The sequence below is a fragment of the Mesorhizobium sp. M0227 genome (assembly GCF_040321855.1).
Lineage (GTDB): Bacteria > Pseudomonadota > Alphaproteobacteria > Rhizobiales > Rhizobiaceae > Mesorhizobium.
In genome coordinates, this window is sequence record NZ_JAMYSJ010000007.1 from 173,015 (window position 1) to 229,639 (window position 56,625).

At 63.0% G+C, this 56,625-nt stretch carries 52 protein-coding genes (2 of these 52 only partly in view); 27 read left to right on the forward strand and 25 right to left on the reverse strand.

The window, feature by feature from the left end; genetic code table 11:
• The 8 genes from NKJ00_RS12450 to NKJ00_RS12485 form a co-directional block, all read right to left on the reverse strand.
• Positions 1-660: the 5' portion of a Re/Si-specific NAD(P)(+) transhydrogenase subunit alpha gene (locus NKJ00_RS12450; protein ID WP_352629864.1), read on the reverse strand. It extends 609 nt beyond the left edge of the window; only the first 660 of its 1,269 coding nucleotides appear in the window; the start codon lies at positions 658-660; its stop codon lies off the left edge, out of view.
• A gap of 85 nt (positions 661-745) precedes the next feature.
• Positions 746-970 (reverse strand): aa3-type cytochrome c oxidase subunit IV, encoded by a 225-nt coding sequence (locus tag NKJ00_RS12455; RefSeq protein WP_013528204.1) that lies wholly within the window; start codon positions 968-970, stop codon positions 746-748.
• 195 nt (positions 971-1,165) lie between these two features.
• Positions 1,166-1,315: a DUF3096 domain-containing protein gene (locus tag NKJ00_RS12460; protein ID WP_013528205.1), complete on the reverse strand. Its 150-nt coding sequence runs from the start codon at positions 1,313-1,315 to the stop codon at positions 1,166-1,168.
• A gap of 120 nt (positions 1,316-1,435) precedes the next feature.
• Positions 1,436-2,215, reverse strand: coding sequence for an N-acyl amino acid synthase FeeM domain-containing protein (locus NKJ00_RS12465; protein WP_013528206.1), 780 nt, complete (start codon positions 2,213-2,215; stop codon positions 1,436-1,438).
• Between the two features lie 300 nt (positions 2,216-2,515).
• Entirely contained in the window at positions 2,516-4,828 is a 2,313-nt protein-coding gene (locus tag NKJ00_RS12470) for a putative bifunctional diguanylate cyclase/phosphodiesterase (RefSeq protein WP_352629866.1), read from the reverse strand.
• A gap of 144 nt (positions 4,829-4,972) precedes the next feature.
• A complete protein-coding gene (locus NKJ00_RS12475; RefSeq protein ID WP_352629869.1) occupies positions 4,973-8,467 on the reverse strand; it encodes an indolepyruvate ferredoxin oxidoreductase family protein in 3,495 nt (1,164 codons plus the stop codon).
• A gap of 218 nt (positions 8,468-8,685) precedes the next feature.
• On the reverse strand, positions 8,686-9,222 hold the full coding sequence (locus tag NKJ00_RS12480) for a hypothetical protein (protein ID WP_352629871.1): 537 nt from the start codon (positions 9,220-9,222) through the stop codon (positions 8,686-8,688).
• On the reverse strand, positions 9,215-9,826 hold the full coding sequence (locus NKJ00_RS12485; protein WP_352629873.1) for a CGNR zinc finger domain-containing protein: 612 nt from the start codon (positions 9,824-9,826) through the stop codon (positions 9,215-9,217). The genes NKJ00_RS12480 and NKJ00_RS12485 overlap by 8 nt, the downstream gene beginning before the upstream one ends.
• A 148-nt stretch (positions 9,827-9,974) precedes the next feature.
• On the opposite strand from NKJ00_RS12485, the gene NKJ00_RS12490 reads away from it, so the two are divergent.
• The 4 genes from NKJ00_RS12490 (at position 9,975) to NKJ00_RS12505 (ending at position 14,483) form a co-directional block, all read left to right on the forward strand.
• Complete coding sequence (locus NKJ00_RS12490) at positions 9,975-10,880, forward strand: branched-chain amino acid ABC transporter permease (protein ID WP_352629875.1); 906 nt, start codon at positions 9,975-9,977, stop codon at positions 10,878-10,880.
• Between the two features lie 190 nt (positions 10,881-11,070).
• Complete coding sequence (locus tag NKJ00_RS12495; RefSeq protein WP_127412900.1) at positions 11,071-11,655, forward strand: TRAP transporter small permease subunit; 585 nt, start codon at positions 11,071-11,073, stop codon at positions 11,653-11,655.
• Positions 11,655-13,436 carry a TRAP transporter large permease gene (locus tag NKJ00_RS12500; RefSeq protein WP_352629940.1) on the forward strand — a complete coding sequence of 594 codons (1,782 nt, stop codon included), beginning with the start codon at positions 11,655-11,657 and terminating at the stop codon, positions 13,434-13,436. The genes NKJ00_RS12495 and NKJ00_RS12500 overlap by 1 nt, the downstream gene beginning before the upstream one ends.
• A gap of 18 nt (positions 13,437-13,454) precedes the next feature.
• Positions 13,455-14,483: a zinc-dependent alcohol dehydrogenase family protein gene (locus NKJ00_RS12505; protein ID WP_352551316.1), complete on the forward strand. Its 1,029-nt coding sequence runs from the start codon at positions 13,455-13,457 to the stop codon at positions 14,481-14,483.
• A gap of 83 nt (positions 14,484-14,566) precedes the next feature.
• Here NKJ00_RS12505 and NKJ00_RS12510 read toward each other — a convergent pair whose 3' ends face one another.
• Positions 14,567-15,676, reverse strand: coding sequence for a TRAP transporter substrate-binding protein (locus NKJ00_RS12510; protein WP_127408373.1), 1,110 nt, complete (start codon positions 15,674-15,676; stop codon positions 14,567-14,569).
• 263 nt (positions 15,677-15,939) lie between these two features.
• Between NKJ00_RS12510 and NKJ00_RS12515 the strand changes: the two genes are divergently transcribed.
• Entirely contained in the window at positions 15,940-16,713 is a 774-nt protein-coding gene (locus tag NKJ00_RS12515) for a gamma-glutamyl-gamma-aminobutyrate hydrolase family protein (protein ID WP_128302787.1), read from the forward strand.
• Here NKJ00_RS12515 and NKJ00_RS12520 read toward each other — a convergent pair whose 3' ends face one another.
• The 5 genes from NKJ00_RS12520 to NKJ00_RS12540 form a co-directional block, all read right to left on the reverse strand.
• Positions 16,714-17,118: a hypothetical protein gene (locus tag NKJ00_RS12520; protein ID WP_032909483.1), complete on the reverse strand. Its 405-nt coding sequence runs from the start codon at positions 17,116-17,118 to the stop codon at positions 16,714-16,716. It abuts the gene before it with no gap.
• 77 nt (positions 17,119-17,195) lie between these two features.
• A complete protein-coding gene (locus NKJ00_RS12525) occupies positions 17,196-18,179 on the reverse strand; it encodes a 2-hydroxyacid dehydrogenase (RefSeq protein ID WP_023813607.1) in 984 nt (327 codons plus the stop codon).
• Positions 18,176-19,198 (reverse strand): LacI family DNA-binding transcriptional regulator, encoded by a 1,023-nt coding sequence (locus tag NKJ00_RS12530; RefSeq protein ID WP_128302785.1) that lies wholly within the window; start codon positions 19,196-19,198, stop codon positions 18,176-18,178. The genes NKJ00_RS12525 and NKJ00_RS12530 overlap by 4 nt, the downstream gene beginning before the upstream one ends.
• A gap of 77 nt (positions 19,199-19,275) precedes the next feature.
• Positions 19,276-20,160, reverse strand: coding sequence for a DMT family transporter (locus NKJ00_RS12535; protein ID WP_352629878.1), 885 nt, complete (start codon positions 20,158-20,160; stop codon positions 19,276-19,278).
• A 192-nt stretch (positions 20,161-20,352) separates the two neighbouring features.
• Positions 20,353-20,760 (reverse strand): DUF2000 family protein, encoded by a 408-nt coding sequence (locus NKJ00_RS12540; RefSeq protein WP_023813609.1) that lies wholly within the window; start codon positions 20,758-20,760, stop codon positions 20,353-20,355.
• A 48-nt stretch (positions 20,761-20,808) separates the two neighbouring features.
• On the opposite strand from NKJ00_RS12540, the gene NKJ00_RS12545 reads away from it, so the two are divergent.
• A complete protein-coding gene (locus tag NKJ00_RS12545; protein ID WP_023813610.1) occupies positions 20,809-21,678 on the forward strand; it encodes an AraC family transcriptional regulator in 870 nt (289 codons plus the stop codon).
• 24 nt (positions 21,679-21,702) lie between these two features.
• Here the strand turns inward: NKJ00_RS12545 and NKJ00_RS12550 are convergent, their stop codons facing one another.
• Both NKJ00_RS12550 and NKJ00_RS12555 read right to left on the reverse strand, forming a co-directional pair.
• Positions 21,703-22,173 (reverse strand): MarR family winged helix-turn-helix transcriptional regulator, encoded by a 471-nt coding sequence (locus NKJ00_RS12550; protein ID WP_013528223.1) that lies wholly within the window; start codon positions 22,171-22,173, stop codon positions 21,703-21,705.
• Positions 22,174-22,388: 215 nt separating this feature from the next.
• Complete coding sequence (locus NKJ00_RS12555; protein ID WP_352629881.1) at positions 22,389-23,120, reverse strand: intradiol ring-cleavage dioxygenase; 732 nt, start codon at positions 23,118-23,120, stop codon at positions 22,389-22,391.
• Positions 23,121-23,320: 200 nt separating this feature from the next.
• Between NKJ00_RS12555 and NKJ00_RS12560 the strand changes: the two genes are divergently transcribed.
• The 3 genes from NKJ00_RS12560 (at position 23,321) to NKJ00_RS12570 (ending at position 25,694) form a co-directional block, all read left to right on the forward strand.
• A complete protein-coding gene (locus NKJ00_RS12560) occupies positions 23,321-24,373 on the forward strand; it encodes a CobW family GTP-binding protein (RefSeq protein ID WP_128302784.1) in 1,053 nt (350 codons plus the stop codon).
• Between the two features lie 44 nt (positions 24,374-24,417).
• Entirely contained in the window at positions 24,418-24,573 is a 156-nt protein-coding gene (locus NKJ00_RS12565) for a type II toxin -antitoxin system TacA 1-like antitoxin (RefSeq protein WP_502895800.1), read from the forward strand.
• Between the two features lie 146 nt (positions 24,574-24,719).
• Positions 24,720-25,694: a WD40 repeat domain-containing protein gene (locus tag NKJ00_RS12570; protein ID WP_352629883.1), complete on the forward strand. Its 975-nt coding sequence runs from the start codon at positions 24,720-24,722 to the stop codon at positions 25,692-25,694.
• A gap of 6 nt (positions 25,695-25,700) precedes the next feature.
• On the opposite strand, the gene NKJ00_RS12575 is transcribed toward NKJ00_RS12570, so the two are convergent.
• Positions 25,701-26,153: a hypothetical protein gene (locus NKJ00_RS12575; RefSeq protein WP_352611598.1), complete on the reverse strand. Its 453-nt coding sequence runs from the start codon at positions 26,151-26,153 to the stop codon at positions 25,701-25,703.
• Positions 26,154-26,309: 156 nt separating this feature from the next.
• Between NKJ00_RS12575 and NKJ00_RS12580 the strand changes: the two genes are divergently transcribed.
• The 4 genes from NKJ00_RS12580 (at position 26,310) to NKJ00_RS12595 (ending at position 31,895) form a co-directional block, all read left to right on the forward strand.
• Positions 26,310-27,689, forward strand: a complete 1,380-nt coding sequence (locus tag NKJ00_RS12580) for an aspartate aminotransferase family protein (protein WP_352629885.1) — start codon at positions 26,310-26,312, stop codon at positions 27,687-27,689.
• A complete protein-coding gene (locus NKJ00_RS12585; protein WP_502895801.1) occupies positions 27,686-29,107 on the forward strand; it encodes a glutamine synthetase family protein in 1,422 nt (473 codons plus the stop codon). Before NKJ00_RS12580 ends, NKJ00_RS12585 begins: the two co-directional genes overlap by 4 nt.
• A gap of 86 nt (positions 29,108-29,193) precedes the next feature.
• A complete protein-coding gene (locus tag NKJ00_RS12590) occupies positions 29,194-30,429 on the forward strand; it encodes a putative DNA modification/repair radical SAM protein (protein ID WP_352629887.1) in 1,236 nt (411 codons plus the stop codon).
• 2 nt (positions 30,430-30,431) lie between these two features.
• Complete coding sequence (locus NKJ00_RS12595) at positions 30,432-31,895, forward strand: UdgX family uracil-DNA binding protein (protein WP_352442655.1); 1,464 nt, start codon at positions 30,432-30,434, stop codon at positions 31,893-31,895.
• A 63-nt stretch (positions 31,896-31,958) separates the two neighbouring features.
• Here the strand turns inward: NKJ00_RS12595 and NKJ00_RS12600 are convergent, their stop codons facing one another.
• The 4 genes from NKJ00_RS12600 to NKJ00_RS12615 form a co-directional block, all read right to left on the reverse strand.
• Positions 31,959-33,224, reverse strand: a complete 1,266-nt coding sequence (locus NKJ00_RS12600) for a glycerate kinase type-2 family protein (RefSeq protein WP_352442654.1) — start codon at positions 33,222-33,224, stop codon at positions 31,959-31,961.
• The gene (locus NKJ00_RS12605; protein ID WP_352551286.1) at positions 33,221-33,724 is read right to left on the reverse strand and encodes a heme-degrading domain-containing protein; all 504 of its coding nucleotides are present in this window, start codon (positions 33,722-33,724) and stop codon (positions 33,221-33,223) included. The genes NKJ00_RS12600 and NKJ00_RS12605 overlap by 4 nt, the downstream gene beginning before the upstream one ends.
• Positions 33,725-33,941: 217 nt before the next feature.
• On the reverse strand, positions 33,942-35,258 hold the full coding sequence (gene guaD, locus NKJ00_RS12610) for a guanine deaminase (RefSeq protein WP_352551288.1): 1,317 nt from the start codon (positions 35,256-35,258) through the stop codon (positions 33,942-33,944).
• 1 nt (position 35,259) lies between these two features.
• Entirely contained in the window at positions 35,260-36,477 is a 1,218-nt protein-coding gene (locus tag NKJ00_RS12615) for a urate hydroxylase PuuD (RefSeq protein ID WP_352551289.1), read from the reverse strand.
• Positions 36,478-36,639: 162 nt separating this feature from the next.
• Here NKJ00_RS12615 and NKJ00_RS12620 point away from each other — a divergent pair, with 162 nt between their 5' ends.
• The 3 genes from NKJ00_RS12620 to NKJ00_RS12630 all read left to right on the forward strand — a co-directional run bounded on the left by NKJ00_RS12620 (position 36,640) and on the right by NKJ00_RS12630 (position 39,930).
• On the forward strand, positions 36,640-37,560 hold the full coding sequence (locus tag NKJ00_RS12620; protein ID WP_128302775.1) for a LysR family transcriptional regulator: 921 nt from the start codon (positions 36,640-36,642) through the stop codon (positions 37,558-37,560).
• Positions 37,561-37,663: 103 nt separating this feature from the next.
• Entirely contained in the window at positions 37,664-38,677 is a 1,014-nt protein-coding gene (locus tag NKJ00_RS12625) for an LLM class flavin-dependent oxidoreductase (RefSeq protein WP_352611600.1), read from the forward strand.
• The gene (locus NKJ00_RS12630) at positions 38,674-39,930 is read left to right on the forward strand and encodes an LLM class flavin-dependent oxidoreductase (protein WP_352611601.1); all 1,257 of its coding nucleotides are present in this window, start codon (positions 38,674-38,676) and stop codon (positions 39,928-39,930) included. Before NKJ00_RS12625 ends, NKJ00_RS12630 begins: the two co-directional genes overlap by 4 nt.
• Positions 39,931-39,942: 12 nt before the next feature.
• Here NKJ00_RS12630 and xdhC read toward each other — a convergent pair whose 3' ends face one another.
• The 4 genes from xdhC to uraH all read right to left on the reverse strand — a co-directional run bounded on the left by xdhC (position 39,943) and on the right by uraH (position 45,153).
• On the reverse strand, positions 39,943-40,881 hold the full coding sequence (gene xdhC / locus NKJ00_RS12635; protein ID WP_352611602.1) for a xanthine dehydrogenase accessory protein XdhC: 939 nt from the start codon (positions 40,879-40,881) through the stop codon (positions 39,943-39,945).
• Between the two features lie 61 nt (positions 40,882-40,942).
• Positions 40,943-43,294: a xanthine dehydrogenase molybdopterin binding subunit gene (xdhB, locus tag NKJ00_RS12640; protein WP_352629944.1), complete on the reverse strand. Its 2,352-nt coding sequence runs from the start codon at positions 43,292-43,294 to the stop codon at positions 40,943-40,945.
• The gene (gene xdhA, locus NKJ00_RS12645; RefSeq protein ID WP_023813629.1) at positions 43,294-44,775 is read right to left on the reverse strand and encodes a xanthine dehydrogenase small subunit; all 1,482 of its coding nucleotides are present in this window, start codon (positions 44,773-44,775) and stop codon (positions 43,294-43,296) included. Before xdhA ends, xdhB begins: the two co-directional genes overlap by 1 nt.
• 3 nt (positions 44,776-44,778) lie before the next feature.
• The gene (gene uraH, locus NKJ00_RS12650) at positions 44,779-45,153 is read right to left on the reverse strand and encodes a hydroxyisourate hydrolase (RefSeq protein WP_023813630.1); all 375 of its coding nucleotides are present in this window, start codon (positions 45,151-45,153) and stop codon (positions 44,779-44,781) included.
• Positions 45,154-45,356: 203 nt separating this feature from the next.
• On the opposite strand from uraH, the gene puuE reads away from it, so the two are divergent.
• The 11 genes from puuE to NKJ00_RS12705 form a co-directional block, all read left to right on the forward strand.
• Positions 45,357-46,775: an allantoinase PuuE gene (puuE, locus tag NKJ00_RS12655; protein ID WP_023813631.1), complete on the forward strand. Its 1,419-nt coding sequence runs from the start codon at positions 45,357-45,359 to the stop codon at positions 46,773-46,775.
• Between the two features lie 10 nt (positions 46,776-46,785).
• Positions 46,786-47,649 (forward strand): bifunctional allantoicase/(S)-ureidoglycine aminohydrolase, encoded by an 864-nt coding sequence (locus NKJ00_RS12660; RefSeq protein ID WP_128302771.1) that lies wholly within the window; start codon positions 46,786-46,788, stop codon positions 47,647-47,649.
• Entirely contained in the window at positions 47,646-48,137 is a 492-nt protein-coding gene (locus NKJ00_RS12665; RefSeq protein WP_128302770.1) for an ureidoglycolate lyase, read from the forward strand. Before NKJ00_RS12660 ends, NKJ00_RS12665 begins: the two co-directional genes overlap by 4 nt.
• A 67-nt stretch (positions 48,138-48,204) precedes the next feature.
• Positions 48,205-48,798: a nucleoside deaminase gene (locus NKJ00_RS12670; protein WP_128302769.1), complete on the forward strand. Its 594-nt coding sequence runs from the start codon at positions 48,205-48,207 to the stop codon at positions 48,796-48,798.
• A gap of 60 nt (positions 48,799-48,858) precedes the next feature.
• Positions 48,859-49,164 carry a type II toxin-antitoxin system MqsR family toxin gene (locus NKJ00_RS12675; protein ID WP_128302768.1) on the forward strand — a complete coding sequence of 102 codons (306 nt, stop codon included), beginning with the start codon at positions 48,859-48,861 and terminating at the stop codon, positions 49,162-49,164.
• Complete coding sequence (locus tag NKJ00_RS12680; protein ID WP_050592750.1) at positions 49,161-49,580, forward strand: type II toxin-antitoxin system MqsA family antitoxin; 420 nt, start codon at positions 49,161-49,163, stop codon at positions 49,578-49,580. The genes NKJ00_RS12675 and NKJ00_RS12680 overlap by 4 nt, the downstream gene beginning before the upstream one ends.
• A 79-nt stretch (positions 49,581-49,659) precedes the next feature.
• A complete protein-coding gene (locus NKJ00_RS12685; RefSeq protein ID WP_128302767.1) occupies positions 49,660-51,645 on the forward strand; it encodes a CocE/NonD family hydrolase in 1,986 nt (661 codons plus the stop codon).
• Between the two features lie 154 nt (positions 51,646-51,799).
• Positions 51,800-53,386: an ABC transporter substrate-binding protein gene (locus tag NKJ00_RS12690; protein WP_023813638.1), complete on the forward strand. Its 1,587-nt coding sequence runs from the start codon at positions 51,800-51,802 to the stop codon at positions 53,384-53,386.
• Positions 53,387-53,402: 16 nt separating this feature from the next.
• Positions 53,403-54,362 carry an ABC transporter permease gene (locus NKJ00_RS12695; protein ID WP_352629889.1) on the forward strand — a complete coding sequence of 320 codons (960 nt, stop codon included), beginning with the start codon at positions 53,403-53,405 and terminating at the stop codon, positions 54,360-54,362.
• Positions 54,363-54,371: 9 nt separating this feature from the next.
• Positions 54,372-55,196 (forward strand): ABC transporter permease, encoded by an 825-nt coding sequence (locus NKJ00_RS12700; protein WP_027039888.1) that lies wholly within the window; start codon positions 54,372-54,374, stop codon positions 55,194-55,196.
• On the forward strand, positions 55,196-56,625 hold the 5' portion of the coding sequence (locus tag NKJ00_RS12705; protein WP_352629891.1) for an ABC transporter ATP-binding protein. The gene runs 226 nt beyond the window's last position; only the first 1,430 of its 1,656 coding nucleotides appear in the window; it begins with the start codon at positions 55,196-55,198; its stop codon lies off the right edge, out of view. Before NKJ00_RS12700 ends, NKJ00_RS12705 begins: the two co-directional genes overlap by 1 nt.

Below are 56,625 nucleotides of genomic sequence, written 5' to 3' on the forward strand. Positions count from 1 at the left end.
TTCCTCGTCCTCGACCGCGAGGAACTTGGCGCCGAGCGAGGCGACCTGTTCCTTGGCGGCGGGGCGAACGTCGGTGGCGGTGACGACCGCGCCCAGACGCCGCGCGGTGGCGATCGCCTGGAGGCCGGCAACGCCGACGCCCATGATGAAGACCTTCGCCGCCGGCACCGTGCCGGCAGCCGTCATCATCATCGGCAGCGCGCGATCATATTCCGAAGCCCCGTCGATCACCGCCTGATAGCCGGCCAAATTGGCCTGCGAGGACAAGACGTCCATCGACTGCGCGCGGGTGATGCGCGGCATGAATTCCATCGAGAAAGCGGTGACGCCGGCCTTGGCAAAGGCTGCCACGGCGGCATCGTTGCCATAGGGATCCATGATAGCAATGACCGCTGTACCGGGTTTGTAGCTCTTCAGTTCGGCATCGCCGGGCCGACGCACCTTCAGCACGACATCGGCCTTGGCGACATCGGAAGCCTTGCCTATGGCGGCGCCGGCGCTCGCATAGTCGGCATCGACGATGCGCGAATTCAGACCGGCACCGGCCTCGACGACGACGTCGAAGCCCAGCGCGGCGAGCCGTTTCACCGTGTCGGGCGAGGCCGCGACGCGCGGCTCGTTGGCATCGAGTTCACGAGGGATGAAAACCGTCTGTCCCACCGCATGATCCTTTCGGCCGGAAGCTATTTCCCGCAAGGCGCCGGCCGGCCTCGCGGCGGCGCCATGGACAAGGTGTCGGAAAAATCTATCGGAGGATAAAGGCGCCGACAGCCAGAATCAGCACGAACAAAATCGTCGCCGAGAAGAAGCCGCCCGCGAAGAAGCCGAAGGCCATCGCCAGGAGCAGGGCGCCGCAAAACAGCGAGCCGTACTTGGCCAGCGCGAGGAAGCCCGCATAGGTGCGGTCATGCTCGGCATAGTCCATCTTCGCGCCCAGTTCGACAGGACCGGTCGGCGAGTGATCAGCCATAGGAATACCCCTTCGAAGACATCTTTCAGGCACATAGCGAAAAGCCGGGCCGAGAGCAATGGCGCTATTGCCGCACAACAACCGACAACTGCCTCAACGGAAACTTGAAGCCGGCGGCCAACGCGCCGGAGCCGAACTCAATGCGTGACGCGGAAAGATGCCCCAGAAGCGGTTGAGGCGGACGGTTGCAATCCCTCAGCCGGCTAGATGCGGAAATAGCCCGAGCAACCCGACGACGATCAGATAGAGCGCGACGATGTAGTTCAACAGCCTTGGCATGACCAGGATCAGCACGCCGGCGATCAGCGAGATGAGCGGGGTGAGCGCAAGTGTGGAAATGGTCATGACGGGTTCCCTCAAAAACTTCAGAATCGACCCGGAGCGCTGCTCGTGGCCGCACCCAGAACGCCGAAGTCGCCAAAAGGCTCCCCGTCGGCCCTGCAAAATCGTGTGAATCCTGCCGTATCAGGCGGCTTCGTGATAGTACTTTGCCGTGGGCAGGATGGTCAGCGGCGCGAGTTCTCCGACATGCGGCGTATCGAACAGCATGCGCTGTTCCATTGGCGTCGAGCGGAAGAACGGGAACCGTGAGAAGGACCGCTCGCGGATGGCGTTGACGTCGGCGCGGTAGAGTACGACCTTGTTGAAAACGCCCGGATAGGCGCGCGACTCGCTGATCTTCTCCGAGTAGTAGATACGCTTGTAGAAGCCGGCGTGATCCTCACGAATGGTCGACAGGCAGTAGGGCGCGTTGAAATGGAAGCACGCCATGCCGGCCAGTCGCAGGGTCAAGTAAGGAATCTGCGGGTAGACGCGCGACCATTCGGGATCGGACGCAAAACGGCTGGGGCAGATGAAGCTCAGCCCGTCACGAAGCATCGGCATGACGATGTCGCCAAAGGCCTTGGTGGAAGGCGACATCGGCGTCGCCAAGGTGACGTGATGGATACGCAGCGTGCTGACGAGTTCCTGGTCGATATAGACCCCGAAGCGGTAGACATTCGGTGCCTCGTCGAGCTCATCGTGAATGGTATGGTTTTCGTTGTCGGGAACCATATCGTTCGAGCGATATGACTTGTAGCGCAGGCGGTAGATGTCCTCGAGATCTTCGCCCTTGTCGCAGCGGCGGTACTCTGTCCGCTCAAGCATCGCCGAGACGTTGCGGGCGAAGCTGGACATGGTGTCGGCGGCGTCCTTGCCGTCCTCGCCCGTCACGGGACGAAGCGAACTCAACTGCACAATCATCAACTCAATCCCCGTACGTTGCCGCCGCGATCCGACACTACGACAGGGTCCTGGGATGTAAAAGATGAAAATGGGAAGCAGCCCGTTTACCAGTCGTTAAGGTTAACAATTGCTAAAATAAGACTAAAATAGTGCTTTCTTGATTTTCTGCGTCGCGACGGGGAAAGAGCATATCTCGGACATGACGGGAAGCGGCGGAAATTTTGGCATGGCCCGCGACGTGCAGGGAAACCTCGAGCCTCTTGAAGGAAACAGGGATGGGCTCTCAGTGCCTGGGCACCATGCGCCATACGCCGCAAATCAGCGACGTACCGCCTTTTTGGCGGTCCTGATATCCTTGGCGAAGGGCCATACGGTGTTCGACATCGTCTCGATGCCGGAAGCGCTGAGCGCCGAACCGAACAGGAACCCCTGGACAAGATCAGGCTTGACCTGCAGCGCCAGGATCTTGAGCTGCTCGAAGGTCTCGACCCCTTCGACGGTCACCGAAAGCCCCAGCGGCCGCGACAGGTTGACGATGCCCTTGAGCAGCTCGAGCGAACGGGGATTCTGGGTAACGTCCATCAGGAACGAGCGGTCGATCTTGATCTTGTCGAGCGGCAGCTTGTGCAGGTAGCTCAGGCTCGAATAGCCGGTGCCGAAATCGTCGAGCGCGATGCGCACGCCAAGTTGCTTCAGCTCCTCGATATACTGGCGCGTCAGCGACTTGTCGTCGAGCAGCGCCGTTTCGGTGACCTCGATCTCGAGCCGGGAGGCGGCGAGGCCGGTGCCGGCCAACGCATCGCGAACCTTCTGGATGACATCGCGGCTGCGGAAATCCTTGGCGGAGAGATTGACCGAGACGCTGGTCTGGTCGGGCCATTTGGCGCATTCGGCGCAGGCTGCCTGCAGCACGAAGGTGCTGATCTCGGAAATGATGCCCATTTCCTCGGCCAGTGGAATGAAGATGCTGGGCGAGATCGGCCCGAGATCGGGATGATCCCACCGGCACAGCGCCTCGCAGCTGGCGATGCGCATGGTGCTCATCGCCACGATCGGCTGATAGACCACCCGCAGGCTCTTGCTTTCCACGGCTGTGCGCAGATCCGCCTTCATCAGCTGACGGTTGCGGAAAGCGGCATCCATCGAGGCTTCGAACAGCCGCCAGCTGTTCTTCCCGAGTTCCTTGGCCTTGTAGAGCGCCAGGTCCGCCTTGACGATCATGGCGTCGACATCGGTATCCTTGACCCGCGACAGTACCGCGCCGCCGCTGGCCTGGATGCGTAGCCCGTGACCGGCAACGTCGACTTCCCCTTGCAGGCCGGCGAAAATCTCGTCGAGCTGGCTGGTCAGATGGCTCTCATCCTCGACGCGGTCGAAGAAGATCATGAACTCGTCGCCACCGAAACGGCTGACCGTGATATCTTGCCTGGCAATGGCGGCAAGCCGCTCGGCAACGGCATAGATCAAGCCGTCGCCGATAGGATGGCCAAGCGTGTCGTTGACGCTCTTGAAATCGTCGAGGTCGAGCACCGCCAGGCCGCAGAGACGATCGCGATCGCCGGACGCCATGGCCTCGCCGACCAGTTCATGGAAATAGGCGCGGTTGGGCAGGCCGGTGAGGTTGTCGTAACGTGCCATGAAGCGTATCTTGTCTTCCGCCTCGACACGGGCGGTGACGTCCTCGAAGGTGATCACGCCCAGTTCCTGGCTGCCTTCGCGAGCCGAGAACTCATAATGCTGGCCGTTGGCGAGGGAAACCAGCACCTTGCGGTCGCGGCCCTCGCGCAGGGCACGCGTCAGCTGCGCCTCGATGTAGCGGCAATCCTTGGGCGCCAGCATGCCGCCGGCGACACCGCGCATCAACAGACCATGGATCGACCGGCCGAGCAGCGCATCCGGCGACTTGAGCGACATCAAATGCGCGGCCTCGGCATTGGCCACCGCGACGCGGCCGTCCGGCCCGAGCATGACAAGGCCGTGCGACATGGTGTTGAGCGCCCGATTGAAGCGCTGGGCGATGCGGTTGGCCTTCTTTTCTTCCGAGACGGCCGCAAAAAGCACATCGCGTACGGTGTTGGCGAATTTCCGGATGGCGAACAGGAACGGCGCCGACAGGAGCCCGAGGAGGACATGGTAGATGTCGCCGCGCAGCAGGAAGCCCAGCGAGATCGGCCAGGTCAAGGCAATGGTCAGGATGGTGACCATGCGCGGCGAGCCGTAGTTGCGGCCGGCGATGGAGGTCGCCGTCGCCAGCGTCAGGCAAACGGAGGCGATTTCGGCGAAACCGTCGCGCGCGAAATAGATGCCGAGCAGGCAGAAGGCGCCAAGCGTCAAGCCATGCAGGGAGCCATAGAGAATGTAGTCATTCTCACGCTTGTGCGCTTCTTCCCAGGTCGTCGGCGAAGGCATGCTGTTGTATTTTCGAAAGTTTCTCATGCGGAACACACCGACGAGAACCATCGAGATCGCGACCAGCAAATACCGCGGATCGCCGTTCTTCCACCAGACAAGGCCGATCAGGAAAGTCTGCGCGAGAATGCCGATCGAAAGCGTCAGCCCGTCGCGAAACAAGGTTTCCACGAACGGAATGTAGACGTCGACCGGAATCTCGTTCTTTTTTCTCAGATTCAACGCCTGAATCCCAACCCTGGGGAGCCAAGCAGTGCCACATCCGCCTTAAGAAAGATTTAGAGAGACCCCCGCGCTCCTGCCGTCAAGCCGAGTGACGTAACGGAAAGCAAGGAAACTGTCGTTCAGGTAAACAAGGCGTATCGATCATTCGGCGGCCTGAAGTTCGGGCCGCGCCGGCGTACTCGACAGGCGTTCGAGCAGCCTTTGGCGTTCGCTCGAAGCCTTGTCGGCGCTGGCTCGACGGACGTGGCCGTAGCCGCGAATGAGGGCAGGCACCGAAGCCAATGCAGCCGCCGCATCGACCCTGGCCGGGGCCAGCGATCCGGCGATGAGCTCCAGATCCGCCTCGTACCGCGCCAGTAGCTGCCGCTCCATGCGCCGTTCGGCGGTGTAGCCGAACAGGTCGAAGGCGGTGCCGCGCAGGCCCTTCATCGCCGCCAGAACCCGAAAGCCCTTCATCATCCACGGACCGAAGCTTGATTTCCTCGGGCTGCCGTCATTGCCACGACGGCCCATGATCGGCGGAGCGAGGTGGAATTCGAGCTTTTCATAGCTCTGGAACTGTTTTCCAAGTTCGGCGACGAAAGAGCCGTCCGTGTAAAGACGCGCCACCTCGTATTCGTCCTTGATCGCCATCAGCTTGAACAGGTTCCTGGCGGCTGCCTGCGCCACCGCAGTCGAACCCGGCACGGCCTTCGCTTCGGCGGCGCGCAAAACGGCCAGCTTTTCGGCATAACGCTTGCCGTAGGCCGTATTCTGATAGGCGGTTAGGAAGGCGACGCGGCGGGCAATGATGTCGTCCAGCGTCTCGGCGATATCCGTGGCCTGGTCGGCCTTTCCAGCCACGGCCGGACCCGGCTGGGCAACGAGCCGGCGCACGAAATCCGGCTGATAGGCAGCACGACGTCCCCAGCGGAAAGCGGCGATGTTCATCGCCACGGCTTCGCCGTTGAGCTCGATCGCCTTTTCGACGGCCTCGGCCGACAATGGCAGGCCGCCGTGCTGGAAGGCAAAGCCGAGCATGAACATGTTGGCGCCGAGCGAATTGCCGAAAAGTGCCGTGGCGGTGCGGGTGGCGTCGAAGAAATGCGCCTTGTCGTCGCCCGCTGCCGCGCGGATCGCCTTTTTCAGCCGCTCTGTCGGCAACGAAAAATCGGCCGAGCGGGCGAATTCGCCGGGCATGATCTCGGCGGTGTTGGCGACGAAGATGGTGTGGCCCTCGCGCACAGCGGTCAGCACCTTCTTGGCGCCCGACACGACGAGATCGCAGCCAAGCACCAGATCGGCCTTGCCGGCCGAAACGCGGATGGCATGGATGTCGTCCGGGGTGCGGGCGATGCGGACATGCGTGAACACCGAGCCACCCTTCTGGGCGAGGCCGGCCATGTCGATCATGCCGCAGCCCTTGTCCTCGAGATGCGCCGCCATGCCAAGCACCGCACCGACGGTGACGACGCCGGTGCCGCCGACGCCATCGATGATCGCCGCCCAGCCCTGCTCGCCCAGCGGGAATTGCGCCGGCACGGGCACGCCTTCCAGCGGATCGGCCTTGCCGGCAAGGCCCTCGGCCTTGCGGATCTTGGCGCCGTGCACGGTGACGAAGGACGGGCAGAAGCCGTTGACGCAGGAGAAATCCTTGTTGCAGCTCGACTGGTCGATCTTGCGCTTGCGGCCAAATTCGGTCTCGACCGGCTGGATCGAGACGCAGTTCGACTGCACGCCGCAATCGCCGCAGCCTTCGCAGACCAGTTCGTTGATGAAGACCCGCTTGTCGGGATCGGGGAAGGTGCCGCGCTTGCGGCGACGGCGCTTTTCGGCGGCGCAGGTCTGGTCGTAGAGCAGCACCGAAACGCCCTTGACCTCGCGCAGCTCGCGCTGGACGAGATCGAGGTCGTCGCGGTGATGGATGGTGGCGCCGGCCGGGAATTCGGCCTTGCCGGCATATTTGCCGGGCTCATCGGTGGCGATGGCGATGCGGTCGACGCCTTCGGCGCGCACCTGCCTGGCGATCATGTCGACGGTCAGGCCGCCTTCGTGCGGCTGGCCGCCGGTCATGGCGACGGCGTCGTTGTAGAGGATCTTGTAGGTGATGTTGGCGTCGCTCGACAGCGCGAAGCGGATCGCCAGCGTACCGGAATGGTTGTAGGTGCCGTCGCCAAGATTCTGGAAGATGTGCTCGCGCTTGGAGAACGGCGCCTGGCCGACCCATTGCGCGCCCTCGCCGCCCATGGCCGTGAAGCCGACGGTGTTGCGGTCCATCCACAGCGCCATGAAGTGACAACCGATGCCGGCCGCGGCGATAGAGCCGTCCGGCACCTTGGTGGACGAATTGTGCGGGCAACCGGAGCAAAAGAACGGCGTGCGCGAGCCGATGTCGGTGGCCTCGGTGAGCATTGCCTGGAACTGGCGCAGTTTTGCCACCCGCGCCGAAATCTCTTCGGACGGGCCGATGGTCCTGACGATCCTCTCGCCAAGCGCGATGGCGATCTCGTTGGGATCGAGCGCGCCCTTGGCCGGAAACAGCCAGTCGCCGCGCTCGTCCTTCTTGCCGATAATGACTGGTTGGGTGGCAGTGCCATAAAGGCTTTCGCGCAACTGCACCTCGATCAGCGAGCGCTTCTCCTCGACGACGACAATGGTGTCGAGGCCTTGGGCGAAATCGGCGATGTGATGCAGGTCGAGCGGCCAGGGGCAGCCTACCTTGAACAGCCGCACCCCGATGCGGTTGGCGGCCGCCTCGTCGATGCCGATGTCGTCCAGCGCCTGGCGGACATCGAGGTAGCTCTTGCCGAGCGTGATGATGCCGATCTTCGGGTTGCGGCCGCCCGAATAGACGATGCGGTTCAGCCCGTTGGCAAGGATGAAGGCGGAGGCCGCGGCGCGCTTGTGCTCATGCAGCCGCTCCTCCTGGCCGAGCATGTCGATCTCGTGGCGGATGTTGAGACCGCCAGGCGGCATGTCGAAGTCCGGCACGACGATGTTCAGCCGCTCGAGCGAGGCATCGACCGAGGCGGTCGATTCGATGTTGTCCTTGACGCATTTGATCGCCGCCCAGGTACCGGCAAAGCGCGACATGGCAAAGCCGTAGAGCCCGTAATCGATGATCTCCTGGACACCGGCGGGATTGAGGATCGGCACCATCGTGTCGACGAACAGGAATTCGGTGGCGTGCGCATTGGTCGAGGATTCGGCCATATGGTCGTCGCCCATCAAGGCGAGCACACCGCCATGCTTCGACGAGCCGGCGAGGTTGGCATGGCGGAACACGTCGCCTGAGCGGTCAACGCCCGGCCCCTTGCCGTACCAGACCGAAAAGACGCCGTCATGAGTGCCCTCGCCCAGCAGTTCCGTCTGCTGCGCGCCCCAGCAAGCGGTGGCGGCCAGCTCCTCATTGAGACCCGGCTGGAAGACGATGTCAGCCTGGGCGAGCTGTTTCTTCGCCTTCCACAGCTGCATGTCGAGGCCGCCGAGCGGCGAACCGCGATAGCCGGAGACGAAGCCGGCCGTGTTCAAGCCCGCGCGACGGTCGCGCTCGCGCTGCATCAGCAGCATGCGAATGACCGCCTGCGCGCCAGACAGGAAGATGCGCTCCTTTGCGAGATCGAACTTGTCGTCGAGCGCGACGTCGTGCAGCGTCATCAGGCATTTCCTCTGCGGAGGCCACGCGGGGCAGGCAGCCAACGTCGGGGTCGGATGACGCATCCTTTCTCCCCTTGCAAGGCAGGTCAAACAAAATCGCAGATGCCAGGCAACGCGCAACGAACAGTCCGCGGCCATCCTGAATAGGGTATGAAACGATCCGCGGACATTGCCCGGCGCACGGAAATTTCAGCTGCGGCCCGGATGGCCGCGACGCGTCAGCCGCCCTTCGAGCAATCCGGCTTCGGTTCGCCCGGCAGCTTGCCGTCGGGATGGCCGACGAGATCGGGGTTGGCGGTGTAGAGCTGATCGATGACCAGCGGCCGGTCGGGCAGGATCGACTGGTCTTCCGTCGACATCAGCGTGGTATCGATCTTCTGCAGGACCGCGCCGTCGGCGCCCTTGATGCTGATGGCAATCGCATAGGGCTTGTTCTTGACGACGCAGGTCAGTGCCGGGCTCTCCAGCGTCACCTTGTCGAGCTTCGGCCAGACCTTCTGCTCGACCACCAGAGGCACGCCGCCGGCGGGATCCTGGAAGCTGGCGACCGCGACCTGGCCCTCTCCCATCGGCTTCAGCGGCCGCAGGGTCACGACATAGGTCGCCCTTGCGAGGCGGTAGTTGAAGACGAATATCTTGCCGGAAATCTCGAACAGCTTCCCTTCGTCGCTGCCGGTATCGCGGCTGGCGCCGAGCGCAACGGCCGCGATGAGTGCCGCGCCGACAAGGATCGAACGGGAAAGGCCGCTACGCATTCCTGACCTCATTTTCCGCCATGCGACGGCGACGATAGTGACGGCTTGCCTTCTGCCTGTTGCCGCACACCGCCATGTCGCACCAAAGGCGGCTGGAATTGCGGCTTCTGTCGACGAACAGCCAGGTGCAGTTGGGACAGATCCTGAGCCTCGCGACGGTGTCGTCGCGCAGAAGGGACAGCGCCGAAACCGCCAGTGCCGCCTCGAAGGCGATCGGAGTCAGGGGATCACCGAAGGGCCTCCCCGGCGCACCGATCTCGGTCCGGCTGCCGGCAAGGCCATCGCCGCAGGCTCTCAGGAATCCGGGCAGATCAGTGGTGGCAACCGCGCCCTTCGACGCCGCATCACGAAACAGCCGGTCCGTCGCCTCGCGGATCGACAGCACGACGGGCGCGATCGCCACCGCCGAGGATACCGCCAGCGGCCTTTCGCCAAGTTCGGCGGCGCGAAAGCGGCTCGCCGCATCGGCGAAGCGGGCAATCTCGGCCGGGTCGTCGAAGCGATCGAACGTCCGCTCCGGATCGCCGCGCAGCACGACGGTGTTCGCCGTGTCGAGCGCAAGCAAGCCGCCGGTGAAGCGGTGCGGGATCCAGGATACCGTCATGCCTAGAATCTAACCGATAAATCGCATTTGACAAGTTAGATTTAGCGATGCACCCTCACTCCGGGATGCGGTGATCTCCGCAGCCTTTTGAGCATGTCGTTGGCCAGAACCGCTTCGCACTTTTGGGCGGCATGCTTCGAGGTTTTGCATGCTCTATTTCTTCCAGCAGGTGCTGAACGGGCTGCATTCGGGCGCGCTTTATGCGCTGCTCGCCTTTGGTTATGTGCTGACCAACGGCATCCTGCACCGCACCAATCTCGCCTATGGCGCATCGTTCGCCTTTTGCGGCCAGACGATGATCCTGACCGCGGCCTTCGGCTATCAGATGCTGTGGCTGACGCTGCTGGCGGCGGTGGCGCTCGGCGTCGTGGCGGCTTTCCTTTATGCCGCGCTGATCAGCCACGTGCTGTCGCGCAGTGTCTTCGAACCTTTGGCCGACCGCACGCCAAATGCGATCGTGGTGACGACGCTCGGCATCCTGTTGCTGCTGTCCGAAGCGAGCCGCATCGCCGCCGACACGCATGATCTGTGGCTCCCGCCGATGCTGGCGCAGCCTATCGTTTTCGCGCAGGGCGCGACCTTCAAGGCGACGCTGACGCTCATCCAGCTCATCGACTGTGCGGTGGTGCTGACGGCAATCGTGCTGGCCAGCTGGGCGTTTGCCCGGTCGAGCTTCGGCCGGCGCTGGCGTGCCGTCTCCGACGACCCCAAGGCAGCCGCGATGTGCGGCGTCGACGTACGCGCGGTGTTCCGGCACGCGGTGCTGTTCGGCGGCTTCTGCGCCGCGCTGGCCGGTGTGATGGCCGGGCTCTATTACGGCAATGTCAGCTTCGGCTCAGGCCTCGTCTACGGGCTGAAAATCCTATTCGTGACGGCGGTCGGCGGCTATCTCTCGCCACCGCGCGCAGCACTCGGCGCGGCCGCCTTCGGCATGGCCGAATCGCTGTGGGCCGGCTATTTCCCGGTCGAATGGCGCGACGCGTGGATGTATCTGTTCCTGGTCACGACGCTGATCCTGATCGGCGCCGGCCGCGACACCGGCAAAATCGCCTGAAAAGGTCAGACTTTGGTTGCATGACGCGAGGGCAGATCGCCGGTATCGGGCACTGTCTGCCATGCGATGATATTTGCTGCCTCTATGCTTGTTGACCCGTCAGTCCACGCGCGGCATACCGTTGGACCACGCGGCGTGACGGACAAAAAAGGGGGGAGCCGGCACGCCTCCGGTACAAGGGAGGAAATGCATGGCAGGGCTTCTTGCTCTATCCAGGACTATTGATCGCGCCAACGAATTCATCGGCAAATGGATATCGTGGCTGATCCTGCTGGCGATCCTGGTGAGCGCCGCCAACGCCATTATCCGCAAGGTGTTCGACATATCCTCGAACGCCTGGCTCGAGCTGCAATGGTACCTGTTCGGCGCCGCCTTCATGTTAGCCGCCGCCTATACGCTGAAGCAGAACGAACATATCCGCATCGACATCGTCTACGGCCTGTTTTCACGCCGCGTACAGCACTGGATCGACCTGCTCGGGCATCTCTTCTTCCTGATGCCGTTCGTGACGCTGATGGTGATCTATTTCGTGCCCTATGTGTCGCTGTCGTTTCGCAGCGGCGAGATGTCCAACAATTCCGGCGGGCTGATCATCTGGCCGGCCAAGGCCATCCTGCTCATCGGTTTTTTCCTGCTCGCGCTGCAGGGCATCTCCGAAATCATCAAGAAGATCGCCATCATGCGCGGAGACATGGACGACCCCAATCCCTTCATATCGGTGCATGAGCAGGCCGAACTCGAAGCCAAGGCGCTGGCCGACGAGGTGCGCTCGTGATGGAGTTCATCGCGCAGAACATGGCGCCGATCATGTTCGCCTCGCTGATCATCTTCCTGCTGATCGGCTACCCCGTCGCCTTTTCGCTGGCCGCCAACGGCTTGATGTTCTTCTTCATCGGCGTGCTGCTATCCCCCTATTCCGGAGGATCGATCAACCTCGCCTGGCCGCTCCTGCACGCATTGCCGGATAATTTCTACGGCAGCCGGGTGATGTCGAACGACACGCTGCTGGCCATCCCGTTCTTTACCTTCATGGGCATCGTGCTCGAGCGGTCGGGTATGGCCGAAGACCTGCTCGACACGATCGGCCAGCTGTTCGGGCCCATCCGAGGCGGCCTCGCCTATGCGGTGATCTTCGTCGGCGCGCTCTTGGCGGCGACCACCGGCGTGGTGGCGGCTTCCGTCATCGCCATGGGCCTGATCTCGCTGCCGATCATGCTGCGCTATGGCTATGACCGCCGGCTCGCATCCGGTGTCATCGCTGCCTCCGGCACGCTTGCCCAGATCATCCCGCCGTCGCTGGTGCTGATCGTGCTTGCCGACCAGCTCGGCCGCTCGGTCGGCGATATGTACGCGGGCGCGTTGATCCCGGGCCTCGTGCTCACCGGCCTCTATATGTCCTACATCCTGATCATGTCGATCATCCGGCCGAACTCGATGCCGGCGCTGCCGCTCGAGGCTCGTACACTCGGCCATGGCGTGATGTCGCTGCTGGTGGCTTTGCTGGTCACATCAGCGGTTTCCTACGCGGCGTATCGTTATCTGGCGCCGGCGCATGGCGACAATGCCGACATTCTCGGCGCGACGGCCGGAGTGCTGTTCATCTACATCGTCGCCATTGCCGACAAACGCCTGAACTTCAACATGATGTCCAGGCTCGCGCAGCAGGTGATCATCGTGCTGATCCCGCCACTGGCGCTGATCTTTCTGGTGCTGGGCACCATCTTCCTGGGCATCGCCACGCCGACGGAAGGCGGCGCCATGGGCTCGGTCGGCGCCTTGTTCATGGCGGCGGCCAAGGGGCGCTTGTCGCTTGACGTCGTCAAGCAGGCGCTGGCCTCGACGACAAGGCTGTCGTCCTTCGTGCTGTTCATCCTGATCGGCGCACGGGTGTTCTCACTGACCTTTTACGGCGTCAACGGCCATATCTGGGTCGAGCACCTTTTGACGTCGCTGCCGGGCGGCGAGGTCGGCTTCCTGATCGGCGTCAACATGCTCGTCTTCTTCCTCGCCTTCTTCCTCGACTTCTTCGAATTGGCGTTCATCATCGTACCACTGCTGGCGCCCGCCGCCGACAAGCTCGGCATCGACCTGATCTGGTTCGGCGTGCTCCTGGGCGTCAACATGCAGACCAGCTTCATGCACCCGCCCTTCGGCTTCGCGCTGTTCTACCTGCGTTCGGTGGCCGCGCGCGTGCCCTATCTCGATCGTCTCACCGGCAAACAAATCGCGCCGGTGACCACCGGACAGATCTATTGGGGCGCGGTGCCCTTTGTCTGCATCCAGGTGATCATGATCGGCTTGACCATCGCCTTCCCGCAAATGGTGATACACTACAAGGGAACGACCGTCGATCCGGGCACCATCGACTACAAGGTACCGGAGGTGCCCGGCCTGTCGCCGCTCGGCACGCCGCCGGCGGATGGAGCGGCGCCCGCTGGTGGCGGCACGGCGCCGGCAGCTCCCGACCTTTCGCAACCGCCCAGTTTCGGCGATCCGACACCGGCAAAGCCGGCAGCGCCACAGCCTGACCTGTCGCAACCGCCAAGCTTCAACTGAACCGGCATGGTCAAAACCATGAAAGCGGTGCGGCTGGAAGCAGTGGGCGGCATCACGCTGCGCGACGTCGACATGCCTGACATCGGTGCGGATGAGCTACTGGTGCGCATCGAAGCCTGCGGCGTCTGCGGAACGGATCGGCATCTGTTTCACGGCGAATTTCCGTGCACGCCGCCGGTGACGCCCGGCCATGAGTTCTCCGGCATCGTCGAGGCGATCGGAAAATCGGTCTCGGGTTTTGCCATCGGCGATCGTGTCACCGGCGACCCCAACATCGCCTGCGGGCGCTGCGCGCGTTGTCACGCGGGACAAGTCAATCTCTGCAGCAATCTGCGCGCCATCGGCATTCATCGCGACGGCGGCTTTGCCGAATACCTTGCCTTGCCGCAGAAGCAGGCTTTCGTCCTGCCTGCCGGCCTGAACCCCATGCACGGTGCCTTCTGCGAGCCGCTCGGCTGTTGCCTGCATGGCGTCGACCTTGCCGGGATCAAACCGGGCAGTTCGGTGGTCGTGCTTGGCGGCGGCGTGATCGGCCTGCTCACCGTGCAGCTGGCAAGATTGGCGGGAGCCACGACCATCATTCTGTCGACCAGGCAAGCTTCGCGGCGCGCGCTCGCCGAGGACCTCGGCGCGACGGTGACGATCGATCCAACCGCCGCCGATGTCATCGATGCCATCGCCGGACCGGCGGGGCTGGTGCCAGGCGGTGTCGACGTCGTCTTCGAATGCGCGGGCGTGCGCGAGACCGTCGAGCAGTCCATGCGGCTGGCCCGCGCCGGCGGCACCGTCGTCATCGTCGGCGTGACGCCACAAGGCATGAAGGCGGAATTCGAGCCGTTCGACCTGTTGTTCCGCGAACTGAGGGTGCTCGGTTCCTTCCTCAATCCCTACACCCACCGCCGCGCCGCCGAAATGATCGCTTCCGGTGCGATCGAGATCGACAGGCTGATCTCCAGGCAGGTGTCGCTTGAAGAAGCGCCAGCGGTGATCGCCAATCCGCCGGCGCCCGGCGAGGTCAAGGTTCTGGTGGTGCCGCGCCTAGGCTGAACCGCCGGCTTCGCCTCCCGGGATATACAGAAAAGCTCCCTGAGTGTTCCGCCCAGAGAGCTTTTGAGCAGAAGTCCGGCCGACTACAGCTTGCCGTTGCGCTGCTGGACCATCATGAAGGTGTCGTAATTGTATTCGGCCACCTGCGCCCAGAGATAATGCTCCTTGCGGAAGCCCTTGATCGATTCCCAGATCTTCTTGAACGGCGCGTTGGAGGCTTCCATTTCGGTATAGACCTCGTTGGCCTTTTCGAAGCAGGCGGCCATGATCTCCTGGCTGAACGGGCGCAGTTTCGCGCCGCCAGCCACCAGCCGCTTCACCGCCGCAGGGTTCAGATAATCGTATTTCTGCAGCATGTTGGCGTCGGCCGCCTGTGCGGCAGTGCGCAGCAGCGACTTGTACGTCGGCGAAAGTTCTTCGTACTTCGCCTTGTTGAACATCAGGTGGACGGTCGGACCGCCCTCCCACCAGCCGGGATAGTAATAATAGGGCGCGACCTTATAGAAGCCGAGCTTCTCGTCGTCATAGGGACCAACCCATTCGGCCGCGTCGATGGTGCCTTTCTCCAGCGCGGGATAGATATCACCGCCGGCGATCTGCTGCGGCACGACGCCAAGCTTCTGCACCACCTTGCCGGCAAAACCGCCGATTCGCATCTTGAGGCCGGAAAGGTCGGCCACCGTGTTGATTTCCTTGCGGAACCAGCCACCCATCTGGACGCCGGTGTTGCCGCCCGGCAGGCCGAAAAGGCCCTGCGTGGCGAGAAACTCGTTGAACAGGTCGATGCCGCCGCCATGGTAATGCCAGGCATTCATGCCGCGTGCGTTGAGCGAAAAGGGAACCGCCGCACCGAGCGCCCATGTCGGGTCCTTGCCCCAGTAATAATATGCCACCGTATGGCAGGCCTCGACCGTGCCGGCCGTGGTGGCGTCGGCGGCCTGCAGGCCAGGCACCAGCTCACCGGCAGCAAAAACCTGGATCTGGAAATTGCCGTCGGTGGCTTCCGACAGCATCTTCGAGAACACCTCGGCGCCGCCATAGATGGTATCGAGCGACTTCGGGAAGGACGACGCCAGCCGCCATGTCACCTTGGGATTGGACTGGGCGATGGCAGGCGCCGCCAGCGTGGCCGCCGCCGCCGCGGCACCGACGCCGGTGACACCGGCCTTGCGAATGAATGAACGACGATCCATGAACTTCCTCCCTTTTGGATCAACAGGCCGACGCCAGGAAATCCTCGGTTTCCCTGTCGGTTCGTTCGAGACAATACACGGGCAAGAAGTCGAGTCCAGCAGGCCGACCCGATTTGACGGCAAAGCCCAGCTACCCTGCAACTATAGTCTAACAGGCCATTTCGTGGCCCATGCGACACGTTGAAACTTGGCATGGAAAAATGCCCGGCGATAGCCTATTTTGCAGGCAGGACATCCTTGCCCAGATGGAACATAGAGCCAAAATGCACCAGCCGCTCGTCGCCATATCGACCGACGTCCGTCAGTTCGACAACTACACCTGGCATGCAGCCCCACAACAATATCTGGAAGCGGCGATCACCGGCGCCGGCGTGTTTCCGGTGCTGGTGCCATCGTTCGGCGACCGGCTCGATTTCGACGAACTTCTGTCGTCGGTCGACGGCGTCATGGTCACCGGCTCGAAATCCAATGTGCACCCCTCGCTTTATGGCGGCGACGCCAGCGAAGCCAATGGCCCCTATGATCCGGCGCGCGACGCCACGACGCTGCCGCTCATCCGGCGGGCGATCGAACGCGGCGTGCCGCTGCTCGCCATCTGCCGCGGCATCCAGGAATTGAACGTGGCGCTGGGCGGCACGCTTGGCACCGAGATCCAGGAGCGCGAGGGTTCGCTCGACCACCGCGCGCCGGTGAGCGACAAGCAGGACGAACGCTTCGCCATCCACCAGACCATTTCGATCAAACCTGACAGTTGCCTGGCCGGCGTGTTCGGTGCCGGCGACATCAAGGTCAATTCGTTGCACCGCCAGGCGATCGACCGGCTCGGCTCGAAGCTGCAGGTCGAGGCCGTCGCCAGCGACGGCACGGTCGAGGCGGTTTCGGTGCGCGACGCCCGCGCCTTCGCCGTCGGCGTGCAATGGCACCCGGAATACTGGGTCAAGTCGGACAGCAATTCGGTGAAGATATTCCGTGCCTTCGGCGATGCGGTTCGGCTGCACGCCGCAGCGAAGGCTGGCGCACGGGCCGCAGCGGAATAATCAGTCGCCAGATTTCTTATCGCCTATGGCCGCCAGCGACAGCAGCGGCAGCGCCGGGGCATAGGATTCGTAGCCGTCGCCGTCGGCAGTCGCGAAGGTGACGATCGGATCGACGCCGTTGGCGCTGAAGGCGACCGTGCCGTCGTTTTGCTCGCGCCAGAACTTCGCCTGCTCTATGCCCGGCAAGAGCCGGCGGCATTTCGGAGCAACGGTGAGCAGCGACAAACCGTCCGAAATTTCAGCCCCGCGGCTGACTGCACAGACCGCCTCATCGCCATTGGCGACCAGCCTGTAGCTGTTGGACAGGGCGGCCTCGTTGGCCACGCTTTCCACGCTGCCGCCATGAAACAGCTGAATGCCACCAAACAGCGCTGCGGCAGCGATCAATGCGGAAAGTGCTTTCATCATTCTTCATCCACGTACACGGATAGGTTGAAGAATGATTCCAAAGGGTTAAGCTGACGTTAATAAGTGAGGCAGCCTCAAGCTCGCGCCTTGACTTCCGCCGTCTCGGGCACCGGGGTCAGCGGACGGCGCTCGGTGAACCAGGAGACCAGATTGTCGACGCAGAGATCCGCCATGGCGCGGCGGGTATGGTCCGAGGCCGAGCCGACATGCGGCAGTAGCGAGGTGTTGGGCGCATCGAGCAGCGCCTTGGGCACGTTCGGTTCGTCGGCAAAGACGTCGAGGCCGGCGGCGGCGATGGTGCCGGTGACAAGGGCTGCCGCAAGCGCTGCTTCGTCGACAGTGCTGCCACGGCCGATGTTGACGAAGACGCCGTTGGCGCCAAGCGCCGACAGGATCTCGGCATTGACCGCCTTCTCCGTCGAGGCGCCCCCCGGCGCCACCGAAATCAGCGTATCGACGGCTTCTGCAAGCCCTTTCAGGGTCGCATGATACTGGTAGGAAAGACCTTCGACACGGCGCCGGTTGTGGTAGGCGACCGGCAAGCCAAAAGCTTCCAGACGCCGGGCGATGGCCTGCCCGATGCGGCCCATGCCGAAAATACCCACACTGCGCCCGCGCAAGGTCAGCCGGCTCAGCGGATAGTTGCCCTTGCGCACCCAGCTGCCGTCACGCAACCAGGTTTCGGCGCGCGGCAAGTCGCGGATGGTGTTGATCAGCAGCCCGATCGTGGTGTCGGCGACCTCCTCGGTCAACACGTCGGGCGTGTTGGTGACCATGATGTTCTTCGCTCGGGCATGGACGACATCGACCGAATCATAGCCGACGCCGAAGGAGGCGATGAGTTCGAGGTTGGGCAATGCATCCATCATCGCCGCGTCGATGCCGGCAAACGAAGCGATGCCGCGCACATCACTGCGCATCTCGTCAGTGACGAGCGCCGGATCGGCGCGTTCGATTCTGACACGCCTGAACGTGCGGTTGATGCGGTCGACCGCATGGTCGTTGAAATCGCCCGGCACCAGGATGGCGACGGATTGCAGCTGTTCGGCCTTGGTCATACACGCTCCACCGGCTTGCCGGTCGACTGACGCACATGCAGTTCCGGCTTGATCAATTCCTGCGAGGGCCGCACCGTCTGGCCGTTGAGCTTGTCGAGCAGCGCGCTGGCGGCGCGGCGGCCAACCTCGCGCTGGCCGTTCCAGACAGTGGTCAGCGCCGGCGTCGCGATCGCCGCTTCCTCAAGGTCATCATAGCCGGTAACGGAGATGTCTACGCCGGGCACAAGGCCGGCACGGGCAATGCCGTTCATCAGGCCGATGGCGACAAGGTCGTTCCAGCAGCAGGCAGCCGTCGGTCTGTCCTTCAGCGCCAGGAACTGTCCGGCGGCCTCGAAGCCGGCCTGCTTGGTGCGTGGGCCGGCGATGCGCCATGACGGCCTGACTTCCAGCCCGGCCGCCTCCATCGCGTTGACATAGCCCTGGTAGCGGTCACGGCCGGTCGAGGTCTGGTCGGTGCCGCCGATCATGGCGATGCGCTTGTGGCCGAGCGAGATCAGATGGTTGGTGGCGAGGCCTGTCCCATAAGAGTCGTCGCCGCGAAACACCGGCACGTCGGCACCCTCGACGGTGCGCGCGATCAGCACAGCGGGGAGGCCGTTCTCCTCGGCCATCAGGATGTCGGAAGCCGGCGTGCCTATCGCCGGCGACATGATGACGCCGTCGGCGCCGAGCTGCAAAAGCGTATCGATAAAGGTGCGCTGCTTTTCGAGCTGATCATAATGATTGGACAGGATGAAGGTCTGCCGGCTGCGGTCGAGCTCGCTTTCGATCGAGCGCAGGATCTCGGCGAAGAATGGGTTCATGATGTCGTGGACGACGACGCCGACAATGCCGGAACGCGAGGTGCGCAGGCTGGCGGCGCGTCGGTTGTAGATATAGCCGATGGCGCGGGCATGTTCCTTGATGCGGTCACGGGTGGTCCCGGCAACCAGAGGGCTGTCGCGCAGCGCCAGCGAGACCGTGGCCGTGGACACGCCGAGCGCATCCGCGATCGTCGAAAGCTTGATTTTTTGTGCCAGCGACGTGTGCTCCCCGGACCTGAACTTCCAGACCTAAACTGTTTAAAGGCGGCGTTATGCCACCGATCGGGGGCAAATCAAAGTTTTTTTGCCAACGCTTCGGCCTCGACATCCGAGGCCGCGCGGCTCCGCAGCCGAAACCTATGCTCGCGATGGACGATGTAGAGACCGCTGGCGACGATGATGGCGGCGCCGACCAATGTCCAGCGGTCGGGAAACTGCTTGAAGACGATCCAGCCGGAAATGATCATCCACACCATCTGCGAATAGGGATAGGGCGCCAAAGCCGTGGTTGTCGCCAGCCGGTAGGCCTGGACCAGCAGCCAGTGACCGACGCCGCCGAACACGCCGAGCATCAGCAGCACGAACCAGTGCCAGCCATCATGCGGCAGGGAAAACGAAAACGGCAGCAGGGGCAACAGCAGCAGCGCCGGCGCCAGCGCCGAAAACAGGATGAGGCTCTCCGATGTCTCGGTCGCCGACATGCGGCGCGTCATGATGACGTAGAAGCAGTTCGACAGCATCGAGCCGAGCGCGAAGAGATGTCCGATGCCGAAAACGCCGACGCCCGGCCGGGTGATGATGAGGACGCCGGCAAAGGCCGCCAGGATCGCCAGCCAGCGCCGCCAGCCGGCCCACTCGCCAAGCAGCGGACCGGCCAGCGCCGTGATCACCATCGGCCCGAAGAAATAGATCGAGGTTGTCTCGGCCAGTTGCAGGGATTTGAGCGCCAGGACATTGAATATGGTCGATCCGAACAGGAACGCGCCACGCAAGATATGCGCCGGCAGGTTGACCGGACGAAACCGCACCGGTTCGCGCCAGCCGCGCAGCAGCGCGCCGACCAGCACCACATGCACGGCAAAGCGCACCCAGGCAACGACCAGCACGGAAACGCCGGCAAGGACGAGGTATTTGCTTGATGTGTCGAGGAAGGTGAAGCAGACATAGGTGGAAAGCATGCACAGGATCGCCACCGGGGGCGTCGCGCTTTCTACATGTCTTTGGGGAGCACTCACTTGCAGGCCGGGTGGGAAGCTGGGCTGAAGCCCACCTTTGCGGGAATTGCCGGCTCCCGGCAAGGCAATTGTCGCCAGCCCCGAGGTGAAAGCCTGCTGGCACAACAAGAGCCGCCGGCAGGCGTAGTGCCTTGGCTAGGCGTGCATGCGGGCGCCCTTGGTGATTTTATCGACCAGCTTCTTGTCGGCGCGAAGCGCGATCCCGACCACCTTGGCGTCTTCAGGCGCGAATTCGGCGAAGACGGCACGGTTAGCCGCGTCAAAGCCGGTCGAAAACATCTCCTCGACATAGAGCGAGGTGGTCACGCCGCGCTCTAGTGTGCGCCGGTGGATGGCGCCCAACGTTGCCTGGTCGGCGGACAAAACGATGACCGGCTGGATCGACAGCGGGTTGTAGAGATTGCCGGCGCGGTCGCGATAGGGTTCACCGATGATATCGGGAAACTGCGCGACGATGCCGCTGGTCAGGAAAGCGGTGACGTTGAGTTTCTGCCAGACCGGCAGATCTTCCCCGAGCACGATTGCAAATTTCGTATCGAACATGAGACATTGGCCATTCGGTTGTGCCCCAATGCGAGGCTGAAGGAGACGATGTCGCACGATCTAGACAGCCAGGCTTTCAAGGGTCTTGGACGTTTGTGCGTCGATGCGGCGGAAAACCGTATCATCTCCGCCCCCGATCCCGCAGGCATGGAGCGGATCGAGGCGCGCTTCCGTGGCAGCGCGTTCGACCTGCATCGCCACGACACCTATGCGATCGGGGTGACGCTGCACGGTGTGCAGACGTTTCGCTATCTCGGCGCTGCGCGCCACAGCCTTCCGGGACAGATCATCGTTCTGCATCCCGACGAGTTGCATGACGGCGGCGCCGGCACCGAGGACGGCCTGCGCTACCGAATGCTCTATCTGGAGCCGTCGCTGATGCTCGGCTGCCTTGGCGGCGCTTCGCTGCCTTTTGTCAGGGATGGCGTGGTGACGGACGCCGCCTTTTGCGCAACGCTGCTTTCGGCGCTGGGTCCGCTGGAGCAGGAACTCGACGAGTTGTTCGTCGACGACTTCCTGACGCAACTGATGCAAAGCCTGATCCGGCATGGCGGCCAGTCGGCGAAGCCGATGACCAGGACGGCGTGGCGGGCGGCTGCGCTAGCACGCGACTATCTTACGGAAAACCTGACCCGGCCGGTGCGCTCCGGTGAACTGGAAGCGGTAACCGGGCTCGACCGCTATGCCTTGTCGCGGCACTTCCGCGCCGCTTTCTCGACCAGTCCGCATCGCTTCCTGGTGATGCGCCGGCTTCAGCGCGCGCGGCGGATGATCGCCGCCGGCGAACCGTTGGCACAGATCGCAGTCGAAGCCGGCTTCAGCGACCAGAGCCATTTTATCAGGCAATTCAAGAAGGCATTCGGCATGACACCGGGACGCTGGTCGTCGCTGATCCAGGGCTCTGCCGCGGCGGCTTGATCGCCTGCCGCGACAATCTGCCGGTCAGTCGTCCGACTCGGCGTCGTCGTCGATGAGCACCAGTTCCTCGTTCGAGAGGTTGGCCTCGATGCGGGCAAGCAGTTTGAACAGCGACTTCTGGTCCTTCTTGTCGAGGCCCTTCAGCGCCTGCTTTTCGGTCTTCTTCACCGATTTCTCGATGGCGTGGATGATGTCGCGGCCTGTATCGGTGAGGAAGATATGGGCCTGGCGGGCATCAGCCTCCGAGGCGCGCTTCTCCAGGAAACCCTGGGCCTGCAGCCGGTTGATGGTCTTGGTGATCGTCGGCGGGCGCACGCCGAGGCGTCCGGCAAGATTGCCCGGCGTCTGACCGTCTTCACGGTCGAGCGCCAGCATGATCTGGTCCTGGCCGGCATAGAAGCCGTGCGCCAGAAGCCGGGCAGCCAGCGCCGTTCTTGCCAGCCTTGCCGCCGAATGCAGCCGGCTCATTGTTGCAGTCTTGTCCGCCTTGGCCATGGTCATCCCTCTTCGGCCGTACCGGTGCGGGCAGCATAGAGGCAGCCGGCCGGTTGGCAATCGACGATCAAAAAGATTCCGGTGCTTCAAACAGCTTTGCCGGCAAGCATTGTGGTGTCCGCCGTGGCTAATGCCAGATGTTTATTTCAGTTAGATGACAAACGAATTCCCAGCCGGAGTTTTCGTCGCGAGCAGGGTGGTGGAGTGACCGCCGCTCAGCCGGGCTTCACCGCTACGATCATCAGCGCCTGATAGGCATCCTCCAGTTCGCGCAGCGCAGCCTGCGATTGCGGTCCGGCCCGCCTGGCGATGCCGTCCGCGGCATTCGAGGTGTCGCGCTTGCCGGGTCGGTCATTGTAGGGCGCGACTGTGGTGAATATCTGCTCGCTGAGGCTGTCGGGGAAGAACAACTGTCCGGTCATCACCGAACTGTCGTTAGGGAAGATCTTGAAATGGATATGGGTGGTGCGGCCGCGATACCAGCCGGGATAGATGGTGGCGAAGGAAACGATGCCGCTTGCATCGGTCTTCTGCCAACCACGCAGGAAGGTCCGGCCCGACGTGTCGACGTCGCGGTCGTCACCCTGTCTGGGATAGCCGGAATAGGCGCCTTGCGCGTCGCAATGCCAGATGTCGACGCGGGCGCCGGCAAGTGGGCGGCAGTCCGCGTCGACAACCTGCAGCCGAACGCCAAGGGCTATGCCCTTCTTGCCTTCGGTGACGTCCGCACGTTCGAGTTTCGGGTCGAAATAGAACGGCCCCTCGGTCACTTCAGGCGTAATGGTGCAGACACCGGCGCCGTTTTCGAACAAGGCCAGTCCGGCATAGGGTAAAGTCTGGTCTGCTATCGCGGCGGCGGGCAGGAAGGCACCACCGCCGACGGTGACCGCGATCAAACCGAGCGCCTGGCGCCGGCTCATTGAGAAGGAGGATGGCTTGCCGGACATATCTTGCCTCTCGAATTGGCCTCTCGTATCCTGATCTAGGCGGTCACAGCGGCTCTCGCCAATGAAAATTCAGCAATGTCGGCAAGCCGGTTTGGCCCATAGGTTTGCCCCGTGCAAAAGCCCGGCACACACCCTATATGGAGCCGACATTCCCTTTTTCTCAGGCCGAATTTTCGAGGCCAGCACTTTCGAGGCAAGCCATGAGCGACGCACAGACGCAGATCCCCGTAACCGTTCTCACCGGCTATCTCGGCGCCGGCAAGACGACGCTGCTCAACCGCATCCTGTCGGAAAACCACGGCAAGCGCTACGCCGTTATCGTCAACGAATTCGGCGAAATCGGCATCGACAATGATCTGATCGTGGAATCCGATGAGGAAATCTACGAGATGAACAATGGCTGCATCTGCTGCACGGTGCGCGGCGACCTGATCCGTGTCGTCGAGGGCCTGATGCGCCGGCCAGGCCGCTTCGACGCCATCGTGGTCGAGACCACCGGGCTCGCCGATCCGGTGCCGGTGGCGCAGACCTTCTTCATGGACGACGACGTGCGCTCCAAGACCAGGCTTGACGCGGTGGTGGCGCTGGTCGACGCCAAGCATCTGCCGTTACGGCTCAAGGATTCCAGGGAAGCCGAGGACCAGATCGCCTTCGCCGACGTCGTCGTGCTCAACAAGACCGACCTCGTCACATCAGAAGAACTCGCCAAGGTCGAGGCAACGATCCGCGCCATCAATCCGGCGGCGAAGATCCATCGCACGACGCGAGCCGGCGTCGCGCTGACCGAGGTGCTAGACCGCGGCGCCTTCGACCTGTCCAGGGCGCTGGAAAACGACCCGCATTTCCTCGAGGCGCATGACGATCACGATCATCATGACCACGATCATGACGGTCACGATCACCACCACCACGATCATGACGGGCACCACCATCACGCTCATGCTTCAGACATCCATGACGTGACGGTGCAGTCGGTGTCGCTGCGCGGCGGCGAGATGGACCCGAAGAAATTCTTCCCCTGGATCGAGAAGATCACCCAGATGGAAGGCCCCAACATCCTGCGGCTGAAAGGCATCATCGCGCTCAAGGGCGACGACGAACGCTATGTCATCCAGGGCGTGCACATGATCATCGAGGGCGATCACCAGCGCGCCTGGAAGGACGGCGAGAAGCATGAGAGCCGGCTGGTGTTCATCGGCCGCGAACTCGACGCCGAACGGCTGAGGAAGAGCTTTGACGCCTGCCAGGCGTAATTTTGCTCGGGTAGGAACAAGTGATGCCTAGATCGACCGATAGCATGACTGAGCATGAAGCCCAGCCCGCGATCGATGCCGCCGAGGTAGTGAGGGTGTCCGCCACCGATTTCGTGCGTATCCTCGATCTGCTGGAACGCCCGCCGAAGCCCAACGCCAAGCTACGCAAAGTGATAGCGGCGTTGCCAAACACACTGTAACGGCACCCGCTTAACGCGAGGAGTCGATCGCGAAACAGCGCGATCGAACATCCTTCGATGGCAACCCTTATGGTTGCCGGAACCGCAAACGTCGAGTAAGCCGCCGGGTTGTCTCTGCAATCTCGTCCAGGTGAATAAAGATAACCATGCCAACCGTCGCCCCGCTTGATCTCCAGGGACATTGCATCGCCGCCGTCTTTCTCGGCGACGTGCCGCATTTTGCGATGGCCGACGGCGCCGTCCATCGGCTCGACCATGGCCACAAGACAGTTCAGGCCAATGACGGGGTGCTTGCCGCCTTCCATGATGCAGCCAATGACCGGCTGATCACCGGCGGCGAGGACGGCAAGGTGTTTGCCGTGAAGGCGGGCGGCGAGGTCACCGAATTGGCAAGCGCGGCCAAGAAGTGGATCACCAGCGTTGCCGCCGGGCCGCAAGGCGCCATCGCCTATGCCTCAGGCAAGACCGCCTTCGTGCGCTTCGCCGACGGCAAGACCAGGGAATTCGTCCATCCGCGTTCGGTGGAGGGGCTGGCCTTCTCGCCCAAGGGCATGCGCTTCGGCGTTGCCCGCTACAATGGCGCGACGCTGCATTTCCCCGCGGCCGAGGGCAAGCCGGTGGAACTCGAATGGGCCGGTGCCCACACCGGCGTCGCCTTCTCTCCCGATGGCGCCTTCCTCGTCACCACCATGCAGGAAAACGCGCTGCACGGCTGGAAGCTCGCCGACGGCAAGCACATGCGCATGACCGGCTATCCCGGCAAGGTCAAAAGCCTGTCGTGGAGTGTGAAGGGCAAGTGGCTGGCGAGTTCCGGCGCGCCGGCGGCGATCGTCTGGCCGTTTTCCGGCAAGGACGGCCCGATGGGCAAGGCGCCGCTGGAGCTCGGCACGCGCGGCAACGCCATGGTGACGGCTGTCGCCTGCCACCCGAGCCAGGATGTCGTTGCCGTCGGCTATGATGACGGCATGGTGATGGCGGTGCGTTTTGCCGACGCCAAGGAAGTGCTGTTGCGACGGCCGGGCAAGGGCGCCGTCACCTCGATGATGTGGGACAAGGAAGAACGCCGGGTCGCCTTCGGTAGTGCCGCCGGCGATTGCGGCGTCATCGATATCACGGCCTGACCCCGCTCACTCCGCTCCGCACGACACTTTGCCGCTGATTTCAACCGGTTTGCCGTCCTGGTCCGTATCCGCCGCGGCGTCGTAGACGGCGAGCGTATAGTTCCCGTCGTAGACGCCTTCGTCGCTGGTCTTGGTCAGGATCGTCAGTTCAACTGAGTTGATCTTTTGCGCGGCCTCGTGCTCACGATAGATGTTCAGCCGCAATTCCTTGCCGTCGAGCCAGTACTGCGTCAGGTTGGAATCCTCGAACACGGTCTTGCGCAGGCTGTCGCCGGCAGGCCGGCTCAGAATTTCGAGGTTGCCGCGAAAGTTGAAGGTCGGCCCGCCCATGCCTCTGGTGACGCCTGCCTCGACCTCGAATATCGCCGCCGTGTCCTCGGTGGAGCACCAGATGCCACCCGACGCGAAGGCAGCGCCAGCCGACGACAGAAGCATTGCCACACACATGATCGTTCTCATTTTGCCCCTCCACCTCAAATCCCGCTCATATTGGCGCTGACTTCGGCAGCACGGTCAAGCGCCGCTGCCAAAGGCTGAGCCAACGCAGGACAGATGCGCGGCCAATTGCGGATGCGGACACGGATTGGCTAAGAGGGATCGACCAGAGGGGTTTTCATGCACAGCGATATGTCCAAGACGTCCATCGGCGGCATCGGCCGCGACCGCATTGCCGATTTGCGCGAAACCGAGGGGGCAGCCTTCCGCAAGGCGCGGCCAAAATCGCAAGCCAAGATCGGCAACGGCCTGCCCGGCTTCTTCGGCGGCGTGCCTATGCACTGGATGAACGATTGGCCGACGCCGTTCCCGATCCTGGTCGACAGCGCCAGGGGTGCCACGATCACCGATATCGACGGAAACAAGCTCGACGATTTCTGCCTTGGAGACACCGGCTCGATGTTCGGCCATTCGCCGCCACCGGTGGCACGCGCCATCCGCCGCCAGGCCGGACGCGGCCTGACCTATATGCTGCCTTCGGAAGATGCGCTGGCCATAGGGCCGCTGCTGCAGCAGCGCTTCGGCCTGCCGTTCTGGCAGATCGCGACGACGGCGACCGACGCCAACCGCTTTGCGCTGCGTGTTGCCCGTGCCGTCACCGGCCGCGAAAAAATCCTGGTCTTCAACGGCTGCTATCATGGCTCGGTCGACGAGACGATGGTGCGGCTGATCGACGGCAAGCCCGTCAACCGGCCGGGATTGGCGGGCGAGTTCCGCGACCTGACCCGCACGGCCAAGGTCATCGAGTTCAACGATATTTCAGCACTCGAAGCCGCGCTTGGGGATAAGGACGTCGCCTGCGTCATCGCCGAGCCGGTACTGACCAATTCCTGCATGGTGCTGGCCGATCCGGGTTACCATGACGCCCTGCGCAAACTGACACGCCAAGCCGGCACGCTGCTTCTGATCGACGAGACGCACACGATCTCGACCGGCCCTGGCGGCTACACCAGAAAGTATGGGCTGGAGCCGGACTTCTTCGTGCTGGGCAAGCCGATCGCCGGCGGCGTGCCGGCCAGTGTCTGGGGCATGAGCGACGACGTTGCCTCACGCTACGCGGATTACAACAGGACCAAGGAGCCGGGCTATTCCGGCATGGGCACGACGCTCTCGGCCAACCCGCTGCAGTTCGCGGCGATGCGCGCCACGCTCGAAGAGGTGATGACCGAGGGGAATTACGACCGGATGGATCATCTGGCGCGGCGGCTCGATGCCGGGCTGATCGGCGTGATCGATCGCTATCGTCTGCCCTGGCATGTTTCCCGCGTCGGCGCCCGCGTCGAGTTCATCTGTGCGCCCGGTCCGCTGCGCAATGGCGCCGAGGCGGAAATGGCGCATGCACCGGAACTGGAGGCCGCCATCCATGTCGCGCTGGTCAATCGCGGCGTGCTGATCGCACCCTTCCACAACATGATGCTGATCTCGCCGGCGACCTCGGCTGCCCAGGTCAACCGGCTGATCACCGCCTTCGGCGCGGTTGCGGCGAAGCTTGCGGCATGAGACAAGCGGCGATGGACCACCCCAATGCCATGATAACCTCACCTTCGGGCTCGACACCTGCCGAGGCGCAAGCCTTTCTCGACGCCCATCCCGAGATCGAGGCCTTCGATATCGTCCTGACCGATGCCAATGGCGTCGGCCGTGGCAAGATCGTGCGCCGGCATGAGCTGAAGAGCATCTTCGAGGGCGGCCGCCACATGCCGATCTCGATCCTCGGCCTCGATATCACAGGCGAGGATGTACACGAGACCGGGCTGATCTGGACCACCGGCGACGGCGACCTCAGGGCCTGGCCGATCCCCGGCACGCTGGTGCCGCTCTATGGCACGAACCCGCCGCGCGGCCAGTTGCTGATGGCGATGTACATGCTCGACGGCCGGCCGATGTCGTCGGATCCGCGGCTGGCGCTGGCTCGGCAGGTGGAGATCCTGGCGGCCAAGGGCCTGTACCCGGCCGGAGCCTTCGAACTCGAATTTTTTCTGCTGGCCAACGATCGCGACGCCGACGGCAAGGTGCAGCCGGCGCGCGCGGTTCTCGACGGCCGTATCTCGGGCAAGACGGAAGTCTATTCCGTCGACCATCTGCACGGCATGGAGCCGCTGTTTTCCGACATCTATGCCGCGGCCAAGGCGCAAGGCATTCCGGCCGAGACGGTGATTTCCGAATATGCGCCCGGCCAGTACGAACTGACGTTGAACTACCGAAAGGACGTGATGCGGGCAGCCGACGACCTGGTCATGCTGAAGCGGCTGGTGCGGGCGCAGGCGCGCCGCCACGGCGTCACCGCCTGTTTCATGGCCAAGCCGATCGAGAAATATGCCGGCTCGGGCATGCATTTCCACGTTTCGCTTCAGGATAAGGCCGGCCGAAACGTCTTTGCCGAAGCCGGCGGCGAGAGCTGGTCGCTGCCGTTGCTGCAGGGGCTCGGCGGCCTGATCCAGACGATGGCGGAATCGATGCTGGTGTTTGCACCGCACGCCAATTCGTGGCGGCGCTTCGTTTCGCAATCCTATGCGCCGGTGGCGCCGACCTGGGGTGTCAACAACCGATCGGTGGCCTTACGTGTGCCGGCCGGCGACGCCAAGAACCGGCGCATCGAGCACCGGCCGTCCGGCGTCGACGCCAACCCTTATCTGATCGCCGCGACCGTGCTCGCCGGCATCATCAAGGGCATGGATCAAGGCCTCGATCCGGGCCCCGAAACGACCGGCAACGGCTATGAGGCAGCGGTCACGCGCACGACCATGCCTGTCGACTGGCGCGCCGCGATCGAAGCGGCGCGGACGTCCAGCTTCCTGAAGAACGCGCTCGGCGAGGACCTGCACCGGACCTTCGTGGCTATCAAACAGTCCGAGTATCTGCGGGTGGCACGCACGGTGAGCGAACTGGATTACCACCTCTATCTGCACGAGGTTTGATGGATTCATGACGGGCGGCGATCACTTTTTCGCTGCCTCCATCAAATGAGGTAGCGGATCTCCTGTTCAGAACATATCATGAACATATGAGCGCACTTACCGTCCCTGAAAAGCTGGCGATCCTCTCCGACGCCGCCAAATACGATGCCTCCTGCGCCTCTTCCGGTGCTGCAAAAAAGGATTCCTTGAAATCCGGCGGCATCGGCTCCACCGAAGGCATGGGCATCTGTCATTCCTACGCGCCGGATGGCCGCTGCATTTCCCTTCTCAAGATCCTGCTGACCAATTTCTGCATCTACGATTGCAGCTATTGCATCAACCGCTCGTCGTCCAATGTGCGGCGCGCCCGTTTCACCATCGAAGAGGTGGTGAAACTGACCATGGATTTCTACAGGCGCAACTATATCGAAGGCCTGTTCCTGTCCTCCGGCGTCGTCCGCTCACCGGACGAGACCATGGGCGAGATGGTCGAGGTGGCACGCCGGCTGCGCTTGGAGGAGAAGTTCTCCGGCTACATCCATCTGAAGACGATCCCGGAAAGTTCGGCGGAACTGGTCGAGAAGGCAGGGCTTTATGCCGACCGGCTGTCGATCAACGTTGAACTGCCGACCGATGAGGGCGTGAAGCGGCTGGCGCCCGAGAAGAAGCCGGAGACAATCCGGCTTTCCATGGCCAGGCTGCGCCAGAAGATGGAGGAGAAGGCTGAGCCGACTTTGAAGACCAAGAAGCGCGAACGCTTTGTGCCGGGCGGTCAGTCGACGCAGATGATCATCGGCGCCGACAAGACATCCGACGACGGCATCCTTCACACCAGCGCGCGGCTCTATGGCAGCTATCATCTGCGGCGCGTCTATTACTCGGCTTTCAGCCCCATTCCGGATTCGTCATCGTCGCTGCCCTTGCTGAAACCACCGCTGATGCGCGAGCACCGGCTCTATCAGGCCGACTGGCTGATGCGGTTCTATGGGTTTTCACAGCCGGAAATCCTTGCCGGGAGCAGCGACGGCATGCTCGATCTCGCCATAGACCCGAAGCTCGCCTGGGCGCTGCGCAACCGGGGACAGTTTCCGGTCGACATCAACCGCGCCGACCGCGAAGCGCTGCTGCGGGTGCCGGGTCTCGGCACCAAGGTGGTGGCGAAGATTTTGGAGACGCGCCGGCACCGGCGCATGCGGCTCGAGGACGTCGGACGGATCTGCCAGTCGGTCGCCAAGCTCAGGCCCTTCATCATCGCCGAAGGCTGGTCACCTGGTGCGCTGACCGACAAGGCCGGCCTGCGCGACAGGATCGCCTACTCCTGCGAACAATTATCGTTGTTTTGATCATGCGGCCGGCGCAACTCGATCTCGCCAGATACAGAGTTCGGCTCGACAGCGAGACGGATTTTGCCGGCTGGCGTGACGCGGCACGGCGGCTCGCCCTGAATGAGGTCAGGCCCGAGGACGTCGGCTGGCATGTCGCGCCGGGCTCTGATCAGGCAGAATTGCCTGAAGTGCCTGCGGGCGCGCAGCTCGTCGTGCCGCGCGACTTCATCGGGCATGCCGAAACGGCGTTCTGCCATTCCGATTCCGGCCGGTTTGCCTTTATCTACAGAGTGCTTTGGCGATTGCGCGACGAGCCTAAACTGCTGGAAATCGCGTCGGATCCCGACACCAGGCGGCTTGAGACCATGGAAAAGGCGGTGCGGCGCGACAGCCACAAGATGCACGCCTTCGTGCGCTTCCGAAAAATCGGCGACGGTGCCGATGAGCGCTATGTCGCCTGGTTCGAGCCGGATCATTTCATCGTCGAGCGCAACGCCGATTTCTTCGTCAGGCGTTTCACCGGCATGCGCTGGACGATCCTGACGCCCTATGCCTCCGCCGATTGGGATGGCGAAAGGCTGGCGATGGGGCCGGGTGCTGCCAAGGGCGATGCGCCTGATCAAGACGACACCGAGGCGCTCTGGCGGACTTATTTCGAGAACATCTTCAACCCGGCGCGGCTGAAGGTGAAGGCGATGCAAAGGGAGATGCCAAAGAAATATTGGCGGAACCTTCCCGAGGCCTCGCTCATTCCAGACATGATCGCAGGAGCGGACAAGGCCGCCAAGGACATGATTGCGAAGATGCCGACAACACCCGCGCCGCACCACGCAAAGGTGCAGGCACGGCATTGGCCGAAGCAACAGCCTGCCGAGACGGCGGAGGACGATGCCGCAAGCACGATTTCCGAGTTGCGTGAGGTAGCGAAAGGCTGCCGTCGCTGCCCGCTTTGGCGCGACGCGACGCAGACCGTCTTCGGTGAGGGCCCCGACAATGCCAAAGTGATCTTCGTCGGCGAACAGCCGGGGGATCAGGAGGATCTCGCCGGCAAACCTTTCGTTGGTCCGGCCGGCAAGGTGTTCGATGCGATCCTGGACGATGCCGGTGTCGATCGGCAAAAGGTCTATGTCACTAACGCAGTCAAGCACTTCAAGTTCGAGCCGCGCGGCAAGCGCCGCATCCACTCCAAGCCGAATTCCGGTGAGATTCAGGCCTGCCGCTGGTGGATCGACCAAGAATTCGAGCTGATCAAGCCTAACCTCGCCGTGGCACTCGGCGCGACAGCGGCGATGTCGCTGCTCGGCAAGGCGATCCCGGTGACAAAGATGCGCGGACAAGTGATCGAGCGCGAGGACGGATTGCGCGTGTTCATCACCATCCATCCCTCCTTCATCCTGCGCATCCACGATCGGGCGGACAAGGAAGCCGAACGCGAACGGTTCCTGCAGGATATGAAGCTGGTGAAGCGGCTGATGGCCGCCTGATCAGTTTTGTTTTTGCGCGATTCCAGACGGAAAACCGCTTCACACTTCCTGGAATTGCTTCAGCTACCTGATCAGAATTGCCCTGAGATCGTTGACATTCGTACCGGTCGGGCCGGGTACGAAAAGATCGCCAACCGCGTTGAAGGCCGTCCAGGCATTGTTGCCGGCAAGCATAGCCTTGGCGTCCACCCCGGCTGCGCGCATGCGCGATACGGTCGAGCCATCGGCGAAGGCGCCGGCATTGTCTTCCGAACCGTCGATGCCGTCGGTGTCGGCGGCCAGCGCGTGAATGCCGTCGACGCCATTGATGCCGATGGCGAAGGCCAGCAGGAATTCCGAATTGCGGCCGCCCTTGCCTTTTGCGCGCAGCGTCACGGTTGTCTCGCCGCCCGACAGGATCAGCACCGGCTTTTGAAATGGCCGGTTGCGCGTCGCCACTTCGCGCGCGATCGCGGCATGGACGCCGCCGACTTCGCGCGCTTCGCCCTCGATCGCATCGGAGAGGATGATGGCTTCAACGCCTTGCCGTTTCGCTTCCGCAACAGCCGCTTCGAGCGACACCCCGGCCGAAGCGATCAAATGCACCTCGTTGCGCGAAAAGCGCTCGTCATCCGGGCTTGGCGCATCGGCGGCCGGCGAATTGATATGCGCCATCACCGAGGCCGGCAGTTTCATGCCATAGGCCGATATCGAGGCCAGCGCGTCTGCGCGGCTGCCTGTATCCGGTACGGTTGGGCCGGAGGCGACCATTGCCGGATTGTCGCCGGGAATATCGGAGACGATCAGCGACACCACCCTGGCCGGCCATGCGGCCGCTGCCAGCCTGCCGCCCTTGATGGTGGAAAGGTGCTTGCGGATGGTGTTCATCGCCGCGATCGGCGCACCCGAGGCGAGCAGCGCCTCATTGACGGCGATCTCGTCGGCCAGCGTCAAGCCGCCGGCGGGCGACGGCAACAGCGCCGATCCGCCGCCGGAAATCAGCGCCACCACTAGGTCATCCTCAGTCAGCCCCTGGACCTTGGCGAGCAGGCGCCGCGAGGCTTCCAGACCGGCAGCGTCCGGCACCGGATGAGCCGCCTCGATGATCTCGATGCGCTCGCAGGTCGCGCCATAGCCATAGCGGGTGACGACCAGCCCTTCGATCGGGCCGGCCCACACTTTCTCGAACGCTGCCGCCATCTGCGCCGAGCCTTTGCCCGCGCCGATGACGATGGTACGGCCCTTTGGCTTGGCCGGCAGATGATCCCGGATGGTTCGTTCCGGATCGGCGGCGGCAACGGCGGCGTTGAAGATGGAGGTCAGGAAGGCCTTGGGATCGAGCACGGTCATTCGGCGTCCCGAGGCAATGCCAGCCCGCGCTTGTCGACGCCCAAATGATCGCACAGCGCATCGACGACGACGCCATGATCCTCCCGCTCCGGCAGTCCGGAGACGGCGATCACACCAATGACGCCGGCGCCCTTGACGGTCACCGGAAAGCCACCGCCGGCCAGCACGTAGTCGGCAATATCCAGCCCTTCGCCGATCTTGAAGCTGCGGTCCGGGCGCTGCTGTTCCAGCACCATGCGGTAGGTGCTTCTCAGGAACCGCTTGACCACATTGGTCTTGCGCCGCGCCCAGTCGGGGTTCGAGGCGTTCGAACCCGGCATCGCGGCGTAGAACAGCGGCCGGTCCCACAGCCTGATGTCGACTATGATGGGCAGGTTCTCGGCAATTGCACGATCGCGAATGGCGGAGCCGATTTTGAAAGCGACGGCCTCGTCGAAGGTGGCGAAGACAAGGGTCTCTTCCTGTCTCTTGATCAGAGCGATGTCGTCAGCAACGGCCATTTTCTTTCTCCGAAATCGTCACACGTCGTGTGTACGACAAGCTCCGCTCGGTCAAGCTTCCGTGGAGCGGCCCCTCATCCGGCCGCTTCGCGGCCACCTTCTCCCCGGTGGGGAGAAGAGGAAAGCGTCGGCACTGGCGATCTCCTCTCCCCTCGGGGAGAGGTCGGATTGCCCCGAATTGCCCTTGCAATTTGGTTGGCAATCCGGGTGAGGGTTCTTACCCCGCGATCATATCCGCCTTGGCTGGCCGCCCCGCCACATAAACCTCGCGGACAGTGCGGTCGTCACCCAGCGTTTGCAGGAGAAACAGTTCCTGCGCCAGCGTCTCGACCGTTTCCATCCTGAGCCGCATCGCCGGCGTTGCCCTGGCGTCCAGCACGACGATGTCGGCATCGCTGCCTTCATCCAGCGTGCCGATCTTGTCAGCCACCGACAGCGCCTCGGCATTGCCGCGCGTCATCTGCCAGAAGGACTGGAGCGGGTTGAGCTTCTCTCCGTTCAGCGCGATCACCTTGTAGCCCTCGTCCATGGTGCGCAGCATGGAGTAGTTGGTGCCGCCGCCGACATCGGTGGCAGCGGCGATCCGGACCGGCTTGTCGCGGCGCCGGAAGCGCTGGTAGTCGAACAGGCCGGAACCGAGGAACAGGTTGGAGGTCGGGCAGAACACCGCTACCGAGCCCGAGTCCGAAAGCGCATCCGCTTCGCGCTCCGACAGATGGATGCAATGTCCAAACAGGCTCTTTTTGCCCAACAGCCCGTAGTGCTCGTAAACGTCGGTATAGTCGCGCGACCACGGGTAGAGTTCCTGCGTGAAAGCGATTTCGGCGTGGTTTTCCGACAGATGCGTCTGCATGTGCAGGTCGGGATATTCCCGACACAGCGCGCCCGCCATCTCCATCTGCTCCGGCGACGAGGTGATGGCGAAGCGCGGCGTGATGGCGTAGTGCTGCCGTCCCTTGCCATGCCATTCCTTGATCAGCGCCTTCGTGTCGTCGTAACCCGATTGCGGTGTGTCGAGCACGCCGTCGGGCGCATTGCGATCCATCATCACCTTGCCGGCAATGTTGAGCATGTTGCGGTCATGCGACTCGGCGAAAAAGGCTTCGGCTGAAGCCTTGTGCACCGAGCAGTAGGCGGCGACCGTCGTTGTACCGTGGCGCACCATTTCGTCGAGGAACAGCCGCACGATGCGGCGGCCGTGCTGGGCGTTGGCGAACTTCGTTTCCTCCGGAAAGGTGTAGGTTTTCAACCAGTCGAGCAGTTCTGCGCCATAGGAGGCGATGACCTGCATCTGCGGAAAATGCACATGGGCATCTATAAAGCCGGGCAGCAGCAGATGCGGCCGGTGGTCGATTTTCTTCGCCGTCTCGCCGGCCTGCTTTTCAACATCGGCATAGGTGCCCGCAGCGACGATCCGGCGGTCGCGGATCAGCAGGCCGCCATCCTCCTCGTAGCGCCAGGCGGAATGATCGTCGATGGTCTGCGGCCAGCGCACGAAGGACAGCGTGCGGCCGCGCAGAAGTGTCGAGTTCATGCTATCTCCCTGCGCCTTCGAACCAAGCCACCAGCAGTGCCCTTTCCTTGTCGGTAATCTGGCTGACGTTGGCGGGCGGCATGGCGTGGCTGCGACCGGCCTGCAGATAGATCTCGCGGGCGTGGTTGGCGATATCCGCATCGGTGTCGAGCATCACGCCCTTCGGTGCATGATAGATGCCCTCATAGACCGGCTCCGCCGCATGGCACATCGAGCAGCGGCCGAGCACGGTGTCGCGCACGGCCGGGAAATGCGCTGAAGCGACATAGATTTGCGCCGACGCGGATTCCTTGGGTTCGCCGGTCAGCACTTTCGGCGCAGTCGACAGCCAGATGATGACGATGAACAGGACGAGTGCCGCCATCCAGGTCCAGGTCGGATTGCCTTTGCGGGCATGGATCGAGTTGAAATAGTGCCGGATCAGCACGCCGATGATGAACACCAGCGAGGCGATGACCCAGTTGAACTCAGTGCCGAACGCCAGGGGATAATGGTTCGACAGCATCAGAAACAGCACCGGCAGCGTCAAATAGTTGTTGTGCAGCGAGCGCTGCTTGGCGATCTTGCCGTATTTCGGATCGGGCTTGCGGCCAGCGATGAGGTCGGCGACAACGATCTTCTGGTTGGGGATGATAACCATGAAGACGTTGGCCGACATGATCGTGGCGGTGATGGCGCCCAGATGCAGGAAGGCGGCGCGGCCGGTGAAGAGATGCGTCAGCCCCCAGGCGATGAACACCAGCACACAGTAGAGCACCAGCATCAGGCCGGTGTCGCTTTTGCCGAGCGGCGAGCGGCACAGCAGATCATAGACCACCCAGCCGACGCCGATCGTTGCCAACGACAGCAGGATGCCGACCGGGACGGACATTGGGAGCACGTTGGGATCGATCAGGAACAGATCGGCCCCGGCATAATAGACGACGCACAGCATGGCGAAGCCGGACAGCCAGGTGGCGTAGGATTCCCATTTGAACCAGGTCAGATGCTCGGGCATTTCGGCCGGCGCCACCAGATATTTCTGGATGTGGTAAAAGCCGCCGCCATGCACCTGCCATTCCTCGCCGAAGGCGCCGACGGGCATGCCGGGACGCTGGCGCAGGCCGAGGTCGAGCGCGACGAAGTAGAAGGACGAGCCGATCCAGGCGATGCCGGTGATGACGTGCAGCCAGCGCACGGCAAAACTTAGCCAGTCCCAGAAAATCGCGAAATCCATCATTGAAATCGTCCCTGCCGATTGGGCGACTTTACGGGTTGGAGCGCAAACGGAAAGAGGCGAGGCGCACGATGACTTTCAAAAAAAAATGGAAAATACTAGGGTAGTCACACGCAGCAGGATGGGAGCCGCCCGAAGGCGGCCTCAGGAAAGCCACGAAACCGCATGGCCTATCTGGACAACATTGCCGTCTTCGTTCGCGTGGTCGAACTCGGCAATCTGTCGGCGGCCGGTCGCGACATGCGGATTTCGCCGGCGGTCGCCTCCAACCGCATCAAGGAGTTGGAGAAGCACCTGGGCGTGCGTCTGTTCAACCGCACGACGCGGCAATTGATGCCGACCGAGCATGGCACGGTTTTTTACGGGGGCGCCAAGCAGGTCTTGGAGGCGATCACCGAGGCGGAAGCCGCGGTCTCGGCGCTTTCCGGCCAGCCGCGCGGCACCATCCGCGTTACGGCACCCTTGGGCCTCGGCCGCCGGCTGGTCGCCTCGGGCATTCCCGATTTTCACGACAAATACCCAGACATCGAGGTGAGGCTGAGGCTTTCGGACCACAATGTCGACATCATGAAGGAAGGCATCGATGTCGCCTTCCGGCTCGGCATCATCGAAGATTCCAGCCTCAGGATGCGCGGCATCATGGAATGCGAGCGCGTGCTGGTGGCGGCGCCGAAATATCTCGAGGCCCGCGGCGAACCGTTGGAGCCGCAGGAGCTGATCGGCAAGAAGCACGACTGCCTGATGCTGCGTTATTCCGGCGCGCGCGAATATGTGTGGACGCTGCAGACCCCCACAGGCCCGCAGAAATTCGAGGTGCACGGGCCCTACGACACCGACGATGGCGACGTGCTGACCGGCTGGGCGCTTTCGGGGCGCGGCATCATCAACAAGCCGCGCTTCGAGGTCGAGCCATTCATCCGCGACCGGCGGCTGAAGGTGATCCTGAGCAGCACGCCACCGACACCGGTGCAGTTCGCCGCCGTCTATCCGCACAAGAAGCTGCAGGATCCAAAAGTACGGCTGCTGCTCGACTTCATGGCCGAGCGCTGCCAGCGACTGATCAACGATCTGCTAGCTGGGAAATAATGCTGGCCGGCACGTGACCGGCGCTTGGCCCAGCGCCAGCGGTTGCCATCCCTGGATGTGGCGAACATAGTTCGGGTGGTATTTCGTCTCGCAGGGACCATCGATGGACAACGGCGCCACAATGCATCTTGCCGTTTCGCTGTTTCCGGGAACCATCGATCCATCACCGGGGCGGGAATTCAGCCGCCTGGCCGGTTTAGTGCAAAAGGCCGAAGCAGCGGGCCTGGACATGGTGCTGCTTGCCGATTCAGCGCCGGCTTCCGGCGGCGGTGCCGCGAACAGTCCGATGCCCTTCGAAGCGACCACTTTGCTGGCCGCATTGGCAACAGTCACAAGCAGGATCGGCCTGGTTGCCGCTGCCTCGACAATTGCCCACCAACCTTACAATCTGGCGCGCCGTTTCGCTTCGCTCGACATCATCAGCCATGGCCGCAGTGGCTGGAACGCGACCATGGCGCAGGCGCCACGGGAAGCAGCCAATTACAGCCGGCCCGAAGGATTTTCGCCTGACGATTTCCGCCGTCGCAGTGAGGAATATATCGGCATCGTGCAAGGTCTGTGGCAGGGCTGGGATGCGGACGCGCTGCTGTTCGACCAGAGCGGCGGCCGCTTCCACGACCCCGAAAAAATGCATCTGCTCGAGCACAGAGGCGCGTTCTTTTCCGTGCGCGGACCGCTGAACGTCGCGCGGTCGCAGCAGGATACACCGGTGCTCGTCTTGTCGGGACTGTCGGTATCAGACCTGGATATTGCCGCCCGCACCGCCGATGTCATCCTGCTGGATAACGGACCGGTGGAGGGCGCGACAGCACGCTATGACGATATCAGGCGCCGTGTCACGGCGTGCGGACGCGATCCGGATGCCGTGAAGCTGCTGACGAACGTCGCGCTTATCGCCGATAGCAAGCCGGCTGCCGTCGCCGACAGCATGGAAAAAGGCTTCCGGGCGAAAAGCTGCGACGGGTTCACCATCCAGATGCCGGCACAGCTTTCAGCGCTAGGCGATTTCGTCGGCTTGATTCTGCCGGAACTGCGGCGGCGTGGCTTGGTTCGAGAAAGCAATCGCGGAAAAACGCTGCGCTCGCATCTCGGGCTTGCCGGCGGAGGTGACCAATGACCGCTCGCCAGATGAAGCTCGGCGCCTTTCTGTGGGCGACAGGCCACCACATCGCCGCCTGGCGCCATCCCAAGGCGCACATCACCGCCGGCACTGACATCGACCATTACATCGCGCTGGCGCGCACGGCGGAGGCGGCGAAGTTCGACATGATCTTCTGCGAGGACGCCGCCGGCCTGCGCGAGGCCAATATCGGCATCGCCAGCCAGACGTCGCGCTCGATCGGCTTCGAGCCGATCAGTCTGCTTTCGGCGCTTGCCGTCCAGACCAGCCGCATCGGCCTCGTCTCGACAGCCTCGACGAGCTACAACGAGCCCTATGGGCTCGCACGAACCTTCCTGTCGCTCGATCATCTGAGTGGCGGCAGGGCCGGCTGGAACCTGGTCACCTCGGCCAGCCCCATCGAGGCCGCCAATTTCGGCTCGACCGGCCTCAAGCCCCATGCCGATCGCTATGAGCGCGCGCGTGAATTCGCCGAAGTCGTCACCGGGCTCTGGAACGGCAAGCTCGGCGCCTCCGGTCACGACGGCCAGAGCTTTTCGGTTCGCGACCCGCTCGATCTGCCACGCTCGCCGCAGGGCGCCCCGGTCATGGTTCAGGCCGGCGCCTCGGATGTCGGCCGCGACCTTGCCGCCCGCACCGCCGATGTGGTGTTCACCGCGGCGCAGACCTTCGAGGAAGCGAAGGCCTTTTACGACGATCTCAAGGGACGTCTGGCGGCCTATGGGCGCGAGCCTGACGACATCAAGATCATGCCCGGCGTCGCGCCGGTGGTGGCGGAGACCGAAGCGGAGGCCCTTGAAAAATATGAGGAATTGCAGGCGCTGATCCCCGACGATGTCGGCGTTGCGCTGCTGTCCAGCTATCTCAGCATCTCCGATCTGTGGCGCTACCCGATCGACGGGCCGCTGCCGGATCTGCCGGAGAGCGAGGGGATGAAAAGCCGGCAGGCGCTGGTCATCGAGCAATCGCGCCGCGACGGCCTCTCCATCCGCCAGCTTGCCCGGCATTTCGCCGGCGCGCGTGGCCATTGGCGCATCGTCGGCACTGCGGCCCAAGTCGCCGACGAACTGCAGGCTCGGTTCGAGGGTGGTGCGGCCGACGGTTTTAACGTCATGCCCTCATATTTCCCAGGCGAACTGGATGCCTTTGCCACGCTCGTCGTGCCGGAACTGCAGCGACGCGGCCTGTTTCGCAAGGAGTACGACGGCCGCACACTGCGCGACCATCTGGGGCTGAAGCGGCCGGTTTAGCTGCGGCGCAGCTTAGCCCGCCATCACCCTGCCATGCGGAATTTGCTGGTCGGCACTTAAGGCTGCGCTGTGACTGACCAGCGCCGTCATGATCTCAGCTGCCGCCAGCGCCGCGATGACCTGTGGGCGCTTGTCTTTGACCGTATCGCCGCCGATCGGCGAGACGAGGCGGGCAAACTCGGCCTCGCTGCCTGCCGCCGATTTCAGGAACCAGTTCCTGAACGTCGCTTTCTTGGTCTTCGAGCCGATCATGCCGACATAGGCGGCATCGCCGCGCTTCAGCGCCTCGGCGACGATCAGGAAATCCAGCGCATGATCGTGGGTCAGGATGGCGAAGGCGGTGCCGGCGGGAGCGTTTCGCACCTCGGCCTCGGGCATCGGCGTCAGCCGGGTCTCGACGGTCTCCGGCATGCCTTCCAGTGCTTCGGCCCGCGTCTCGATGACGATGCCGTGCACGGGAAGAAGTGCGATCGTCGACGCCAGCGCCTGGCCGACATGGCCGCCGCCGAAGATGTAGACACGCGGCAGGTGCGCCTCCTCGGCTTCCGCAGCCGCAACCAGATCGGCGGCAAGGGCTGCATCGACGAGCCGGATCAGCACTTCGACGCGCCCGCCGCAGCATTGGCCGATTTCCGGGCCTAGCGGCACATCGAGGGTCGCGCGGCTTTCCCTGCCCCTTGAGGGGAGGGTGGCGGCGAAGCCGCCGGGTAAGATCGGATCGGCGCGGGTTCTCTCCCCCCTTGAGGGGGAGAAAAGCATCTGCCGGGCTTTGTCGATCGCCATGTATTCGAGTTGACCGCCGCCGATGGTGCCAAAGATCGCCGCCTGCGAGACGAGCATGAAGGCGCCCTTCTCGCGTGGCGTCGAGCCTTTTGTTCCGGTCACTTCGACCAGGGCAACCTGGCCGGCGCTGGTGAGAAAGGCTTTCAGGCTTTGCACTTTCGAGTTCATGGTTCACATTCCCGAATGGGAAATATAGGTTTTTCGGCCCAGATTGCACATTCTGCCAGATTCAGGCGCCGGCCTTCGTCTCTTTCTTCAGCCTCTCGATCGCCATCAGCACCCGCTCCGGCGTTGCAGGAGCATCGAGGCGCGGACAGATCTTGTGGTCGGCGCCGCTGGCCACTGCATCCGACAGGGCGTGCAGCACCGACATGCCGAGCGGGAACGGCGGCTCGCCGACTGCCTTGGAGCGGTGGATGGTCGGCTCGCTCGCTTCCGGCCAGTCGGCCAAGGTGACGTTGAATATCTTCGGCCGGTCGGAGGCGAGCGGGATCTTGTAGGTCGATGGCGCGTGCGTGCGCAGCCGGCCCTTGGCGTCCCACCACAGTTCTTCCGTCGTCAGCCAGCCCATGCCTTGGATGAAGCCGCCCTCGATCTGGCCGATGTCGATGGCGCTATTCAGAGATCGGCCGCAGTCATGCAGAATATCGGTGCGCTCGACCATGTATTCGCCGGTCAGCGTGTCGACCGAGACCTCCGAGCACGACGCGCCATAGGCGAAATAATAGAAGGGGCGGCCCTCGCCCTTGTCGCGGTTCCAGTGGATTTTCGGCGTCTTGTAGAAACCCGCCGCCGACAGCTGGATGCGAGCCATATAGGCCTGCTTGATGAGGTCGGCGAAGGCGATTTCCTGGTTGCCGATGCGCACCCGGTTGGGCAGGAACAGCACCTGATCGCGCGGCACCTGATATTTTTCAGCGGCGAAATCGATCAGCCGGTCCTTGATCTGGCGAGCGCCATTTTGCGCCGCCATGCCGTTGAGATCGGAGCCGGACGACGCTGCCGTGGCCGAAGTGTTCGGCACCTTGCCGGTCGTGGTCGCGGTGATCTTGACCTGGTCGAGGTCGATCTGGAACTCTTCCGCCACCACTTGCGCAACCTTGACGTAGAGGCCCTGCCCCATCTCGGTGCCGCCATGGTTCAGATGCACCGAACCGTCGGTATAGACATGCACCAGCGCGCCGGCCTGGTTATAATGCGTGGCGGTGAACGAGATGCCGAACTTGACCGGCGTCAGCGCCAGGCCGCGCTTGATGAAACGGCTGTTGGCGTTGAAGGCCGATATCTCACGCCGGCGCCGCGCATAGCTGGCGCTTTGCTCGAGCTCGGCGACGATGCGCTGGATGATGTTATCCTCGACCGTCTGGTGGTAGGGCGTGATGTTGCGGTCTGACGTACCATAAAAATTCTTCTTGCGGATTTCGAGTGGATCCTTGCCGACGGCGAAGGCCACCTCGTCGATGACGCGCTCGGCGCCGACCATGCCTTGCGGGCCGCCGAAACCACGAAAGGCGGTGTTCGACACGGTGTTGGTGTAGAGCGGCGCCGATTGCGCATGCACCGCCGGCCAGAAATAGGTGTTGTCGCAGTGGAACAGTGCGCGATCGGTCACCGGGCCGGAAAGGTCCGACGAAAAACCGCAGCGCGCCGCGAACATGAAATCGACGCCGAGGATGTTGCCCTCGTCATCGAAGCCGACTTCGTAGTCGACGAGGAAATCGTGACGCTTGCCGGTGGCGATCATGTCGTCGTCGCGGTCGGGCCGGATCTTCACGGCGCGATGGTGTTTCTTCGCGGCGATCGCCGCCAATGCGGCAAACTGGTTGCCTTGCGTCTCCTTGCCGCCGAAGCCGCCGCCCATCCGGCGGATCTCCACCGTGATGGCATTGCTCGGCACGCCGAGTGCATGGCTCACCATGTGCTGGACTTCGCTCGGATGCTGGGTCGAGGAATAGATGGTGACGTCCTGATCCTCGCCCGGAATGGCCATGGCGATATGGCCTTCGAGATAGAAGTGTTCCTGGCCGCCGATGCGCATTTTTCCCTTTAGCCGGCGCGGCGCCTGACGGATCGCTGTAGCGGCATCGCCGCGCTTCAGCGTCAGTGGCGGCGTGACGACCTTGTCCTTCTTCGGATCGAGCGCGCCAATGTCGGTGACGAAGGGCAATTCCTTGTATTCGACCTTGGCCAATCTGGTGGCGCGACGCGCCTGCTCGCGCGTCTGCGCAATGACGCAAAAGATTGGCTGGCCATAGAATTGCACCTTGCCGTCGGCCAGCACCGGCTCGTCGTGGCGGCCTGTCGGCGAAATGTCGTTCTCGCCCGGCACATCCTTGGCCGTCAGCACGTCGACAACACCGGGCGCTGTACGCACCGCCGAGAGATCCATGCTGGTAATCGTGGCATGCGTGGCGGCAGAAAGCCCGAGGCAGCCATGCAGCGTGCCGGCCGGTTCCGGCATGTCGTCGATATAGACGGCCGTGCCGCTGACATGCTTGTGGGCGGAGTCATGGCGTTGATCGGTGGCAACGCCGCCGGCGATCTTTTCAGCCTTCAGATTGGGGGGAGCGTGCTTGTTCATCATGCCGCCTCGTGCCTCGAAACCTGGATCGGCTCCCTGGTACCGCTGGTCTCGGCGAAGAAGCGCAGCAAGAGATTGCGCGCCGCGAGCGCACGATACTCGGCCGAGGCCCGCATGTCGGTGAGCGGGGTGAAATCCCTGGCATATTCGACCATCGCCGCGTCAACCGTGGTCTCCGTCCATGGCTTGCCGAGCAGCGCTTTTTCGACAGAAGACGCCCGCTTCGGCGTCGCCGCCATGCCGCCATAGGCAATGCGCACCTCCGCGACCGTGCCATCGCTGGCCAGCGTCAGGAAGAAGGCGCCGAGGGCCGCGGTGATGTCCTCATCGCGGCGCTTGGTGATTTTGTGGACGGCGAATTTCGTGCCCTTGACCGGAACCGGAACGTGCACGGCCTCGACGAATTCGCCCGGCTGCCGGTCCTGTTTGCCATAGGCAATGAAGAAGGTTTCCAGTGGAATCGAGCGCCGCTTCTTGCCCTTGCGCAGGGTGAGACTTGCGCCAAGAGCGATCAAGGGCGGCGGCGTGTCGCCGATCGGCGAGCCGTTGGCGATATTGCCGCCGATGGTCCCCATGTTGCGCACCTGTTCGCCGCCGATGCGATCGAACAACGGCCCCAGCGCCGGGATACGCTTCGCCAATATCGCGAAGGCATCAGTGTAGGTGACGCCCGCGCCGATCGAAATGATGCCGTTGTCTTCCGAGATGGTGCAAAGTCCGTCGAGATTGCCGATGAAAATGGCCGGCGAAATATCGCGCATGTGCTTGGTCACCCAGAGGCCGACATCGGTCGAGCCGGCAACGATGGTGGCGCCGGGTTCCTTGTCCAGCACGGCGGCGAAATCATCGACATCGGCCGGCACGACCAGCCGCGTCTTGGCCGAACCGATCTCAATCCGGGCGCCGTCATGCATGGCCTCGAGCCTCGCGGTGATCGCCTTGCGCTCCGTGGCCAGCGGATCCTTTACCGCCTTGCCGTAGCTGGAGATGGCATGCGCAGCGCGCATGATCGCCTCGTAGCCGGTGCAGCGGCAGAGATTGCCTTGCAAGGCCTTTTCGATATCCGCGTTCGACGGATTCGACGACTTCATCCACAGGCCATAGAGCGACATGACGAAGCCCGGTGTGCAGAAGCCGCATTGCGAGCCGTGGAAATCGACCATCGCCTGCTGCACCGGATGCAGTTGGCCTGATACGCCGCGCAGATGCTCGACGGTCACGACATGGGTGGCGTCCAACGAGCCGAGGAAACGGATGCAGGCATTGACGCTTTCATAGACCAGCCCGCCGGCCGAGAGCTTGCCGACCAACACGGTGCAGGCGCCGCAATCGCCCTCGGCGCAGCCTTCCTTGGTGCCGCGCAGCGACCGGTCGAGCCGCAGCCAGTCGAGCAGGGTCGCGTCGGGTGCCACCGACGAAAGCGCGACGTCCCTGCCGTTGAGGATGAAGCGGATTTCATTGCGGATGCTAATTTTGGCCATGCCTCAGCTCCCCCTGTAGGTCGAATAGCCATAGGGCGAGACGAGCAGCGGCACATGGTAGTGCAGCGGTTCGGCCATGCCGAAGCGGATCGGTATCACATCGAGAAAGGCGGGGTTCGGCAGGCTCGACCCCTGCTGGCGCAAATAGTCGCCTGCGGCGAAGACCAGTTCGTATTCTCCGGGGCGGAACTCCGCGCCGGCGAGCAGCGGCTTGTCACAACGGCCGTCGGCATTGGTGACAACGGTCTTCAAATGTGTCCGCGCCTTGCCCTCGAGGTGATAAAGCGCGATCGACAATCCCGCCGCCGGCTTGCCTGTCGCCGTGTCGAGGACATGGGTCGTCAGACGCCCGCCATCGGCATTCGACGTTTCTGCCATTGGCCGCCTCCCATTTCCGGTACGAGCGAATTGGCCCGGTACGATCAAGTATCAACAGTGAATTGTGCGCCAATTAAAGGCGATGCATAAGTCCCGGTCGAGCGGAGTGCGACAAAAACACTTTCAAAAATTTTCGGGGGAATGCGAGAAGCACCCTTTCGATATTCTGATCATACTTCGGGCCATGCCCGGCGGGAGGGACGATGCGTTACAGCAGAGACATGCGCGGCTACGGAGTCAATCCGCCGGACCCGAAATGGCCTGGCGGCGCGCATGTCGCCGTGCAGTTCGTCGTCAACTACGAGGAAGGCGGCGAGAACTGCGTGCTGCATGGCGACAAGGCGTCCGAAGCCTTCCTGTCGGAAATCGTCGGCGCGGCACCCTGGGTGGGCCAGCGCCACTGGAACATGGAATCCATCTACGAATACGGTGCCCGCGCCGGTTTCTGGCGGTTGCTGCGGCTGTTCAGCGAGGCCGAGGTGCCGATCACCTGCTATGGCGTCGCCACCGCGCTCGCCCGTTCGCCGGATCAAGTCACGGCCATGCAGGAAGCCGGCTGGGAGATCGCCTCGCACGGGTTGAGATGGATCGACTACCGCGACCACAGCGCCGAGGATGAGCGCCGCGACCTCGAGGCGGCGATCAAGCTGCACTACGAAGTGACCGGCGCGCGCCCGACCGGCTGGTATACGGGTCGCACATCGATCAACACAGTGCGGATTGTGGCGGAAGAAGGCGGTTTCGACTATGTGTCGGACACCTATGACGACGAGCTGCCCTACTGGTTCGAGCATGATGGCGGCGCGCAGCTCATCATTCCCTATACGCTCGACGCCAACGACATGCGGTTCGCAACGCCGCAGGGCTTCAACTCCGGCGACCAGTTCTTTGCCTATTTGAAGGACAGCTTCGACACGCTCTATGCCGAGGGCAAGGCAGGCCGGCCACGCATGATGAACATCGGCCTGCACTGCCGCCTCGTCGGGCGGCCGGGCCGGGTGGCGGCGCTGAAGCGCTTCGTCGACTATGTGAAGTCGCACGACAGGGTCTGGCTGGCGCGGCGCATCGACATCGCCCGCCACTGGCAAGAGGTCAATCCTTATCAACCGGCGGCACTCCGCCCCTCGAAGATGGAATTCGAGACCTTCGTCCACACTTTCGGCGGCGTGTTCGAGCATTCGCCCTGGATCGCCGAACGCGCCTACGAACTGGAACTGGGCCCGGCGCATGACACTTCAGGCGGCCTGCACAATGCGCTTTGCCGTGTCTTCCGGTCCGCCAGCGAAACCGAGCGGCTTTCCGTGCTCAACGCTCATCCCGACCTTGCCGGCAAACTTGCCAAGGCCAAACGGCTGACGGCGGAATCGACCAGGGAACAGGCTTCGGCCGGCCTCGACGCGCTGACCGACAAGGAGCGCGAACTGTTTTCCAAGCTCAACGCCGCCTACGTCACCACTTTCGGTTTCCCCTTCATCATCGCGGTGAAGGGCAAGACGAGGCAAGAGATTCTGGCGGAATTCGAGGCGCGCATCGGCAACAGCCGCGGCGTCGAATTCGAAACCGCCTGCAAACAGGTCGAGCGCATCGCGCTGCTCCGCCTCAAAGACATGCTTCCGCAATAGGTTTGAACCCATGGATACGATCAGGATGCCCGAGCGAACCTATTACGCACCACATGGCGGCCACCCCGGCCAGAGCGAGCTTCTGACCGGCCGCGCCGTCTTCACCGAGGCCTATGCCGTCATTCCCCGGGGTGTGATGCAGGACATCGTGACCAGTGCGTTGCCGTTCTGGGACAAGACCCGCGCCTGGATCTTGTCGCGACCGCTATCCGGTTTTGCCGAGACGTTCTCGCAATACATTGTCGAGGTCGCGCCGAGCGGCGGCAGCGAGCGGCCGGAACCCGATGCCGGCGCCGAGGGCGCCCTGTTCGTGGTCGAGGGCGAGTTGACGGTTCTGCTTGCCGGCAAGAAGCATGTCTTGCGGCCCGGCGGCTTTGCCTTCCTGCCGCCGGCCAGCGGCTGGACGGTTCGCAACGAAAGCAAGGCCGACGTGCGCTTCCACTGGATTCGCAAGGCTTACGAGGTGGTTGACGGTCTCGATGTGCCGGAAGCCTTCTTCACCAACGAGCAGGAGATCGCGCCAACCCCTATGCCCGGCACCGAAGGCCGCTGGGCGACGACGCGGTTCGTCGATCCGGCCGATTTGCGCCACGACATGCACATGACCATTGTCACGCTGGAACCCGGCGCGGTCATTCCCTTCGCCGAGACCCATGTCATGGAGCATGGGCTCTATGTGCTGGAGGGCAAAGCGGTCTATCGCCTCAACCAGGACTGGGTCGAGGTCGAGGCCGGCGACTATATGTGGCTGCGCGCCTTCTGTCCGCAGGCCTGCTACGCGGGCGGCCCGGGAAAATTCCGCTATCTGCTCTACAAGGACGTGAACCGGCACGCCAAGCTCGGCGGCGCCGGTGTCCCCGGGCGGACGCCGTGACGCGGATCATTGCGCGGCCACTGACCCGCGAGAGCTTTGCTCCGTTCGGCGACGTCATCGATATGGGCGGCGACAACCACTACCCGATCAATGGCGGCCGCGCGGAACGCTATCACGATCTGGCGACCGCCGAGGCGATCGGACCGAATGCCCGCGTGCTGATCTCGATGGTGCGCGGCACGCCTTACGAACTGCCGCTGAAGCTGAGCATGGTCGAGCGCCACCCCTTCGGCAGCCAGGCCTTCATCCCGCTGTCGCCGCGCCCATTCCTGGTCGTCGTCTGCCATGATGGCGATGAGGGGCCGGGCGAGCCGCATGCCTTCACCACCGCACCCGGACAAGGTATCAACTATTCCCGCAATCTCTGGCATGGCGTGCTGACGCCGCTCGGCGAGCCTCAGGACTTCCTGATCGTCGACCGGGGCGGCGACGGCTCCAATCTCGAAGAATTCCATTTCTCGCATGCTTACGAGATCCATCTCCCTTAATTTTTTGTGCATGTCGTTACCCCAAAACCGGGGCACTTTTGGGCGACATGCAGCAGGAGAGCCTGAAATGACCGACATTTCTTTGATCGACCGCCTGCTCGACGTGATCGAACACGACATCGTGCCGAAGACGGCCGACGGTGTTGTCCATGGCAACAAGCTGTTCGGCGCGGCGATCCTGCGCAAGGACGACCGTTCGCTGGTGCTGGCCGAGACCAACAACGAGAGGGAAAACCCGCTCTGGCATGGCGAGGTGCACTGCCTGAAACGTTTCTACGAAATGCCGAAGGCGGAGCGCGTCGATACAAGAGACGCCATTTTCCTCGCCACGCATGAGCCCTGCTCGCTCTGCCTGTCGGCGATCACCTGGACTGGCTTCGACAATTTCTACTATCTGTTCAGCCACGAGGATTCGCGCGACAGTTTTGCCATCCCGCACGATCTGAAGATCCTGAAAGAGGTCTTCACCCTCGACCCCGGCGGCTACAATGCCGAGAATGCCTACTGGAAGAGCTTTTCTATCCGCAGGCTGGTGCGAGCGTTGCCCGAGGTAGAGCGGCAACGGCTGGAAATACGCATCGGCGCGATTTCGGCGCGCTACGATGATCTGTCCGGCGTCTATCAGGCGAACAAGGACGATAACGACATCCCGCTGAATTAGGGCTCTCGGCCTACCGGGGGGCACCCTTGAATTGCCACCTTTATGGTGGCATATTGCGTCATGGAGAAACGAAGGCCCACCTACGATCTTGATGCCATCAAGACGACGTTCGGGTCTGTCGATACGCTGGCGATCACGACGTCCGCTCTGCGGGATGCCACAGGCCTTGGCTTCGACCGTGCCGGCGTCGTCGAGGTAATCGGCGGCATGACGAGGAAAATGTTCGTGAAATCCATGACGACCTTTGCGGATCACCGGGTCTGGCAGGATGCCTATCACGTGCCCGTGCGCGACCTGATCCTCTACGTGAAATTCCAAGCGGATGTCGTGACCGAGTTCACGGTCATGTCGTTCAAGGAGAAATGACCATGGCGACAAGAGAAGAAAATCGGACCATGATTTCCCCCGAAACCGGGGAAACGCTCACGCGTGACGTGCGTCCATTCACAGTGGCGTACAAGGGCGAGAGCATAATTGTCGACCTTCCGGGTTACTATCCAGCATCCGGTGACGAGGGTGTGCATATCGGAGGCGACATGGCTGCCGTCGATGCCGCACTACGCGCCCTCAAGGAGAGGATCGATGGCGTGCCGGCCCCGGCAACCATCCGCCGCATGCGCACAAAGCTCAATCTGTCGCAGCGCGAGGCAGGATCCCTGTTCAAGGTCGGCGAGAATGCTTTCGACAAGTATGAAAGGGGCCTGATCGAGCCGAGTGGCCCGACCATTCAATTGATGACGCTGCTGGAAAAACATCCCGAACTGCTGGATGAATTGCGGTAGCGGCACAGGTCGCATTTTTCGCTGCTCCAGTCGCGAATGGTGATTGAAAGTCGTCGCGCCGCGGGGCGTTATGCGGGCCATGAAAACAGTCACCGAATTTCCCCGCAAGGTCGTCGAGTTCCCGGATATGGGCATCGTCATGCCGGATGGCTGCCGGCTGTCGGCGCGGGTCTGGATGCCGGAGGATGCCGGCGACGATCCAGTGCCGGCGATCCTGGAGCATCTGCCCTACCGCAAGCGCGACGGCACCATCTTTCGCGATCAGCTGACGCATCCCTATTTCGCCGGCCACGGCTACGCCTCGATCCGGGTCGATATGCGCGGCAATGGCGATTCCGAAGGGCTGATGGACGACGAATATTCCGAGCAGGAATTGCAGGACGCCTGCGACATCATCGCCTGGGCGGCAAGCCAGCCCTGGTGCAACGGCAATGTCGGCATGATGGGCATTTCCTGGGGCGGCTTCAACTGCCTGCAGGTGGCGGCCAAGCAGCCGCCGGCGCTCAAAGCGGTGATCAGCTTGTGCTCGACCGTCGACCGCTACGCCGACGACATTCACTACAAGGGCGGCTGCCTGCTGATCGAGAACTTCGGCTGGGCCTCGACCATGCTGTCCTACTCATCGCGGCCGCCGGACCCGCTGCTGGCCGGCGACAACAGATGGCGCGATCTGTGGCTGACCCGGCTGGAGAACCAATCCTTCCTGGCGCCGCTGTGGCTGAAGCACCAGCACCGTGATGCCTACTGGAAGCGCGGCTCGATCTGTGAGGATTTTTCCGCCGTCAAAGCCGCGGTTCTGTCGATCGGCGGCTGGCATGACGGCTACCGCAACACCGTCTCGCATCTGGCCAGCAACATCGAAGCCCCGGTCAAGGGCATTATCGGGCCATGGATCCATAAATACCCGCATTACGCAGGACCAAAACCCGCCATCGGCTTCCTGCAAGAGGCCTTGCGCTGGTGGGACCGCTGGCTCAAGAGTGTCGAAACCGGTGTCGAGTCCGACCCGGCCTACCGCGCCTATGTCATGGACAGCGTGCGTCCGGCGCGCTGGCACCCCGAGCGTCCCGGCCGCTGGATTGCCGAGCAGCAATGGCCCTCGCCAACCATCAAGACGCAGGCGGTCGATCTGATCCCCGCAACGGAAAAACCCGCCATCGTTGCCTCGCCGCAAAGCTGCGGCTTGGCTGGCGGCGAGTATTTTCCCTTCACCTTCGGCCCCGAACTGCCAGGCGATCAGCGCCCCGACGATGCGCTGTCGGTGTGTTTCGACCAGACGGAACTCAGTCAGGCCATCGACATCGTCGGCACCGCGGAAGTCGAATTGCGGCTGTCCTCCGACCGTCCGCAGGCCAACATCGCGATCCGACTCTGTGACGTGCATCCCGATGGCGCGTCGGAGCTGATTTCCTACGGCGTGCTCAACCTGACGCATCGCAACTCGCACGAGTTCCCGGAAGCCCTGGTGCCGGGCGAAACCATCTCAGTACGCGTCGTGCTCGATCAATGCGGCTATCGCGTTCCGCCCGGCCACCACCTGCGTGTTGCCGTTTCGAACGCCTATTGGCCTGCCATCTGGCCGTCGCCGGAGCCGGTCCGGCTGACCTTATCGGCGGCGACGCTCCGCTTGCCGCTGCGGCCGTTGGCGACAGACGATGAAGCGGCGTTCGCCGAGCCGGAAGGTGCCACTCCCTGGGCAACGGAGACGATCCGCGCCAGCAATTCCGAGCGCCATATCGATCGTGACGAAAAGACGGGAATCGTGACGCTTTCCATCGTTGATGATTTCGGCGAGGTGCGCGATCTCGCTCATGGCCTCGCCAATGGCAGCATCGCCCGCGAGACCTGGACGATCCATCCCGACGACCCGCTGTCGGCCTCGGGGAAGACGCACTGGACGCAGACCCTGTCGCGAAACGGATGGTCGGTACGCACCGAAACGACAGCCGAAATGCGATCGGACGCGCAAAACTTCATCGTCAGCGCCAGAATCGAGGCCTATGAGGACGAAACGCTCGTCTTCGAGCGTAATTTCGAGGAGAAGGTGCCGCGCGCGCTTCTTTGAGCACCGAGTTCATTGGTCCAATTGCGACGTACGATTTACGCCACGGCATGTCGCATTCGGTCTTGCTTACCGCTTTCCCTTGCGGTCATTATTCTCCTCACAAGAAACAAGTAAAACGACCGCAGAGTCGAACCAACAGAGTGAGGAACTCAAAATGTCGAACGAACTGGAATTTCTTAGCCGGCGTGTCGCGTCGGGCAAACTGAGCCGTCGTGATTTTCTCGGCCGGGCGGCGGCGCTCGGTATCTCCGCGCCCTTCGCCAACTCGCTGCTTTCAAGCGCGGCACGCGCGGCAGGTCCGGTCAAAGGCGGCACTCTGAAGGCCGGACTTGTCGGCGGCGAGTCCACCAACAGCCTTGATCCGGCACTGTTCATGACTCAGGTGCCGTTCGCCTTCGGCAAGATGTGGGGCGAATTGATCGTCGAGCTTTCGCCGGAAGGCAAGCTCGAGAACCGCATCGCCGAGGAGATCGGCTCGTCGGACGACGCCAAGGTATGGACGCTGAAGATCCGCGACGGCGTCGAATTCCACAACGGCAAGACGGTGACCGCCGAGGACGTGGCCGCCACACTTGAGCGCCATTCCGACGAGAAGTCGAAATCCGGCGCGCTCGGCTACATGAAGGGCATCGAGACCATCAAGGCCAGCGGCAAGGAAGTCGTGCTGACCCTGAAGGAAGCCAATGCCGATCTGCCCTATTTGCTCAGCGACTATCACCTGATCGTCCAACCGAATGGCGGCAAGGATAAGGCCGACGCAGGCATCTCGGCCGGTCCTTACAAGGTCACGACCAATGAGCCCGGCGTGCGCCATGGCGGCGAGCGTTTCGCCAATTATTGGCAGGGCGACAAGATGGGCCATGCCGACCAGATCGAGATCATCGTCATCAACGATGCGACGGCGCGCACCGCCGCCCTGCAAGGCGGCCAGGTCAACATGATCAACCGCGTCGAGCCGAAGATCGTCGACCTGATCAAGCGCCTGCCTGGCGTGACCATCCGCAACCATGCGGGTCCTGGCCACTATGTCTTCATCGCGCATTGCAACACCGCCCCCTTCGACAACAACGATCTGCGCATGGCCCTGAAGCTGGCCATCGACCGCGAAGAAATGCTCGACAAGATCCTGCGTGGCTACGGTTCGATCGGCAACGATTTCCCGATCAACGCTTCCTACCCGCTGTTCACTGATATCGAGCAGCGCAAGTACGATCCCGACAAGGCCAAGTTCCACTTCAAGAAGTCGGGCCATGACGGCGCCGTGCTGCTGCGGACTTCGGACGTCGCTTTCCCGGGCGCCGTCGACGCTTCCCAGCTCTTCCAGCAGAGCGCTGCCAAGGCCGGCATCAAGATCGAGCTCAAGCGTGAGCCCGGTGACGGCTATTGGAACGAGGTCTGGAACAAGCAGCCCTTCTGCGCTTCCTACTGGGGTGGCCGCTCGACCCAGGACCAGATGTACTCCACCGCTTATCTGTCGACCGCCGACTGGAACGACACGCGTTTCAAGCGCCCGGACTTCGACAAAATGGTGCTGGCCGCGCGCGCCGAGCTAGACGAGACCAAGCGCAAGCAGATGTACCATGACATGGCTGTCCTGGTCCGCGACGAAGGTGGCCTGATCTTGCCGATGTTCAACCAGTTCATCGACGCTACCGGCGCCAAGGTCGACGGCTGGGTCGACGATCCACATCAGGAGCTGATGAACGGTTACGCGCTGGCGAAGTGCTGGCTCGAAGCCTGAGCTTGGCCTTGCGGATATGTCCTCACCCATCTTGAAACTGGTGGCCCAGCGCGTTGCGCTGGGCATTCTCCTCTTGTTGGCCGTTTCGGTCCTGATCTTCGCCGGCACCCAGATCTTGCCCGGCGACGTCGCGCAAGCCATTCTCGGACAATCGGCGACACCGGAGTCGCTCGCCAATCTGCGCGAGCAACTCGGGCTCAACCAGCCAGCCTATCTCAGGTATTTTCATTGGCTGGGCGGCGTGCTGACCGGCGATCTCGGCACGGCCATGTCGAGCGGGCAGGATATCGCCACGTCGATCAAGGGACGGCTGTGGAACACGCTGTTCCTCGCCTTCTGGGCAGCGATCGTCGCCGTGCCGCTGGCGATCATCCTCGGCCTGATCGCGGTACGCTATCGCAATGGCTGGGTCGACAAGCTGATCTCCGGGCTGGCGCTGGCCTCGACCTCCTTTCCCGAGTTCTTCATCGGCTACGTGCTGGTCTATTTCTTCGCCGTGAAATGGCAAATCTTCCCCGGCATCTCGACCGTCTATGACGGCATGCCTTTTGGCGAGCGCATGCAGGCGATCGCCCTGCCGGCGGCAGCGCTGACGCTGGTCGTGCTCGCCCACATGATGCGCATGACACGCGCGGCGATCCTCAATGTCATGCAGTCGGCCTATGTCGAGACGGCGGAACTGAAAGGCCTGTCGGCCTTCAACGTCATCCGCAAGCACGCCTTCCCCAATGCCATCGCGCCGATCATCAACGTCGTCATGCTCAACCTCGCCTATCTGATCGTCGGCGTCGTCGTGGTCGAGGTGATCTTCGTCTATCCGGGCATGGGGCAGTATCTCGTCGACCACGTCACCAAACGCGACGTGCCGGTGGTGCAGGCGGTCGGCCTGATCTTCGCCGCCGTCTACATCAGCCTGAACATCATTGCGGACATCGGGGCGATCGTCGCCAATCCGCGTCTCAGACACCCGAAATAGGGGGCGGATATGCTCGATATCAAACGCATCCCCATCCCCGCGCTGATCGGCATTATCCTGACGACGCTGTTCGTGCTGGCGGCGGTCTTCGCCCCCTGGATCGCACCGCACGGCAATGGCGAAATCGTCGGCGATGTCTGGGAACCGATGTCGGCTGCCCATTTGCTGGGCACCGACAATCTCGGCCGCGACCTGCTTTCGCGCATGATCTACGGTGCCCGCATCACTTTGTTCATCGCGGTGCTGGCCACCGCGCTGTCATTCTCGCTCGGCGCCATCCTCGGCTTCTCGGCGGCGGTGTTCGGCGGCTGGTTCGATACGCTGCTGTCGCGCCTCGTCGATCTCTTGATGTCTATCCCGACGCTGATCATGGGTCTCGTCGTGCTGTCCGTGCTGCCTACCAATCTGGTGACGCTGATCCTGGTGATGGGCATTCTGGACTCGACCCGCGTCTATCGCCTGTCGCGCGCGGTCGCCGTCGACATCAACGTCATGGACTATGTCGAGGCGGCGAAACTGCGTGGTGAGGGCAGCGGCTGGATCATCTTCCGCGAGATCCTGCCCAACGCATTGTCGCCGCTGGTTTCCGAACTCGGTCTGCGCTTCATCTACGCGGTGCTGTTCCTGTCGACGCTGTCGTTCCTCGGCCTTGGCGTGCAGCCACCGGACGCCGACTGGGGCGGCATGGTCAAGGAAAACAAGGACGGCATCGTCTTCGGCATCGCGGCCGCACTCATCCCGGCGGCGGCGATCGCCTTGCTGGCGATTTCCGTCAACCTGGTTGCCGACTGGGTGCTCAACCGGACGACAAGCCTCAAGGGAGGACGCGGGTGATGGCCGACACCAAAGCGAAACCTGGCTTGTTGCTCGACATCCGCAATCTGCGCATCGAGGCCACCGTCTTCCCGCCCGGAGAGCCGCCGAAGAACATCGTGCTGGTGCACGATGTCTCGCTGACGCTCGAGAAGGGCAAGGTGCTCGGCCTGATCGGCGAATCCGGGGCCGGCAAGTCGACCATCGGTCTGTCGTCGATGGGCTATGGCCGCGGCGGCGTACGCATCACCGGCGGCGAGGTGATCCTGAACGGCCGCGACATCCTCAAGGGCGGCAAGGATGGCTTCCGCAAATTACGCGGCCGCGAAGTCTGCTATGTCGCGCAGTCGGCGGCAGCGGCCTTCAATCCGGCGCACAGACTGATGGACCAGGTGGTGGAAGCCACGCTGCTGCACGGCACCGCGACACGAGCCGAGGCCGAGAAGCGCGCGGTTGCGCTGTTCAAGAAGCTCAGCCTGCCCAACCCCGAAACCATCGGCGAGCGTTTTCCGCACCAGGTTTCGGGCGGCCAGTTGCAGCGTGTGATGACGGCGATGGCGCTCTGCTCCGAGCCGGACCTGATCGTCTTCGACGAGCCCACAACGGCGCTCGATGTGACGACGCAGATCGACGTGCTGGCGGCGATCAAGGACGCCATCCGCGACACCCATGTCGCTGCGCTCTACATCACGCATGACCTTGCCGTCGTCGCCCAGGTCTCCGACGAGATCATGGTGCTGCGCCATGGAAGGCTGGTCGAATGGGGCGGCACGCGGCAGATCATCAAGGAGCCGCGTCAGGAATACACCAACGCGCTTGTCTCGGTGCATGAGATCGAACACCAGGAGCAGAAGCCCGGCACGTCGCCGTTCCTGTCGGTGAAGAACATCACCGCCGCCTATGGCGGCAGCCATATCAAGGTGCTGAAAAACGTCTCCGTCGACATCTATCCGGGACAGACGCTTGCCGTGGTCGGCGAGTCCGGCTCTGGCAAGTCGACGCTGGCGCGCGCCATCACCGGTCTGCTGCCGCCCGAACAGGGCACCGTCACCTTCGACGGGCGCCCGCTGGCGAACCGGCTGGCCGACCGGCCGAAGGAGGATTTGCGCCAGCTGCAGATGATCTATCAGATGGCCGACGTGGCGATGAATCCCCGCCAGACCGTCGCCACCATCATCGGCCGGCCGCTGGAGTTCTATTTCGGCATGCGCGGCCGCGAGCGTGACAGGCGCGTTACCGAACTGCTCGACAAGATCGAGATGGGCAAGGGCTTTTCCGACCGCTACCCGGCCGAGCTTTCCGGCGGCCAGAAGCAGCGCGTCTGCATTGCCCGGTCGCTTGCCGCCAAGCCCAAGTTGATTATCTGCGACGAGGTGACCTCGGCACTCGATCCGCTGGTGGCACACGGCATTCTCGAGCTGCTGCTCGAGCTGCAGAAGGAAGAGAACGT

What these genes read in the sequence shown, in the direction of transcription:
- NKJ00_RS12605 (WP_352551286.1), bottom strand. Translation starts at nt 33,724, where the DNA reads ATGGCCGTTGCTGACGACATCGCTCTGATCAAGAGACAGGAAGAGACC.
- NKJ00_RS12560 (WP_128302784.1), top strand. Translation starts at nt 23,321, where the DNA reads ATGAGCGACGCACAGACGCAGATCCCCGTAACCGTTCTCACCGGCTAT.
- NKJ00_RS12590 (WP_352629887.1), top strand. Translation starts at nt 29,194, where the DNA reads ATGAGCGCACTTACCGTCCCTGAAAAGCTGGCGATCCTCTCCGACGCC.
- NKJ00_RS12700 (WP_027039888.1), top strand. Translation starts at nt 54,372, where the DNA reads ATGCTCGATATCAAACGCATCCCCATCCCCGCGCTGATCGGCATTATC.
- NKJ00_RS12515 (WP_128302787.1), top strand. Translation starts at nt 15,940, where the DNA reads ATGCACCAGCCGCTCGTCGCCATATCGACCGACGTCCGTCAGTTCGAC.
- NKJ00_RS12525 (WP_023813607.1), bottom strand. Translation starts at nt 18,179, where the DNA reads ATGACCAAGGCCGAACAGCTGCAATCCGTCGCCATCCTGGTGCCGGGC.
- NKJ00_RS12570 (WP_352629883.1), top strand. Translation starts at nt 24,720, where the DNA reads ATGCCAACCGTCGCCCCGCTTGATCTCCAGGGACATTGCATCGCCGCC.
- NKJ00_RS12695 (WP_352629889.1), top strand. Translation starts at nt 53,403, where the DNA reads ATGTCCTCACCCATCTTGAAACTGGTGGCCCAGCGCGTTGCGCTGGGC.
- NKJ00_RS12510 (WP_127408373.1), bottom strand. Translation starts at nt 15,676, where the DNA reads ATGGATCGTCGTTCATTCATTCGCAAGGCCGGTGTCACCGGCGTCGGT.
- NKJ00_RS12550 (WP_013528223.1), bottom strand. Translation starts at nt 22,173, where the DNA reads ATGGCCAAGGCGGACAAGACTGCAACAATGAGCCGGCTGCATTCGGCG.
- NKJ00_RS12630 (WP_352611601.1), top strand. Translation starts at nt 38,674, where the DNA reads ATGACCGCTCGCCAGATGAAGCTCGGCGCCTTTCTGTGGGCGACAGGC.
- puuE (WP_023813631.1), top strand. Translation starts at nt 45,357, where the DNA reads ATGCGTTACAGCAGAGACATGCGCGGCTACGGAGTCAATCCGCCGGAC.
- NKJ00_RS12475 (WP_352629869.1), bottom strand. Translation starts at nt 8,467, where the DNA reads ATGACGCTGCACGACGTCGCGCTCGACGACAAGTTCGATCTCGCAAAG.
- NKJ00_RS12485 (WP_352629873.1), bottom strand. Translation starts at nt 9,826, where the DNA reads ATGACGGTATCCTGGATCCCGCACCGCTTCACCGGCGGCTTGCTTGCG.
- NKJ00_RS12680 (WP_050592750.1), top strand. Translation starts at nt 49,161, where the DNA reads ATGACCATGGCGACAAGAGAAGAAAATCGGACCATGATTTCCCCCGAA.
- NKJ00_RS12535 (WP_352629878.1), bottom strand. Translation starts at nt 20,160, where the DNA reads ATGCTTTCCACCTATGTCTGCTTCACCTTCCTCGACACATCAAGCAAA.
- NKJ00_RS12580 (WP_352629885.1), top strand. Translation starts at nt 26,310, where the DNA reads ATGCACAGCGATATGTCCAAGACGTCCATCGGCGGCATCGGCCGCGAC.
- NKJ00_RS12520 (WP_032909483.1), bottom strand. Translation starts at nt 17,118, where the DNA reads ATGAAAGCACTTTCCGCATTGATCGCTGCCGCAGCGCTGTTTGGTGGC.
- NKJ00_RS12585 (WP_502895801.1), top strand. Translation starts at nt 27,686, where the DNA reads ATGAGACAAGCGGCGATGGACCACCCCAATGCCATGATAACCTCACCT.
- NKJ00_RS12505 (WP_352551316.1), top strand. Translation starts at nt 13,455, where the DNA reads ATGAAAGCGGTGCGGCTGGAAGCAGTGGGCGGCATCACGCTGCGCGAC.
- NKJ00_RS12540 (WP_023813609.1), bottom strand. Translation starts at nt 20,760, where the DNA reads ATGTTCGATACGAAATTTGCAATCGTGCTCGGGGAAGATCTGCCGGTC.
- NKJ00_RS12545 (WP_023813610.1), top strand. Translation starts at nt 20,809, where the DNA reads ATGTCGCACGATCTAGACAGCCAGGCTTTCAAGGGTCTTGGACGTTTG.
- NKJ00_RS12500 (WP_352629940.1), top strand. Translation starts at nt 11,655, where the DNA reads ATGGAGTTCATCGCGCAGAACATGGCGCCGATCATGTTCGCCTCGCTG.
- NKJ00_RS12615 (WP_352551289.1), bottom strand. Translation starts at nt 36,477, where the DNA reads ATGATGGATTTCGCGATTTTCTGGGACTGGCTAAGTTTTGCCGTGCGC.
- xdhB (WP_352629944.1), bottom strand. Translation starts at nt 43,294, where the DNA reads ATGAACAAGCACGCTCCCCCCAATCTGAAGGCTGAAAAGATCGCCGGC.
- NKJ00_RS12675 (WP_128302768.1), top strand. Translation starts at nt 48,859, where the DNA reads ATGGAGAAACGAAGGCCCACCTACGATCTTGATGCCATCAAGACGACG.
- NKJ00_RS12480 (WP_352629871.1), bottom strand. Translation starts at nt 9,222, where the DNA reads ATGCGTAGCGGCCTTTCCCGTTCGATCCTTGTCGGCGCGGCACTCATC.
- NKJ00_RS12565 (WP_502895800.1), top strand. Translation starts at nt 24,418, where the DNA reads ATGACTGAGCATGAAGCCCAGCCCGCGATCGATGCCGCCGAGGTAGTG.
- NKJ00_RS12575 (WP_352611598.1), bottom strand. Translation starts at nt 26,153, where the DNA reads ATGAGAACGATCATGTGTGTGGCAATGCTTCTGTCGTCGGCTGGCGCT.
- NKJ00_RS12625 (WP_352611600.1), top strand. Translation starts at nt 37,664, where the DNA reads ATGGACAACGGCGCCACAATGCATCTTGCCGTTTCGCTGTTTCCGGGA.
- NKJ00_RS12600 (WP_352442654.1), bottom strand. Translation starts at nt 33,224, where the DNA reads ATGACCGTGCTCGATCCCAAGGCCTTCCTGACCTCCATCTTCAACGCC.
- uraH (WP_023813630.1), bottom strand. Translation starts at nt 45,153, where the DNA reads ATGGCAGAAACGTCGAATGCCGATGGCGGGCGTCTGACGACCCATGTC.
- NKJ00_RS12595 (WP_352442655.1), top strand. Translation starts at nt 30,432, where the DNA reads ATGCGGCCGGCGCAACTCGATCTCGCCAGATACAGAGTTCGGCTCGAC.
- NKJ00_RS12495 (WP_127412900.1), top strand. Translation starts at nt 11,071, where the DNA reads ATGGCAGGGCTTCTTGCTCTATCCAGGACTATTGATCGCGCCAACGAA.
- guaD (WP_352551288.1), bottom strand. Translation starts at nt 35,258, where the DNA reads ATGAACTCGACACTTCTGCGCGGCCGCACGCTGTCCTTCGTGCGCTGG.
- NKJ00_RS12685 (WP_128302767.1), top strand. Translation starts at nt 49,660, where the DNA reads ATGAAAACAGTCACCGAATTTCCCCGCAAGGTCGTCGAGTTCCCGGAT.
- NKJ00_RS12670 (WP_128302769.1), top strand. Translation starts at nt 48,205, where the DNA reads ATGACCGACATTTCTTTGATCGACCGCCTGCTCGACGTGATCGAACAC.
- NKJ00_RS12455 (WP_013528204.1), bottom strand. Translation starts at nt 970, where the DNA reads ATGGCTGATCACTCGCCGACCGGTCCTGTCGAACTGGGCGCGAAGATG.
- NKJ00_RS12490 (WP_352629875.1), top strand. Translation starts at nt 9,975, where the DNA reads ATGCTCTATTTCTTCCAGCAGGTGCTGAACGGGCTGCATTCGGGCGCG.
- NKJ00_RS12460 (WP_013528205.1), bottom strand. Translation starts at nt 1,315, where the DNA reads ATGACCATTTCCACACTTGCGCTCACCCCGCTCATCTCGCTGATCGCC.
- NKJ00_RS12660 (WP_128302771.1), top strand. Translation starts at nt 46,786, where the DNA reads ATGGATACGATCAGGATGCCCGAGCGAACCTATTACGCACCACATGGC.
- NKJ00_RS12465 (WP_013528206.1), bottom strand. Translation starts at nt 2,215, where the DNA reads ATGATTGTGCAGTTGAGTTCGCTTCGTCCCGTGACGGGCGAGGACGGC.
- NKJ00_RS12620 (WP_128302775.1), top strand. Translation starts at nt 36,640, where the DNA reads ATGGCCTATCTGGACAACATTGCCGTCTTCGTTCGCGTGGTCGAACTC.
- NKJ00_RS12555 (WP_352629881.1), bottom strand. Translation starts at nt 23,120, where the DNA reads ATGTCCGGCAAGCCATCCTCCTTCTCAATGAGCCGGCGCCAGGCGCTC.
- NKJ00_RS12690 (WP_023813638.1), top strand. Translation starts at nt 51,800, where the DNA reads ATGTCGAACGAACTGGAATTTCTTAGCCGGCGTGTCGCGTCGGGCAAA.
- xdhC (WP_352611602.1), bottom strand. Translation starts at nt 40,881, where the DNA reads ATGAACTCGAAAGTGCAAAGCCTGAAAGCCTTTCTCACCAGCGCCGGC.
- xdhA (WP_023813629.1), bottom strand. Translation starts at nt 44,775, where the DNA reads ATGGCCAAAATTAGCATCCGCAATGAAATCCGCTTCATCCTCAACGGC.